The following is a 55699-nucleotide window of genomic DNA, read 5'->3' on the forward strand; positions in this document are numbered from 1 at the left end:
GCGGTTTAGGGAGAGAGTTGCCCAGAGAGGCAGCGATACGCCACATCGCTCGAGGAGCGGCCTATGGGGGTGGCACGGATGTACCGCCACCCCCGAAACCTCAACCCCTTCCGCAAAAGGTCAGGCGAGCGACGATCCCACCATGGCGGGCGCGATTGGGTTTTGTCGGGCAATCCTCAATAGCATGGACGGACCTAGGCCAATGGACAAGGCTGCGAACGATAATCGAGGGGCTGACCTCATCTATCTTGTCCACGACACTGGCCAACATTGATGTCGAGTATGAATTCGAACTGGCCCGGCTCCGGGTAACCGCCAAGCCCGACCTCAGAGCAATGCTCATGAACACGGTGCGCCAGCGCCATAGGGAGCGCCGGGCTTCCTATGTCCGCGAGATCGCGGAGCTGCAAAAGCGGATGAGTCGGAAATAGTATCGCATTAACCGTCGCGATCGATTGAACGAAGGGAGCAAGGCCAGAGGAGCACAGATGCCGCAAGCCCTTGTACCTAACCAGCCTCTCATATCAGGGACCGAAGGCACCGGACCGGTGCCGCCGGGAACAGGAAGGGTGGAGCAACTGATCGAATGGATCGGGCTCGCGATCTTCGTCGCGCTGGCGGTCAGTGCCGCTGTCATCCTGATCCGAAACCGCCGGGGGACAACCGGGAAGCATTGACCAAAATACGACCCGTCCTTGCTGGGGCTGTTCGCGGAGGAGGGCTTGGTAACTTAGCCGATCGGCGGCTACTGGGCCGCCGCCAGCAGCAAGATCAGGATGACTTTTGGCGTCCCGGTCGAAGGTCCGCAGTGGCACGGCACCGTCAGATTAACGGAATGGAATCAGGGGTCGCCATATGAGGCGATATGACGAAGTCCCGTCCTGCATTGTACGCCCGCCACCGCTTCCCTGCCGAGGTGATCAACCTCGCGGTCGGGCTGTACTTCCGCTTTCAGCAGCCGGCCATTGTTCGGCACAATTGCGGCTCGGCACCGTTATCGTCCCGTTAGTTTCAGGCGATCGAGGGCGCCCTCGCTGAAGGTGTTCGACAGGAAACGCAAGGATGGTTGCTGCTGCTCACTCCCCGCAGACCCTGATGATCCGCAAGCTGGACAGTATCTTTCCTCTCTCCGATGAGGAGAAGCGCGTACTCCAGGATTTGCCGGTGCAGGTTCAGGCGCTCAAGGCTGACCACGACATTGTGCGCATCGGCGACCGCCCCTCGCACTCCTGCCTACTGCTGGAAGGTTTCACCTGCGTCTATAAGCTGACCTCGGACGGCAAACGCCAGATCATGGCCATTCATGTTCCCGGCGACACTCCGGACCTGCAAAGCCTGCACTTGAAGGTGATGGACAACAGCGTTGCCACCATCTGCCCGTGCACGGTCGGGTTCATCCGACATGACGACCTGCGCCGTGTGTGCGAGCGCTATCCCCGGATCGCCGCCGCCTTCTGGCGCGAGACGCTGGTGGACGCCTCGATCTTCCGGGAACGGCTGCTCAACGTCGGACGCCGTGAGGCTTACACCCGGATGGCGCATCTTCTCTGTGAGTTTCGGGTGAAGCTGAAGGCGGTCGGGCTGACCGAGGACGATACCTTCGATCTGCCGCTCACTCAGGTTAAACTCGCTGACGTCATCGGTACCAGCACGGTCCACGTCAACCGGGTTCTCCAAGCTCTTCGGACCAATGGTCTGATCCAGACCAGGGGAACGCAGGTGACCATCCCTGACTGGGAGAGGTTGAAGGAAGCGGGCGAGTTCGACCCACTCTACCTTCACTTGGAGAGGGAGGACGCAGCATGAGCCTGACCTTTCAGCCAGTGCGGGTGGACACCGGCTTTGAAGAAGAGGGTGTGCTGGTATTTGACGAGCACCGGCGGCTCACAGCTGTGCTGGTTCATCTCTCGGATCAGCACGAGATTGCTCCAGGGCAATGGTTTCTGGAGTCAGGCTTTGGTCCGCTCGACGACGTCAGCCATCCTGCCTTTGCTGATCTCAATGCGGCACACGACTGGATCAGCCAGCGCCTTGCCCATCGGGCTTGGAGCAGCTCAGCAGTTCCATAGGGGCACCTTCTGCGAAATACGCGCCTTGATGATGACAACCGGCACTTTCGGGAGCAGTTTCAGGTCAGAGTGCCAGAGGTGCACCTATGGTCAAAGAGCGTACGTTGCTGAAGCAAGCTGTAGATGAATTGGCAACGCTGGAACCGCGCGGCGACGATCCAACTCACTATCAGGCTGAGCGTTACACCTCGGCGCTGGCAGAATGGTCCAAGCGCCTCGCCATAAGCACGCTCGAACTCAACCAGCTGGTTCTCATCCGGAAGCTGTTCGGGGTCGGAACAGATCCTAGCCTCCCATCGTTTGAGCCTTTCCATACTGGGGGTTATGCGAAATGGCGCGGGCTGTCCAAAATGGTCAAATGATTGACCCAAGCGATCAAGCACGACGCTCTGGTCGAGTTAAATTGAGACTATGGAAATGACGTCCACCAGTCAAAACTTAAGCTAGTTGATGGCGAGGCGCCGCAAGCGTCCAGTGATTGATCCAGACAGGAACGGGGTCGCATCTTGCCGCGCTACTTCTTCCATACCCTTATTGACGACCGGCTGATCTGGGATGCGGCCGGACAGGAATTGCCGAGCCTCTTGAGCCTCGAGGATCGAGAACTGACCCTGGCCGTCTGGTCCGAGGTGTTCGACCGGCAAGGCCGGGTAAGCCGGAGTTTCGTGATCACCGACGAGATCGGCAAGGTGCTGTTCGTCACCTCTCGATGATTGTCTTTCCCCCTCTGGATGAGGAGAGCCGCGATGGTGAGGTTTCCGATGTTCGGGTTTTCACGCCGGGTCGAGGACACGGTGGCGCGGGCCATGGCCATCCTCAAGACGCGGGAGGACCATACGTCCAGACAGCTCTTGGCCCGCCCTTCAACACCGGCGGTCAAGCCCATAAAGGCTCGCTACTGGCGTCAGGAATGACAATCTGTTCGCAGAAATCGGCTCATCGGAAATTTGCCGCCGAGAATGAAACGCGCAGCCAGGGGCGTCTTGGACCCTCAGCCAGGGCGTCTTTCCCGCTTTGGAGGCAATGGAGCGAGGTCGGGATGATACGCAACGCGCCCGGTACACGCATTATGAAACCGCCAAGATAAACTTTCCGTAGCGGCTTCAGCGCGGTTTCATACTGCGCGTTATGCGAAATTGCGCAGCTCTACGCGCGAGTGCGACGACAGGATCACCGGATGGGAGTAGAATAGGCCGAGCAGCGTTGTCCTGACGCTTTGATGAGCGCCGCCAGCCCATCATGAGGGAGAGCGGCCATGCCTCGCTTGTTCTTTCACGTCCGGTTCGACCACCACAGTCGGAGCCGCGACGAGCTTGGTCTCGACTTCCCGGACGTGGAAACCGCCTGCGCCGAAGCAGTCCGCGCGGCCAAGGATCTCAGAGATGAGTTCGTGGCTCAGGGGCAGAACCTGCGGGACTATGTCATTGAGGTCGAGAATGTCTCCGGCGAGCTGGTTTTTCGGCTGCCGTTCTCCGAACTGTTTGATGCTTGAGCTGGGGCGGCGGTCGCTTCCCCACAACAAGGTTGTGGGGAAGGGCCAAAGCAAACAGGATGGTGCGGGCCTGAGAACAGAAACACGTTGTGAATGGCCCAGGGTGTGCCTGGACTCGGGGCAGAGCCTAGAGCTCATCATCCGTGTCGCTGTGGCTCCGCCACGTTGTCGGCGTCTGGCCCGACCAGCGCCGGAAGGCCCGGGTGAAGGCACTCGCTTCCGAATAGCCCAGCGCCGCCGCGATCTGGGCGAGCGGCACTTGGGTGTCCTGCAACAACTGGCGCGCAATCTCGAACCGGATCTCGTTCGTGATCGCCCGATAGCCCATGCCACTGCTCTTGAGATGCCGGCTGAGGGTGCGCCGGTGCATGTTGAGCAGTTCAGCGATGTCGTCGGCTGAGCAGTGATTGCCCGTCAGCCGCGTGCGCAGCAACCGCCGGATGTCGTCCGAGAATGCGGAGCCTTGCGCGCCTTTCAGTTGCTGGATCTTCTCCTCTAGCATCGCCCGCAGCATCGGATCAGCCCCAGCAACCCGCCGATCCAGATCGCGGGCCGGGAAGACAATGCTGGCGCTTTCCTCATTGAACCTGATCGGGGCTCGGAACTGGCGTCGATACGGCTCCTGATCCACTGGAACGGTCTGGGGTAACAGAACCTCACTCGGGTCCCAGCCCGATCCGCACAGGGCCCGTATGGCGTTCACGGCAACGGCCAGCGATCCGGCCGAGATCTGATCGGCACTCTCGGCCTTAGGCTGGTAGACCGAGAAGGTGAACAGGGCCGTGTCCTGGCTGATGTTGAGCGACAGCACGGCGCCCCGGTTCTGGATTCTCAGGTTCTCCACGAGAGCACGCATCGCATCTCCCAGGGTCTCGGAATGCTGCATCAGACGCCCGACCAAGCCCAGCGACAGGACCGTGGCGCGCTGGCCGACCAGGAGCCCGAAATGCGGACAGTTCGTGCGGGCCACGCACAGGGTCAGCAGCCGGCCCAAGGCCACATAGGAGATTACGTTCGTGCCGTCGTCGAAGAGGCGTGGATCGAGCCCGGCCTCCCGGATCACCGGATCGGGATCGAGGCCGAAGCCGCGTAGGGTCGGGGCGATCTCCTTTGAGACGCCCAGGTGGATGTAGCCGGGGGGAAGTGTTCGCCGAGGGGCAGCCATCTCGTTGGTTATCGCCATGCCTCCTCACAGAAGTCGAGATTGACGAACTTGAGAGGGGGCTCAAGAAGCGCAAAGTCCGCAGGTACCAAAGTGGCCTGGAGTCGGTTGGTATGATGAGCGGCGGTCACAGGGATGGTTGGGCAGTGGACATGGCTCTCTCCCGTCTCAAGGCGGGAGCACAGCAGTGTCTCTCAGTCGTCTGCGCCCGAACACGTCGGCAGACGATAGATCTAAACGATTTAGCAGTTCCATCGTTCAGATTTATCGGTCAACAGTTAGACACTATGTTCCATAAAGGCGCTTCTGCGAATTATCCGTGTAGACGCAATATAGAGATGACACCCCTCTGCAAAGTTCAAATGGCACTCTCCTGCTTTTCGGGGTTGCAGGAGGACGTGCCGCATGACGGTGGTGTCGATGAGCGCCAAGGAGTTTTCCCAGCTGGATGTGCTGATGGATTTAGAAGCCCGTCGGGTGACCGTTCGGGACGCTTGCGGCCTGCTCCGGCTCAAACGCCGACAGGTCTTCCGGCTGTTGAAGGACTTCCGGCAGCACGGAGCTGCCAGCCTCGTGTCGAAGCGGCGTGGCCAGCCCGGCAACAACCGCCTGCCGCAGCCGGTCCGTGATCTGGTCATGACGCTCATCAAGGAGCGCTACGCCGACTTTGGCCCGACCCTGGTGGCCGAGAAGTTGCTTGAGGTTCATGACTGCCGGGTGTCACGGGAGACCCTGCGCAAGTGGATGATCGAAGACGGTCTGTGGCTGGATCGCCGCCGGCGCCTTCCTTCGGTTCATCAGCCACGCAATCGCCGCGAGCGCAGGGGCGAACTGATCCAGATCGACGGCTCCAAGCATTGGTGGTTCGAGAACCGTGGCCCACAATGCACGCTTCTGGCTTATATCGATGATGCCACCAGCCAGCTGATGCATGCGGCTTTCGTGCCCTCGGAGTCCACCTTCGATTACCTGCGCGAGACGCATGAATACGTCACAGCCCATGGCCGTCCGATCGCCTTCTACTCGGACAAGCACGCCATCTTCCGGGTCAGCAACACAGAGGCTGAAAGCGGCGACGGCATGACCCAATTCGGGCGGGCCCTGCATGAACTCAACATCGACATCCTCTGCGCCAACACACCGGCTGCCAAGGGCCGCGTCGAGCGCTCGTTCGGCACGCTGCAGGATCGCCTGGTCAAGGAGATGCGCCTTGCCGGCATATCGACGATCGAGGCAGCAAACGCCTTCCTGCCGGGGTTCCTGGCCGATCATAACCGGCGTTTCGCCAAGGAGCCCATCAGCCCCTCGGATGCGCACCGTCCGGTGCCGCAGGACATGGTGCTGGAGGATATCTTCGCCTGGAACGAGGAGCGCACCATCACCCGCAATCTGACGCTCCAGTACGACAAGGTGCTGTTCCTGCTCGAGCCCACTGAGCTGACGCGCCCTCTCGCCCGCCAGCGTGTGACGGTGATCGACTATCCGGACGGACGGCTGGCGATCCGGCACAACGGGGTCGACCTGCCATACCGCACCTATGACAAGCTGCGGCGGGTGACGCATGCGGCGATTGTCGAGAACAAGCGCCTGAGTGAGGTGCTGGCCTATGTGGCGCAGCGTCAGCAGGAGCGGGACGAGCAGCGCTCGGCCAAGGCGCCGCGCCGGCGGGGGCAGGGTGAGCGTCACATGTTCAAGACACCGTAAGGCGCCCCGGCGGAGCAACCCCGACCAGCTCCGCCGGGGCGCCCTCCCCAACCGGTTTTAGACCCAGGGTGTCATGTCAACTTTGCACGCTAAGTGCCATTTCTGGATTGCGCCGAGACGGTGGCGTTTAATTCATCACCCATACGCGAGCGCGCATGCCTCCCGACGAATGGTCATGGAAATCGTCACGGTCAGCACCCGCTCGCCATGCTCATCTCTAACCTCAACCATGATCTCGGGGGCATGACCCTTCGGCAACCGGTCCCGTCCGAGCTCAGCCGCGCTGTTAGCAGCCTCGGCGGCGGCTTCGTCCAGGCTGTCGAATTCAAGGCCATCGTCATCGCGGGTGAAGCTGTCACCTTCCCGCACGTCAAAATAGAAGCGTGCCACTGTTCCCTCCTGATGGGTGTCTACAAACTCATTGGGAGGCTGATTGTTCGTAGTTCCATAAATGCTTATCGGAAATTCCTGGTCCGCATGATCCGATTGCGGATCATCGAGAGAGTGCCGAGGAGGAGGGCGCCGACGACCCCGCCAATGGCTGGATCCCTGACCAGATGGGGGTCGTGCGTTGGGCTCATGACCATCTGGCAGCAGCAGAACAGTGCCCCAACCAACATACCGAGACTCGCCCCGAGAAGGGCAGAGTCGACAATGTCCGTTTCAATTGGAGCCGGTTCCTGGTCCATGCCATCTTGTAACACAGCCATCCCCGTGTCCTGAGGAACGTGTTCGATAAAGGACATTACGCGCAATTCGCGGACAATCTTCTCACACCTGCGCGAAGCCGCTAAGCTGACCTCATCCGCTTATCTGCGGAGCGGAAACGAGGAGCTTTGATGCGTAGTCTCAGACCAGCAGCACTCATGTTTGTCTTGATGGGAGCCATTCCGGCTCAGGCGCTTTCGAAGAGCGAGAAAACCGCGCTTGTGGGTATTCTTGTGGCCCAGATCGCCCGCTGCTACTCCCCCGCACCAGGCCAAACAGAGGCGGCCATCATCAAGCTGCATTTGGAGCGGAACGGCAGCGTCGCTGACCTCCAGGTGCTGGAGCCGCAACCCAACTCCGAGACCAACCAAGCTGTTATCCAGGCGGCTGAACGAGCAATCCGGCGATGTGCACACTTCGAGATCCCAGCGAAGTTCGGTGCCTCTTATGATCTCTGGAAGCGCGTGACGATCCAGTTGGGCCGCTGATTTAGCGAAAGTTGGAGGGTATTATGCGAGCGGTGCTAGATCCTCGGCACAGTGATCATGACCTTTTGGCGAGTGGCTCGAGAGGGCCGGGTTTGGGATAGGCGCGGCCCATTTTGGCCCGGGCCTTTTCGGTCGTGAACATCCAGGTGATGCGTGCGCCGGCGGCGTTACGCTCGCGCTCCCAGGCAGCGATTTCCCGCTCGAGCTCCTCGCGCGTGTCAATACGCCGATCCAGGCACTGGCCCTTGAGCACCCCAATCTCGATCTCGACCATGTTCAACCAACTCGCATGCTTGGGGGTGTAGTGGAACTCCAGATGCTGCAGGAGGCGATGCGCCTCGTCAGGCGGGAAAGCCTGGTAGAGCGAACCGGGCGTGTGCGTCGACAGGTTGTCCATCACGACCCGGATCCGCTCGGCCTGCGGAAAGTCGACATCTACAAGTTCGCGCATGCACCGGGCGAAGTCGCATGCCGTGCGTTGCTCGCTGACCTTGACCCGGCGCCAGGGCCGATGCGCGTCAAGGACTACGAACAGGTTCACCGTACCACAGCGGCGATACTCATAATCGACCCGCTCGATCTGCCCGGGCGTGGCCGGGAGCGGCTGACGCGTCTCGCCGATGAGCTGGACTGGGCTCTCATCAAAGCAAACCACCGGGTGCTGCGGATCGGACGGCTCGGCGTAGAGATCAAGCACGTCCTCCATGCGGGCGACGTATTCGCCATCAATCTTCGGAACGCACCACATCTTCTGCCGCCAGGGCTTGAGCGCGTTCTCGCAGAGTCGCCGGCGCAGCGTCTCCCGCGACAGGCTCTCATGTTGGGTGAGCCGCACGATCTCGCCGGCCAAGAGTTCCAGCGTCCAGCGGGCCCGGCCCGCGGGCGGCTTTGCGCAGGCGGTTGCCACCAGCAGCGCCTCCTCCGGGCCTGAGAGCTTGCGGGCGGCGCCGGGACGGGGCTCCTCGCTGAGGGCCCGCTCCAGGTTGCCCTCCACGAAGCGGCGCTTGGTCCGATACACGGTCGCGCCGCCGACCGCGATACTTTGGGCAATCGTCTCGTCTGGCACGCCAGCATCGGCCGCCAGCAGGATCTGCGCGCGCTTGAGCGTGCGAGCGGCCTGCTTGCCGCCGCTGAGCATCGCCTGGAGGTTGGCACGCTCGGCCTCGCTCAGCTCAACCCGGTAGCATATGTTCATCTCGGCCTCCCGCATGAGAGACCCAGCTGAATCAGCCGATGAATCGAGCGTGTGGCGAATGTCTGAGAAAAGCTTCACTGACAGGCAGGGCCAGTACCTGGCCTTCATTGATGCCTACACCCGCGTCCATGGCCGTCCCCCGGCCGAAACCGACATGCAGAGCCATTTCCAGGTCACTCCGCCTTCCGTGCACCAGATGATCCTGACCTTGGAACGCGCCGGCTTGATCCGCCGTCAGCCCGGAGTGGCGCGAAGTATCGAGGTGTTGGTCGCCCCCGAATGCCTGCCCCTCCTCCGCCATCCCCAACCCGTCAAATCCTCTGGGCCGAGGATCTAGTTGGGTCATTCGTCGGCGTGTTCATTTACCAGTTGCTCTCCGGCAGCTCGTTTCTCGCAATGCTTCCGATGTATTTGGCGTGTCTTCTAAAGCGCTTTTGATCTGGACTTGAATCGCTTCGGGTGGTCTGTGCGTTGACTGGGATATGGCCCGGGAGGCAAACCATGCCCCAGCCCTATTCTCCTGATCTGCGTGAGCGTGTTCTTGTCGCCTGTGCGCGTGGCGACCTTCCTCAGGTTGAGATTGCCCGCCGCTTCCAGGTCTGCCCCGCCACCGTCTCGAACTGGCGCCGCCAAGAGCGCGAGGAGGGCCGACGCTGTCCCAAGCCGCACAGCGGCGGCGTGCCCTCGCGCCTGGATGCAGCAGCTCTGGAGGTGCTGCGTCAGCTCGTGGCCGAAGACAATGACGCGCTGCTGCGCGAGTACCGCGAGCGCCTGGCCGAGCGAACGGGCGTGACGGTGTGTCTGGCGGTGATCTGCGAGGCGCTCAAGCGGCTCAAGCTGCGTCCGAAAAAAAGACCCTTCGGGCGGCCGAGCAGGAGCGGCCCGAGATTGCCGCCGAGCGCGAGGCTTACCGCCAGCAGATGAGCGAGCTTCCCGTGGAACGCCTGGTGTTCCTCGATGAGAGCGGAGTGACCACCAAGATGGCCCGCACTCATGCGCGAGCGCCACGTGGGCAACGCGCCTATGGGTCAATCCCGCTCGGCTCGTGGCAGCGGCTGACGGTCTTGGGCGCACTCGCCTGTGAGGGCCTGGTCGCTACGATGAGCATCGAGGCCTCGACCTCGACCTCCGTGCTTTTGGCCTATCTCGAGCAAATCCTGGTACCGGCCCTCAAACGCACCAAGCCGGATGCCATTCTGGTGTTGGACAACCTGCGCCCGCATCGGGCCACAGAAGTGCGAGACCTGCTCGCGCAGGCCGGGATCGGGCTTTTGTACCTGCCGCGCTATTCCCCGGAGTTCAACCCGATCGAGCCCGCCTGGGCCAAGATGAAAGAGCGGCTCAAGGCGAAAGCGCCTCGCACTCTTGAAGCTTTGGAAGCGGAACTCAAACCCGCCCTCGACACCATCACCGCAAAGGATGCCCGAGGCTGGATCAGGCATGCCGGCTATGCCCTACACTGATCCCAAAAGCGCTTTAGTACTACAGCCGGGCATTGTGCGTTGTCTTAGACACGGAGGTGTCGCGCCATGACGCACATGACCGAGGCTCACTGCTGGGCTGATCAACTGGATGATCTCTGCACCCGGATTGCTCCCCGTTTCGCCCGTATCGAACCGCGCCGACGCGCCCGAGCCTATCTGCAAGGGCTGCTCGCGCCGCTCAAGCGCAAGAACGGCTGGCACCTGGCCGAAGCGGCCGGTGATGCCAGCCCCGATGGCGTGCAGGACTTTCTTGCCCGCATGCACTGGGATGCCGATGCGGTGCGCGATGACCTGTGTGCCTATGTGGTCGAGCACCTCGGCGATCCCGAGGCCGTGCTGGTGCTCGACGAGACCGGCTTCTTGAAGAAGGGCGACAAGTCGGCCGGCGTCAAACGCCAATACTCCGGCACCGCAGGCCGCATCGAGAATTGCCAGATCGGGGTGTTTCTCGCCTATGCCAGCCGGCACGGGCATGCGCTGATCGACCGGGCGCTGTACCTGCCCGAGACCTGGGCCTTCGATGCGGCACGGCGGACGGAAGCGGGCATTCCGGAGGAGGTTGACTTCACCACCAAGCCGAAGCTCGGGCAGGCGATGCTCAAACGGGCGTTTGCGGCCGGGGTGCCGTGCACGTGGGTGGTGGGCGACTGCGTGTATGGCGCCGATTCCCAGACGCGACGCCTGGTCGAAGCGCATGGGCGCGGCTACGTGCTGGCGGTGACCTCGGCCCAGCGGCTCGGGTTCAAGCCCGTCGAGGATTGGCTCGAGGACGTGCCGGCCAGAGGTTGGACGCGGCTCAGCGCCGGCGATGGCGCCAAGGGGCCACGGCTGTACGATTGGGCCTATCTGCCGTATCGCACGCCGCCGGTGCCGGGTTGGAAAACCGGGCTGCTGATCCGGCGCAAGAAGGGCCGCCCGCATCAGTTCACGTTCTATCTCACCCGTTCGCCGGAGGAGACGCCGCTCTCTGAGCTGGTGCGGATTGCGGGTCAGCGCTGGCGGATCGAGAGCTGCTTCGAGGAGGCCAAGGGCGAGACCGGCTTGGACGAATACGAGGTGCGCTCGTGGACGGGCTGGTATCGCCACATCACGTTGGCCATGCTGGCGCATGCGTATCTCACCGTCGTGCGCCAGCACGCCATCGGGGGGAGAAGCCTCCGTCGTGCGCGCCGCGGGGTTGCTGCCGCTCACCGTGCCGGAGGTGCGGCGGCTGCTCTGGCATCTGGTGTGGGAGCGGCCGCCTTCGGTTGAGGCGGTGGAGCATTGGTCGACGTGGCGTCGGCGGCATCAGCAGCGTGCTCGCGAATGTCACTGGCGCAAGCGCACCCGCCGCCGTAAATCCCGGCTGTAGTATTAGGTTCCTGGCTAGGGACCAAGTTCCGGCCGTTGCGCTCCCGCTCAGCAAAAGAGCAGCCATTAAAGAATGACACTACTCAGGTTCCGTAAACGACCTTATCGGAATTCGGAGTGTAGAACCCCGTTAGAAAGGTCACTCCTCTCCCCGTTACAAATGTCACTCTCCCTGGGTGATGGTGCTGGGGAGATTGGGTCTGATGACGGTGATCGGGATGAGCCGGCCGGAGATCGATCGGGTTCACATTCTGCGGGACGTCGTGGCGGAGCGAATTACGGTGCGCGAAGCTGCCCAACTGCTGCGGATCACACGGCGCCAAGTGTTCCGATTACTCAAGGCCTATCAGACCGGTGGTCCCACGGCCTTGGTGTCGCGCCGGCGCGGCAAGCCCAGCAACCGCTCCTACCCGGCGGCGCTGCGGACCGAGGTGCTGGCGCTGATCACAGCCAACTATGCCGATTTCGGCCCGACGCTCGCCTGCGAGAAGCTCGCCGAGCGGCACGGCATCGATCTGGGTGTCGAGACGATCCGGCGCTGGATGATCGCGGCGGGTCTCTGGCAGGAGCGCCGGCAGAAGCTCAAAGGGGTGCACCAGCCGCGCTATCGGCGCGACTGCGTCGGCGAACTCGTCCAGATCGACGGCTCCGAGCACTCCTGGTTCGAGGATCGCGGCCCACCCTGCACGCTTCTGGTCTACATTGACGATGCCACCAGCCGGCTGATGCACCTGAAGTTCGTCGAGACCGAGTCGACCTTTGATTATTTCCGATCGACCCGGGAGTACCTGGAGGCCTACGGCAAGCCGGTGGCGTTCTACTCCGACAAGCATGCCGTCTTCCGCGTCAACGGCAAAGGAGCGGTGGGCGGTGACGGCATGACCCAGTTCGGGCGAGCCCTGCATCAGCTCAACATCGACATCATCTGCGCCAACTCGCCCCAAGCCAAAGGCCGCGTCGAGCGCGCCAACGGCACCTTGCAGGACCGCCTGGTCAAGGAGATGCGACTGGCTGGGATCTCGACCCTTGAGGCGGGCAATGCCTTCCTGCCGGCATTCATGGCGGACTTCAACCGCCGCTTTGCCAAGGCGCCCTACAGCGACAAGGACCTGCATCGCCCGCTCAGCGAGGACGATGAGCTGGATGACGTGTTCGCCTGGCGGGAGGAGCGGACGGTCTCGCGCAATCTGACCCTGCAGTACGACCAGGTGCTGTTCATTCTCGAGCCGAACGCGATCACGCTGTCCCTCGCCCGCCAGCGGGTGACCGTCTATGACTATCCGGATGGGCGCTTTGCCATCAAGCACAAGGGCCTGGAGCTGCCCTACAGGCCCTTTGACCGACGCCAGCAGGTGGATCAGGCGGCGGTCGTCGAGAACAAGCGGCTGGGTCCGGTTCTGGCCTACATTGCCGAGCGGCAGAAGGAGCTCGACATGAGCCGGAGCAACAGCGCCCCGCGGCGGCGCGGCCAAGGCAAGAGCCTGTTCAAGGTGGGTTGAGCTCTCAGCAGTCACTCCCCGGAGGTGACATCTCTAATGAGGACAATCAGAGACTTGTCTAACGAGTTCTGACACGGAGCCGCGAGAGTGGAGGTTTGGATCAAACCCTGAGGCGACTAAGGCAGCCTGCCCGAGCCTTCACATCCTGGATGAAGCCGTCCAAATCCATGTGATGCGCGTCGCGGTATAGCCGCCAGATTGCTTCGCCCCGCAGGTCAGTGCTCTCAAGGTCCATGAGGATCATGAAGCCGGCGAACGGATCCTGTACGATCCGTCCCAGAACACAGGCAGCGCCCACGTTGCCGGCAGCAAGCTTTCCGACGGCTCCAGCGAGGGTGTCTGAGGCTTCGAGCATGTGCCGACGCTATCGTTCCCGTCCGTCACCGTCTAGAGATGTTTAGGCCCAACCTAGAACGCAACCACTCAGGTTCCGTAAAGGCAGTTCTGCGAAATTCGGCTCACGACACTTGGAGCTTGTTGACAGCAAATTTGGTCGGGAAATGCTCCTTGAGCACGTCCAACAGAGACTCCTCGCCAGCCCAAAGAATGGCCTCCCATCCGTAGGCTCGGGCCGCGCGGACGTTCTCAGGGGTGTCATCGATCAAAAGAATGTCAGCCGGCAACAGCCCTACCCCTGACGTGGCGCTCTGGAAAAAGGCTACGTCGGGTTTCTTTGCGCCGATCTGGGCCGAGTACTGGATGCCATCAACGGTGTCGGCCAAGCCAAGCGTGTGCATGAGATATTGCGCACGCCGATGCTCCTGATTGGTGGCGAGGTGGACCTGAAAGCCCCCAGACCGAACCGTTTGGAGATCCTGAAGCAGCCGGTGATCGAGGCGCGCGTCTTGCTCGAACCAGTATTCAATGAGCCGATCGGCCGTGACGTGGGGAGCAATCCTTTCCAGCACCTCCGGCAACCGATCTTCCAGCCTGGCCCGGCCAATCACGATGTCGTTCCAATGGCTGTCAAAGAACTCCCGGTGCAAGTCATCAGTCCGCAACCCCAAATCAGACTCGAGGAATGTCGACCAATGGCGGCCGTCCTCGGGCCTGCCCCTGATGAGGACCCCATCAACATCAACCATGAGGGCTTTGGTCACTAGGCGCTCCTCTCCGGCTCTAGAACGGCTCGAAGTTGAAGGAATGACCCATTTTTCACAAGCACTCACTCCATAAATGGGCTTCTGCGAAATTTGCGGGCTATTTTCCGGCCAGGGCTTTGTAGAGGTGAGCCACCAATTCGCTTTCTCAAAGCGTTCCTACCTGCGGGCGAAGCGGGCTGTAATCCTGAGTTTGTTCGGAGACATATCCTCACAGGCAACATAATTTCTATGGATGTGTCTCAGGACTTCCGTGTCGCTTTCTAGCTTTGCCTCGCCTGACATCGTGCCGCTGACAAGAATTGGCCTATCATAACTGCGGCTAAATGCTTCTGAGTTGATGAACTCACCAATACGGGAGCAGCTTATAGGGCTGTAAAAATCTATCTTGTATTCGACAGTAAGCGGACCACGACTCCACTTGTGACCTAAGATCAAGTCGCAGGACTGAGTTTTCAGCTCATCAATCCAGACCAGATGTCGATCATCACTTTCGGCCTTCTGTAGATTGGCTTGCAGAGCCTCTTTGAAGAGCTGGTACGTCTGATCATTGCATTTGCGTTTTGGAGCAAAACTATGAGCGCGTACGCCTGTATCCAGATGGAGGATTGTTCTTTCGATATAGCGATCAATAACTTGACCGATATCGCCGAGCCGCCACGTGCCGATGTCATAGCCATGGATCGTATTCGCCGCAAAAGCACTGTTCCCTTTGGGGTCTATGGCTACAAGGATAAAAGCTGCGATTGAAAGGTAGCGCAGGGCTACCTTGCTCTTCCAAGCCATCATGTTGGAACCTGATCTTCGATCTAGTGGATTGTTCCGGCATTCGGTAGCAAAAACCACCAGACATGATTGAGCCCATCCGGTAGCTCCCGGCTCCATTTCTGGAGCGGAGCAACGTGAGCGTTGAAGAGGAACTGAAAAGGAAACGCGCCGAGCTGCTTGGCGAAGTCGATGAGCTCGTACTCAGGATCGAGACCCTCAAGAAGCAGATCTATGCCATCGATCAGGTGATCGCTATCTACGACCCGGCACATGCACAGAGCCCGACCTCGAAGATGGGGTACAAGCAAGCTAGACAAGCGATCCCGCTCCCGCCCGAACTGAAACAGCTCAACAAGACCCAGGCAATCCTTGAGGCATTGCGTGAGGCCGGGGAGCCATTGTCATCGGCCGACTGCACGAGCCGGATTGCCGCCAAGCACGGGGTAGCAGCCGATGACCCGGCGCTTGCCCGTTTCGTCACGCATGTCTCGGCTGGCCTGAACTCGCTGGTGAAGCGCAAGCGCGTTCGGCATGTCGGTACCGTCGACGGACGGAAGAAACTCTGGGAGATCGCTGCCTAGCGAGGAGCCGCCGGGTCGCCCACCCAGATCAACTCCGGCGGCTTGTTGCCCTGCCAATAGCCGCACAGGTACCGAGACATTGGCCTCCGGAGCGCCTGTGAGAGCATGGAGCGGGTCAGCCAACCATTGCTCATCCGTCGCGTGTCCTCCCTCCACGCGAGGTCGGCGACGTACCAGTCGAGATACCGGGTCCAGAAGCGATGGTGGACACCCACGTAGGCTCGCTGGATGCGGCTGAAGAAGCTCTCGACCAAGTTGGTGTTGGTGCCGTCCTCGGAGGAATACGCCTTCGAGTGGTTCACCCGTCTCATCCGGTTGAGGCCGACGAGGTCGTTGTAGCTACCGTGCTCGTCCGCAAAGACCTTCGCGTCGCGCGACACGTGATCTCGGACAGCGGCCCAGGCAGCGTTACTGTCCTCCTCGCGGATGATGCGAGTGAAGGTCTGGCCGAGGAAGCCCCGTTGGCGGATCGCCAAGGCGCAGAGACGGTCCGGGCTACGGTTCTTCCTCAGCCGACGGTCGACGCAATCCTCGGCCTTGTTTTCGGGACGGACATGCCCGCCCGCATACTTACCATCGATCTCGACCTCGCCCTCAAGGACCATCTTGTCCCTGCGTGAGGCCACGACCTCCCTGAGCTTCATCAGGAGCACCCATGCGGTCTTGTACTGGACGCCAAGTTCCCGCGAAAGCTGGAGGGCGGCCTTGCCCTTGACTGAGTTGGCGGCAAACCAGATTGCCATGAGCATCTTCTTGAACGGCAGCTTGCGCCAGGCAAAGGCGGTACCGGACGTGACGGTGAAGACGGCCTTGCATTCCTTGGCGGAGCACTTGAAGCGCTCCCGGGACATCTCATAGCACCGCAGGTTCCCACAGTGAGGGCAATAGGGCTCGCCGTCCGTCTCAGGCCAGCGGGCCTGCCGGAACCACTTCTTGGCGGTCCTCTCCTGCATGCTGGCGAGTTCGGTGATGGTCAGGTCGCGCACCTGGGGCGACAGGAGGAAGTGCTGCCCCATGGCTCAGCGCCTCCCTCGGGACGAGGAAGTGCGAGCGCGGTATTTCCCAGCCCCCGACGACGATCGGGATCGTGAACTCCGTGGAGGCGATGGCGAAATTCATGCTTTGGCTCCGGCGGCCGGGAGTGGCCTTATCTAGGACAGCGGCAACGCTTGGCGACCCGGCTTGGGATCGCGGCGTTGCGGGTAGGTGCTGTTATATGAGCCTTTGCATGGCCACGCTTATGCCAGGAAAAGAAGCCGGAGTCGATCGGAAAATTCCGAGCGTCGGGATGCATAGATCTCTTGATGTAACACTATGTGTCTAGCAGTTCCTTGCGCACGGTGTCCCATACCTCTCGATTCTGAGCCGCTAGCAGGCCAGGCTGCTGATCTGAGGGATGATATCTGGAGCCATCAAGGCGAGCGACCCACCCTCCAGCCTCCGACACCAGCAAAGCGCCAGGGGCGTGATCCCAAGGCAGCAGCCGCCAGAACATCACGAAGTTCTGGTTTCCTGTCGCAACGGCCGGGTAGTCCACACCTGAGCATCTCGCTCCTGGCAGAATGGCAGAAAACCGCGACGAGTTTGCAGTCACTCGCTCTTTCATCGGTTCCGGCAGGAACCGGGTGAGAACCGCCCCCCGACAAGAGGCGACGCTCGGAAATGACGACTCCGTTTGGACGCGAGTCCCGTTGATGAAGGCTCCAGCGCCAAGGGAAGCGACCGCGAGCTGGTCGCTAACGGGATCGAGGAGCCAGGCAGCAACAGTTTGCCCATGGCGTAACAACGCAACCATGACCGAGAACTCAGGTGATCCAGCAACGAAATTCGCCGTTCCGTCGAGTGGATCGACGAGCCAGACATCGCCTTCATCAAGTTCATTCATCAAGGCTGGTGTTTCTGCGGCTGCCTCTTCCCCGACCACCCGTGACCCGGGCAGGAGCGACATCAACCGGGGTGCAATGATCCGCTCTGCTTCACGATCTGCAATTGTGACCACCTCTCCTGGTGTCTTCTCCTCAACCTGACCTGCATGCAGCTTCTGAAAGCGGGGAAGAACTGCCTCGGCAGAGGCGTGTCGAAGTACGGCAGAAACCTCGTTGATCAACCCAGAGTGCATAGCCCCCTCAAACTTGTTTCTGACTCTCGTACTGTAAGATTTGTTCGTGAAAGGAGATGTCCTTCAATGCCTTACTAGAGACTGGTGGCTTTTGCTACCGAATGCCGGATTGTTCTTTCGCTATTTAGCCTAGCCTACTCAGGTTCCGTAAACGGCCTTCCGCGAAATTCTTGCCCTAAGGCAACGGCTCCGCGCTCGGAAGGTCCTGAAATTGCACTCGGCAGACCTTAGCAGAAGGTCCGTGTTCGGGCCATGAACGGAAGCTCATGCTTGAGTCAGACTTCTGTGCAAATCGAGTCAAACTTTTCCGCATTTGAGTCAGACTTATAGGTTCTGAAACACACTGTTCAGAAAGCTAAATGTCTGACTCAAAATCAGCCTATTCCCCTGATGACGTGACACCAAAAGCTTGATCCAAATTTCAGAAAAGGCTGACTCTCGGGGATACGGGTAACAGTAAAGCCCGACTCACTCGGTGTTGCACTCAATCTTGAGAGCGCACGTCTCATACCCCAAGCGAAGCGGACCTTCCGGCAGATCGGCTCTTGGGCCCCTCTGACCCCAAGGAGACGTTCAGGTGTTCCACTTCCGACTTGTATGGGTTTCGGCGCTGAGCACGACACGTGCCGTCCCGCCATCTTGGTCGGCAGGACGACACCCTGTTCAAGTGCTTCGGTGAGGGGAGGCTCTCACGCCGCCTTCGAAGCCTGCTGCGCCGTCAGCATCTCGATCTGCTCGTCTGCCCGTTTCGCCGCGGGGCGATGAACGTGCGGCTCGATATAAGCCTCGAAGACACGGCGCTTCTCGATCATGCCCGTCGCCATGCCCCATTGCAGGTGGCTGGCGAGCAGGACGTCGGCGGCCGTGAAGCGGTCGCCTGCCACATAGATGCGGCCCTCGAGCCAGGCGGAGAGCGTATCGAGCACGCGCGGATAGGAGCCGTAACCGAAGCGCATTTCCATATCGGACGAAGGATCCCAGCCGATAGCGTGGTTGGAGGCGGCAGGTTCCAGGCAGCCGACGGTGAAGAACAGCCAGCGGTAATAATCCCCCCGATGCTGGGGCTCGGGCGCAAGGCCCGCCTCGGGGAAGGCATCGGCCAGATAGGCGCAGATGGCGGCCGCCTCCGTCACGATGATCTCGCCGTGCTGGATCGCCGGCACCTTGCCCATGGGATTGACGGCGAGGTATTCCGGCGCCTTCATCGTGGCCCCGTAATCCAGCACCTTGATGGTATAGGGACGGCCGATCTCCTCCAGCATCCAATGCACGATGCCGCCGCGCGATTGCGGATTGGTATAGAAGACAAGGTCTGCGCTCTTGGTTTGCGTGCTCATGGGTGTCTCCTTGGTGTTGTGTGAATGGGAGACTGAATAGCGCATGCCACTGTCAGATTCTGGCAGCAGCGTTTGCCGCCATTCCTTCATGAGCTGCCGGCGCGGCCGGGGCAGGCGCTCGGGCAGGATCTCCGCCGCCTCGATGCGGTCGGTGCGGAAATGCCGGAAGCTGTCCCGCAGCTCGCACCAGGCTACCAGCACCCGGGTCGATTCGAAGAAGCCGATCGACACGGGCCAGATGATCCGCTCGGAGCGCGCGCCCTTCTCGTCGGTGTAGCTAATGGACAGCTTGCGCCCTTCGTTCAGGGCGCGCCTCAGATGCGCGAGATCGACGGGTTGCGGCCGGTCCCAGCCATGACCGACCACCAGGGCGTCGTCCTCCATGCGCTCGCGCAGGTCGGCGGGAAGGACGGCGGCGACTTTGGCCATGACGTTGCGGGCCGCCTGTGCCATCCCTTCGTCGGTTCGCCGCCCGACCCATTGCAGGCCGAGCGCCAGCGCCTCGATCTCCTGGGCGGAGAACATCAGGGGCGGGAGCAGGAAGCCGGGCTTCAGCACATAGCCGAGCCCCGGCTCGCCCTCGATCTGGGCCCCCATGGCCTGGAGCGAGGCGATGTCGCGATAGAGCGTGCGCAGCGAAATCCCCGCCTCCTGCGCCAGCACCGCCCCGCTCACCGGGCGGCGGTGACGGCGGAGGATTTGCAGGAGGTCGAAAAGGCGTTCGGCGCGGGACATAGGCTCAAGCGTAGCACGGGATGCTGTCAGATTGTGACAGCAGGATCGGGATATGCTGTGGGTGATGGGAGGGTGGCAGATTGTTCCAATCGTCATTAACACGGTGGTCATGTCGGCCCGATGGCGTCCCGTGGAATGCGACTGTCTAAGGACGAGATAAACGACCTGAGTCCTGCCAGGCCCGAAAGGGGAGGAAAGTCTCGCGCCTACGAAAGCTGTACAGGATGATCTTCTTGCGCGCCGCGTCGCAAGTCACCGTACCGCTCCGCAGTATCAGCCCGACAGCCTCCCACGCAGGCAGGTTACAGCATTATGCGTTGACCGTTAAGGTTCTCCTCTGGGGAAGGCGAATGCTTGGTGCCGAAGCTAGGAGATATGATTATCCGGCGGCCGTGAGGCCTTCACCCCCACCGAACCCGGTATCAGGTCAAACAAATCTGGTGGCGTTTGCTACCGAATGCCGGAACGATGAGGACAGGAATTGAGGCCTGCACAAGTAGACCTCGTTTGATCGAGCCGCTACAAGGCGTTCTACCGAGCGGCACTGGAGATCGTGCATTAGATGTCGAACTATAAGTTTTCAGGCGCAACTATGAAAAACAACACGATTTCTAGCGGCCATCTCTCAACAACGGAACTCGACAGCTTTATCCTCCGAAACGCCGAAGAACTTGCTTTTCCACCTTCCAGATGGGAAGCGGATACTCTTGCGGAAGTTCTGGCTTTGCCTCGTGTCGTAGTCACGCGGCCTCCAAACGCAGATTTGTTTGCGAGCGGCATGCGCCCGAATGATTGCCATTTGAACTGTGCCGCGCAGGTAGCGAATGACACCGAAAGGCGGAGTCGGCATGTTTCGGGATGGTATATCCACGGTTCCAACTTGATCCTCCATTAGGTAGTGGAAATAGGAAGCCAATGGTTTTGCCTGACGCCCCAGATCGTCAAAACACCTTCTCGATTCCAATTCATCCCGGATGCGCTGATCGAGTGGCAGGATACAAGCGACGGCAAGGCTCGCGACGCATTTCGGTGTGGGAGAAAGCTCCCTCAAGCGCTTCGCAAATATCCTGAACTTCACATTCAAATGCGGGATGATACCAAGTCCTGCTGATCATCATTGGTGCGCCCACTCGCGCAAGCCGATCGACATGATGGTCCAGGGCTGATCCGTGAGCTTGGTCCAGGCCGCACAGCAGTGGTCGAGAATGTCGGTGTAGGACGTGAACACCCGGTTCGAGATCCAGTTCTCTCTCATAAACTGCCAGATGTTCTCCACCGGGTTCAACTCGGGTGCCTTGGCGGGCAGCGGCACCAGAGTGATGTTGGGCGGCACCTTCAGCTTGCGCGAGACGTGCCATCCAGCTTGGTCGAGCAGCAGCACTGCATGCGCGCTAGGCGCCACCGCCTGCGAGATCTCGGCCAGATGCAGCGTCATGGCCTCGGTCGTACAACGTGGCAGCACCAGACCCGCTCCTTTGCCTTGCGCCGGGCAGATCGCTCCGAAGATGTAAGCAGACGCAGTCCGCAGATCGCGGGGTGCTGAGGGCCGGGTGCCGCGCCTGGCCCAGCGCCGGGTGATCTTGTTCTTCTGGCCGATGCGCGCCTCATCAGCAAACCAGATCTCTAGCGGCTTGCCATCGGCCTCGTCTGTCGCGATTTCCTCCAGACGCGTGGGGAAGTCTTTTTAAAAACAGCCACGGCCGCTTCGCTCTTTTCACGATGGCGCGGCCGGGCTGAGAGCTTGCGGAAGTTCAGAGCCCGCAGTTCACGGCTGAGCGTCTGCTTGGAGATCCGGATCCGGTACTCCTCCCAGAGCCACTGCATCAGGTCGGCTAGGCGCCAGCGGACCACCCCGTGCACCGCCGGGATCGGGCCGCGCTCGATCATCTCACTCAGGCGCTGCCGATGCTCGTCTTTGAGAATGGAGGGCTGGCCTGGCGCCTTGCCATCCAAAAGACCATCGGGCCCATGGGCATTGAAGTGCAGCACCCAATCACGCACGGTCTGTAGGCTAACCCCGCCGATCTCGGCCGCTTGGGTGCGCGAGCCGCCCTCGTAGATCACCGCCAGGGTCAGCAAGCGGCGGGTCTGCGGCGCATCCTTGCTCTGACGGGCCAGTTGGCGCAGGCGACCGGCACTATAATCAGGCCGGAGGGCGACGGGAACGGACATGGCAAACCTCCTCGCTTGCCATGTTGAATCACATCTCAAGGGCTTTGAGGCTGCGACGAGTCGCTCTCACCAGGACGTGGTATGAGTTCAACTCACTGATAACTTTAGGCATGTCAGCTGTGGATGCGCGCGAACGGGTAGACGCCACGTTGGGCGCTGAACTTAGGAGGATGGCCCCCATCTAAACGCTAGCCGAGACCTCTTTCTGGCACTCGGAAAGCCGATCAAACCGTCCGTCTGGATGATAGGTGCAAGCACCCATGTGGTGTTGTTGATGACTGGAGAGCTTCGCGCTTGGTTCATCGTCCGACGCGCTCCGTAGACCATCGCCTCGTCCAGCCTGATCGTATCCGCAAGTCGATCGGTGTCGAGAACACATTTGCAGCCGACCTTGGAAGCTTTTAGGAAATGCAGGCGGCGCTCCAGCCGATCATCGACAAAGTCTGGCGGTATTGCGAACAGACGGGCGTGCGCGGGCGAAGGGTCACGCTCAAGGTGGACAGGATCGCAATATCCGCATCAGTGGACTAAGCAGACCTTTATTCGTCGCGCTCTACGTTACACTTTGACCCAAACCGGACCATCGTGAACACGTAAGCTCGTCATCGGCCGCACGGCACTTCCGATGCTGCGGATCGCGAGAAATCCGCATAAGGATCGGCAGGGCGGAACCTGGGTGGGTCTTTGACGGCGGCACCGAGACGGAGAGGAAGTGCCCGAGTGGAGGAACCGATGCGATCATCGGAAGCGGCCGTCGAGGCGGATGACGGGCGTACCACACTCTTACAGGCTTCCGTGGCAAGGGTTTCGATCCGCCGCCTGCGGCTCGCGTATACTCGCTGTAACCGGTCGTGCCGTCATGTGACCCGTGAACAACAGATCCCGACTTTGCGTAGGGCGGGCGGCCCGCCGTCTATCGCCCCGAATGGAACTCTGCTTGACTTGCGGCGGGCGGGCTGAGGAGTTCGGACGGAGCACTCATGACGGAACGACGCTCGACCTGCGGGCTGTTGGGATTGTGGCTGGCGCTCGCCATGTCAGCGGGCTTCGGAAGCTCTCTCGCCTTCGCCCAGAAGGAGCACGAGGCAAGACGAGCGATCTCGCCAAGGCGGCGCAGAACCCCATTGCCGACATGATCAGCGTACCATTCCAGAACAACTTCAACTTCCATGTCGGCCCGCACGATCAGCTCCAGGACATCCTCAACATCCAGCCCGTCATCCCGATCACGCTGGACCGGGACTGGAACCTGATCACGCGCTGGATCACCCCGGTGATCTCGCAACCTCCTCTCACGGTGGCTGCGGGTGATGAACGAGTTCAGGACCCGTGGCGTTGAGGACGTGCTGATTGCCATCGTCGATGGCCTAAAAGGCTTTCCCGAGGCGATCACGGCGGTGTTCCCCGAGACCCAGGTTCAGACCTGCATCGTGCATCTGATCCGCGCGTCGCTGGCCTTCGTGTCCTACAAGGATCACAAAGCCGTGGCGGCAGCCTTGAAAGAGATCTACCGGGCCAAGGGTGCCGAAGCCTGCCAGGCGGCCCTGGAGGCGTTTGCGACCTCTGTCTGGGGCCGCAAGTACGAGGCGATCGCAGCTTCCTGGCGGCGCAACTGGACGGCAGTGATCCCGTTCTTTGCCTTTCCCGACGAGGTGGGCGTGGAGTCCCCGTGCGAACTCCAGCGAGACAGCGGATAGCACCTCAGCAGATCATGCGGGTGGCGGGCTGTCGGTCGAACATCCGGCTTGAAGGCAACAATCGCCGAGGAGGGAGGCCTCAGGGGCAGAAGTAGCCCCGCGCATTGTCCGAAATGCAGCGCGCCCCGTTCGGGAGAGTGATTCCGCCTGCTCCGTCGGGTGGAATATAGGCCCCGGTGGAGATCGTGAACCCGCCATTGGGATCGGCCGGCACCGTTGAGCCGTCCGGCAGAGTGAACCTGCCATCGCTGTAGGTGATGTGCCGGGTGTATCCTGGCGGAAGGGCCACCGGGATGGCGGCCGGGGGCACGGGAGGTGCTGCCTGTGTCGATCCGAGATTGGCTGGCGGAACGGGCTGGGATGGCGGCTCGCTTGACGAAACGCAGCCTGACAGGACAAGGCCCATCAGCAGGATTGCCGGCACTCGCATCGAATTCCTCCGCTCCGTCAGGGCTGGCCTCCGCGCCAAAGATAGCGGAGTGGATCGCGATCTGAAGCGGAAAATCAATCCACTATCGTTGACGGTGATGACTGTCGCCGGTCCACGGGCGTTGCCATCTCAGCCAGAGCAGACGTTCCCGAAAGGTAGAGGACCAGCAGGGATTGACCGATGCTGTTCTCTAATGGGTGTGAAACGGCACCGAAGCTTTGACCCCTCCCAAGGGAAGCGCAACGCCGGGATTTAGCGACACAAAATGGGAATCCGTGGGGTCACGATCGGCGCCGATGATGACTCCGCCGATACTACGAATTTGTTAGCAACGTCATGTGCGTAACGGCAGCCGGCTCAAGGGTCTGTATTCGATGCCGATTTACGGTCGAGCCGCATCCGTGCCATCGAGATCCTCTGCAAGGTTGGTCACGAAGCCATTTCCGAGGCCTGTACCTTGGTGTCGGCCACGGCGGCGCCGCGCAATCCGATGCTCCGGTCCGAGCCCGTGGTGGTGTCGCGCGAAGTCTGCCGTTCCAGCTCCGCATTCAGCTCGGCGCCGAGGAGCACCGCAAAGGCGGTCAGATAGGACCAGGTCAGCAGCATCATGATGGTCCCAAGCAGTCCCAAGGTCTGGTTGTACGAGGGAAAGTGCGCGACGTAGAACGAGAATCCGGTCGAGCTGACCAGCCACAGGGCCGTTGCAGCTGCCGCTCCTGGACTGACCCAGCGCCACTTGGCAGCGCGTCGGCACGGGGCAAAGCGGTAGAGCATCGCAAGGGCTGCGACGCACAGCATGGCCAGTGCCGGCCATCGGGCAATCGAGAGGATTGATTGCAGGGGCGCACCGAGCGGTAGCCGGCCCAGGATGATGGGGAGCAGGGCGACAAGCGTGAATGCCAGCAGCATGAACAACCCGGCGGCGACCGTGACGACCAAGGCATCCCGTGCCCGGTGCAGGAAGCTGCGGGTTTCCTCCTCGCGATAGGCAACGTTCAGGGCCGCGATCAGACCCGAAGCTCCCGACCAGGCGCCCCACAGCGCGGCAAGAAAGCCGCCGCCGAGCCCAGTCCCAAGCTGAGTTCGGGAGGTGCGGGCAATCGCCTGCATCTGATCGGCGAGGAACGTGGTGGCGATCCCGGGCACGAGACCGCCAAGCATCTCGATGGGGCGATGCACCGCCTCCGGGTCGACCAGAAGGCCGAACAGGGCAACCGGAACGGAGATGCCCGGAATGGCCGCGAAGATGGCGCAGAAGGCCACGCCCGCCGACCTGAGCCACATGCCATCCTGGCGCAGGGACCCAACCAGTCTGGTGATGATGTCGAACCAGCCCCGGCTGGAGATGTCGCCTGGGTGATCCGCATCGCAGGTGGCATCCTCCCGCGGCCTCGATGCTGGCATCGAACGATTCCTCTCCAGCATCTGCGGGACCTGCGAATATCAGCCTCCGGCTGTGATGTCAGGTCGAGCGCGTGCTGCCGGTTGTCTTCGATGTCGTGGCTCGGGGCGTGCGTTCCGTCTCGACGACGGTGCTCGTGGTGCCGCTGGGGACCACCGGCTCTGTCGCGGCGGAGCGGCTCAAGCCCAGCCGGGCCGTGATCGTCGGCTCGACTGTGCCCATACGCCCGCCGAACCACGCAGCCACAGCGCCGAGGATCAGGCCGAGAGCAGCCAGCAGGGCACCCGTCGAGACGGCGCTCGCGGCGGCATCGGCCGCCTCCGTGGCCTGCTGCCGGGCCTGGTCGACGGACTGACGGTACTGCTGCTCGTACTGCTGCACCTGGGTGCGGGCTTGGTCGACCGGGATGTTCTGGGCCCGAGCCAGAGCATCCGCCGCACGATTGCGAGCGTCTGCGGCCTGCTGCTCGTTGCCAGTCACGGCAGCACGAACGGCGGCCACCGCCGCATCGCGCAAGGCCGCGGGATCGTTGCCGCCGGTGGCGCCCCGGATCTGCTGCTCGATCCCGGAGAACGGGTTTGCGCCTCCGGCCAGGTTGGGAGCCGCCACCTGGGCGGCGGTCTGCGCGGTCGAGCCGACCGCCTGGGTGACGTTGCCCAAGGCGCTCGTCACCGTGCGATAGGCGCCGCCCACAAGGCCGCCCACCGTGGTGGTGAGCAGATAGAAGATCACCAGCGTGGCCAGCGCCCAGGCGGTGAGGCCATGCCAGCTTGCGGTGGACTCCTTCGGCTTGCCGGCCAGCCGACCTGCGGCGTAGCCGCCGGCGAGCGAAGCCAGCACCCCGGCGAGCACGAACCAGATGCCGGCTCCGATGGAGAAGCTGGAGGCGGATGGGTTCTCGCCTGCGCCGGCGGCAGGATCCAGGGTGGCGGCCCCGATGCCGATGCCAAGCAGGTTGAGGATGAGCTGGGTGACGAGCATGACCACGACGCCGGCGAGCACCGCCCCCCAGGTGATCTTGTTGAGCATGATGGTGCGGGCGTCCTCAGCCGGGGTGACCGGGCTCATGTGCGGGGCATCAGTGTCGCCGCGATTGCGCGGGGTGTCGGGATGATGGGTGTCGGTCATGGTGAGACCTCCTGTTCGCGGGCCAACCCCCCGGTGTGGAAATGGTTCAGCGCAGACCAACGAATTGCCTTGCGGGTGAAGGATTTGTCGCGCTTGCCGCCAAGATTGCGCGGAGTTCAGGCGCAAGGAACCCCCTGGGGCGAACGCCCGTTGGTCCTCGCTTACCAGAGAGCAGCCATGGGCGACCCAACTCACCCTTCGAGCGTACCGCCACACGATGCTGAGCCTGTGCCGAGTCTGGACGATGCGCCGATAAGCGGCGCCGGCACCAGGGCCGAGGAGGTCGTTCCGCTCGCCGAGGAGATCGCGACCATCGCGAAGCGGCAGGTCGTGACCGTGCGCGTGCAGACGCTCACCGACACCGTCGAGGAGCTCGCTCATGCGGAGGTGCAGCGCGAGAGCGTCGAGGTCACCCGCGTGCCCATCGACAAGGTGGTCGAGACCGCACCCGCGATCAGAACCGACGGCGATGTGACGATCCTACCGATCGTCGAGGAAGTGCTCGTCGTCGAGAAGCGCCTGGTGCTCAAGGAGGAGCTGCACATCCGGCGCCGCATCGCCACCGAATCTGTCGAGGTGCCGGTCACCTTGCGCAAGCAGCGTGCCATCGTGGAGCGTGAGGCTCCGGATGATCCTGTCCCTGACAGGTAGGGCGGGCAGTTCCTTGCGAGGTTCGCTGAGGGTGTCGAAGCCCAGCGTCGTGCCGGGCTTCGACGGAAGCGAAATCAGCGCTTGCCGTCTGCCGAGTCTGTGGTGCCGGTGCCGCGGATATTCCGGTCGTCCTCGACATCGACTTCGGTCTTGCGCACGGTGTCGGACACGGTCTCGGTACGCTGCTCTACGTCCTTGCGCACCACTACTTCCTCGACCACACGCGCCTCCTTGGACACCACCGCCTCCTCGCCGCGCTCCTCCACCTCGATGGTGCGCTCTTGGAAGGGATCAGCGCCGAGGGTACCGGCCTGTGCCGTGCCGGACACCGGGCGGCGCTCCACCTCGACATGCTCTTGGCGCAGGTTGACCTGCTCGCTCACCGGCCGCTCGACCACGCGGGACTGGATGCGCACGCGGCCGTGTCCGACCTCGCGCTTGCCGACATGCAGCTCCTCCTCGGCGATCGGGATGACCTCGTCGCGTCCACTCGCGCCCGCCTTGTCGGTCCGGATTGAAGCGGGCGAATCCGTCAGGCTGCCGGCCAGTCCGGCCGCCGCAGCGCCGAGCCTTCCGGTCGTGCCGCCGGAGGTCGAGGCATCGTAGCCCTGCCATCCCTCCGAGCGCCACGAGGTTTCCTGCTCGTCCAGGTCGAGAATTCCGTCATCGTCCAGGATGTCGATAACCTGATCAATCTCGTCATCGTCGCACTCGACCGCGACCAGAGACCCACCGCGGCGCACCCCCTCCGCATAGGCATAGGCATCAGTGCGCGGCACGCCGTCATTTTCCAGATCGTCGATGAGGTTGTCGGAAGGCGTCGAGTAGAAGCTGATATCTCCGCGCGAAATGCCCGCCTGTTCCAGGCGGCTGACGATCTCGCCGGCTTTCTGTTGATCTTGGTAGAGGCACGTGACGGTCTTGGACATGAGGTTGGCTCCTGAAAGGTTTTCGTGATCGAACCGGCTTGTGACGCGTGGTGGAGCCGGTGATCCTCACTGGCAAATGCCATCCCGAGTGTCGGTGATGGATCGTCAGTGGAGGGACACAGCCATACAGGTACGTGCCATATCCGGTGAACCTACCAATGTGCCGTCCGGATTCCGGTTCCATGAACCCGTACGGATCATGCCGGACCTGCGGTGCCGACCGCGCGATGCGGGGCTCGTTGGAGGCAGCGATTCAGGCTCCTGCCAAATCGCTCTGACACACCCAAGAGCCGAGAGTGACGTTCAAATCAATTCAAGTCTAAGCCTCGATACACTCTATTTGCAGGCATTAGATCCATGTTTCAGGAATAGAGCGGGCCAATGCCGTGCTCAGGGTCATGTCAGGCCTTGTAGGAATCGCCCTTGTAATGCTTCGGCACACGCGGCGAGATACACCTTGCTCGCCGCGCGTGCCAAAAGGCTCACTTCATCTTGGTTTGGATCTCTTCCAACAAGGCGATATGCTCGGTGATCACCCCGCGGGCCATTTTCGCGACGTTCACGTGTTCGCGGTTCTGCGGATTGCTTTGCAGATACTGCGTCTGCACCTGCAGCAGGGCGCTGTGCCCTTCCATCTGGCCTTGCAGGTACTGACGGTCGAAGGCCTCGCCGGGTTGCGTGTTCTGAAGCCTCTGGATCATCTCCCTGCTTTGGGCATCCATCTGCATGGCTGGGGCGCTTGTCCCTGACGCAGCGCCCGTGGCCGCTGTCGCGGCAGGCTCCATCATGGAATGAAGGACCTCGGACAGTGTGGTCTGCTCCTGCACCTCGAAGGTAGCAAACCGCTTCAGGTCGGCATTCTGCGCCTTCTGCTGCGCGATCCGGCTGGTCTCGAGAGCCACCAGGCCCAGCTGCATCGTCTGCTGCAGATGCTGCATGTCAGCCTGTGTCATCTGCTGCCCGCCCATGCGGCTTGCCCCAGAGGCTCCCCCGGTTGAACCGGCGGCGGCACCTGGTTGTCTGGTGCTGGGGGATCCGCTGGTCTGCGCCAGCGCCGGGGTGGTGATTGCGGCGGCCAAGCCTGCCAGGACGATGCGGCGATCCATGGTCTGTCTCCTTCTGTGGTTACGGCACCCAACAAAGGCAACGAGCCTGTGTACGGCCGGATACCAACTCTGCAGAGCCGATTTTGTTATGATCGGCACCATCGTTTTGTCATCGCTCGGGTGTGAGGGTCAGAGATGATTGGCCACGATCCTGAGCACCAAGCTGAAACCTCACACGTCACTTCGCGTTTAGACAATGCTGACTGGTGTCAGCAATCTCCGGAGGAGCCGATGATCTCCCGTTCATTGCAAACTTTGGCGATTGCGGCTGCACTGATGTTCGCTGCGGTACCTGTAGCTGTCGCTCAGTCCGGAGGCGGAGGTGGCGGCGGCTCCGGTGGGGGATCCAGTGGCGGTGCAAGCGGCTCTGGCATGAGTGGTGGCGGAGCCACGAGCAGTGGTGCGCCAAGCGCGGGAACCGGCGGACCAACCAGCACCCCGTCCAGCACAGCAACCGGTGGCGCAGGCTCACCCCAGCAGCCAACCGGCGGGATGAACCCGAACAGTGCCGTGGGCGGAGCGCTGACGCCCCCCATCATACCGCCGGGCACGACCGGCTCTGGTGGCAATCCGGTCAGCTCCAGTTCTGGTGTTCCCCGGCAAAGCCCAGGGGCTGCCGGTTCCACTGGGAACCAGACTGGTCTTGGCAATATCGGACCGGAAACCGAGAAGGAGCAGCGCGCTCAGGAGCAGAGTGACAAGGCGACCAAGAGCATTTGCGACCGGTGCTGACCTGTGGTGCGATCGCCGGAATTACTTCGCTGGCACAGCGGCCTTCATGACCCGGTCTGCTCCGATGTTCTCTGGATCGACAATTCCAAGTAACTCGGAAAGTCCGCTGCGGGCGCGGTTGACCCGGCTTTTGATTGTGCCGATCGCCACGCCGCAGATCTGCGCCGCCTCCTCATAGCTGATCCCGCCCGCGACCAGCAGCACGGCCTCACGCTGTTCAACGGGGATCTGCAGGAGGGCTGTCCCAAGATCCTTCAGGTTTATGTACGCGTCTTGAGTTGGAGCAGCCGCGAGCTTTGCGGCGTGCTGTCCGTCAGGATCTTCTACCTCGCGCCGCCGCTTGCGGTACCCGGTGTGAAGGAGTCGAGGTGGCTCAACCCCCGCACGATGGCCTCCTGGACCAGATCGTCGGCCCGATCCAAGTCACCTGTCAACGATATCGCAAACGCGCGCAGGTGTGGGATAGCTTCGAGGATGTCTGCCTTCACATCAATCGATCCAGTCATGAGCTCTCGTCCGACCATGACTTGTCCAATTGCTTGAGCAGGGCGAGGAGGTGATCGGGGACTGGCTCGTCTTTGAGGTCGTCGTACATGACCCGCAGCCGCTCGCCGATTTCGTCCTGAATTGCCCGGCTCATCGTTTTACCACCGTGGCCGTTCCCAGTTGGCCCATCGTTGTGGGAGGAGGACACTGCGCGTCTTCTTTCGTGAGCGGCTCCCCAGTGGAACGCCCACAACATAAATTTTCCATGAACTGGGAAGTTGCCATCAGCGGGGGGCAATCCCGGCTCGTCTGGTAGGAGGGAAACTCTGATGTTCGTTGTCAAAGGCTTTGAACGCAACAATGCGCTCCCTGCAGCGATCGGGGCAGTCAACGATAGAGCGATGGCGCAGGGCCGGCGGCAGAGCTGCAAGACGACGGTTGAGCAAACTCTGATGCGCGGGTTGGTGACCGCATTTCCGTGTGTTCGCCCGGGACTGCCTCGATCTGTCAGCGGGCGTCGATGATGGCTCATCGGCCACACAATTTATCCGAGGGTTCCCCACCGAGGCTCTGCCGCCGGTGCTGCTTCTAGGAACGAGACTGTGCCGCCTTCGTTGACCTGCACATTCAGTCACTGATCCGAGGTGGTTTATGACCAAGCTAAGGCGTCTGTCGATTGTGATGGCAGGATGCATTCTCGCCAGTGCTTTTGCTGGAGGAGTGTCCGCTCAGCCCCGGATGGACCGGGATTGGGATCAAGGCCGGGACTGGCAGGACGGGGGGCCTGACCGCGAACGAGACTGGCGCGACAGAGATCGGGATCGAGACTGGGATCGTGGCCGCCGCTGGCGTGACCGTGACTGCTACTACGAAACCCGCCGCGAAAGAAACCGCTTCGGCGACGTGATTGTCCGGCGCTACCGCGTTTGTGAGGACTGACAAACGATGATCGGTGGTAGCACGTCGACCACCGATCTTGCTTCATCACTGCGGTGTGAGAGGTGGGGTTGTGCGAGGCTGTGACTGCACCCCATCGAACATCCGCAAGGCCGCGTCGATGCAGGCTTGCGTGGACTCCTCACTGCCACAGACGACACGAAGCTGTGTGTCGCCACTCCGCAGGGAGAAACGGCTGTCACGTCCTGAATGATCATCATCGTCGTCATCGTCGCGCATAGCCCGTCCGCGACGTTCATCCCTGTTGTCGTCTCGACCTCTGTCTCGGTCCCATCCGCCACGGCTATCATGCCATTTCCCTCGCCGATCACCATTATCATCGTCCCTCGATATGCTCTGGCTCCACGCTGAGGTGCCGATGAGAGCCAGTCCGGCTGCCAATATGAGGGCTTTTCGCATGTGAGCCTCCGTTAGAGTGATGCCGCAATTTCGGGCCAACATTCCCCGGGGTGTCTAGGATCATGGATAAGGGCGCTCGGGTGAACCAAGAGACAAAGCGGAGGTTCCAACAGGACCGCGTCCGCGAGCTTGCAGCGGCCGCGTCTCACCTACAATGGAGGACTGGCCGTGGTTTGGCCCTGAACCCGGGTTCAAGGCTGTCACGGGCTCGAGCGTCGGACCCAAAAGTTGTCCCACTTCCAGGGTCACCTCCAATGCTCCATCTCTTGGCTGGTGCATTGTTGGGTCGCGTTGTTGCATGGATGAGCGAGTTGGTAACCGGGTCTGGATAGCGTAGAGGCCTATTTGGCTTCCGAGCAAAGATCCCGTCATGCCCTTCAAGGCCAATGCCGCTCGCCGTCACCGCATTCCCAAGCAGCGGTACCGGGTGACGAACTGGGCACAGTACGACGCCAGCCTGCGTCAGCGGGGAAGTCTGACGGTCTGGTTCACCGAGGAAGCAATCGCAACTTGGCGGGCCGAGCCGCGCACAACCCGGGGCGGTCAAGCTCACTATTCGGCTTTGGCGATCAGAACGGCGTTGACGTTGCGGGCGGTGTTCCGATTGGCCCTGCGTCAGACCGAGGGCTTGATCGGCTCGATCCTTCAACTTCTGGGTCTGGATCTGGCGGTGCCGGATCACTCGACCCCGAGCCGTCGCGCCGAAACCCTCGAGGTGCCAAAGCCCTGTCCAAACTCGCGAGGGCCCGTTCACCTGCTGGTCGACAGCACAGGCCTGCGTTTGTGCGGACCTGGCGAGTGGCTGATCGAGAGGCACGGCACCCAGAGGCGCCGGTCCTGGCGCAAACTGCACATCGGCGTCGACGCCGAGACTGGACAAATCCTCGCATCAGCGCTGACGCCCCATGCTATCGAAGATGGTACGCAGGTCGAGCCGTTGCTCGACCATATCCCCGGCCCACTTGCCTCCTTCGTTGGCGACGGAGCCTATGACCAGTCCGGCATCTATAGCACTGTCACCGAGCACCATCCTGCTGCCGAAGTCATCGTTCCACCCCGATCAACGGCAGTGCTGAGCGACGATGCGGAGACCACTCCGACCCAGCGCGATCGGCATCTCCAAAACATCGCGGAGCATGGCCGTATGGGCTGGCAGAAGAGATCCGGATACACGCGTCGGGCTCTGGTAGAGACCGCCATCAGCCGGCTTAAACGAGTGATCGGAGATGCGCTGCGCTCGCGAACAGATGGGCGTCGCGCGACCGAAGTCGCCATCGCCATTGCGGCCCTGAACCGCATGCTTGAGCTTGGACGCCCGAAGTCCGTCTGCATCACCTAAACTGAAGGCATGGGATGGGCGGAGTGCGTTCACAAACCGATCCGTGCAACACGGTCATTGGTAGCGGCCACTCTTCTCCGGCCAGTTATAGGCAATAAGGACCGTCCCTACGGCGATCGTCTCTATCCTCTCGCCGGCTGGGATGAGTCTTGGATAGTCCTCGTGATGCAGCGCGGCCGGCAGGTAGCGCGTTGTTTGGGCAGGGAACGGAATCTGAACAAGACGTAATCCGCTGTCGCGGGTGAGGTGCTCCACACTGGTTGCCGGCTTCGAGGCCAGGACGGCGGTTGCGGCGATCCGGCCCTGCCGCATCTCGTTGATGGCCTCATCCAGGCCCAGGTGGACCTCCGAAACTCCGAGGCCGAGCGTCCGGAAGAGATCGCGTGCGATGTCCTCAACACTGCCGCCATAATCTCCAAAATTGACAGGCTTGCCAGCAAGATCCGAGACCTGCCGGATGTCCTCCCGCGCGATCAGGTGAAGCTCTTCATTGAACAGCTTGGTGATGTAGACGAGCTTGCTCTTGAGATCTCCAAGTTCCTTGCTCTCCTGCAAACGCGTGAGCAGGTGTTCCTGTGTGATCGTCATGTCGACACCGGGCAGGGCGAGAACGTCCTGAATGTCGTGGATCCCGCCGCGGCCGACGATCGGGAGCACGCGCAATGCCAGTTCTCCCTTCGGGCCAGTCTCTTGCCCCCTGCGAGGACTCTCGCCATCTCATTGACCAGGGGAAGGGCGCCCCCTTCGGGGCTTCCTGCGACGATCCCGATTGTGTTCGGATCCCGCGCTGGTGCGGCCTGTTTGACGGGTGGTGTCGAGGGTGGAATTTGCGCCATGACCGGCGACGGGATCAGGTCTGTTAGCACCAGAAGCGCGACGGCCAGTCCGCCGGCCCAGAACGGGGATACACTACCAGGAACCATGCTGGCCTCCTGCGCGTGGCACCTAAACCGTTGGCGGACCAAACAGTAGCACAAGCCTTTATCTCCTTGTGCCTATACTCAAGGGTTAACCTCGCCGGTGGCCGAACACAGGTTCGTCACCGAAAGCGCTCCAGCTCTGCCGTTTACGAGTGATACAGGCTCTAGTTTGGCTTCGCCGCTCGTTAGAAAGGCAATGCTGGCCCATAAGGTCTTGATGACCTGATTTCCTTTGCGTGTGCGTCGCGGCGATACAGCCTGGGTCGTGCACGCTTCCCGCTCTCCCGGCCTGCCAGGGCGATGGAGCGGCGATAGCCACAGGCGAGGCACATCCGCCCGTTCGGCCACACCATCGCCTCGAGCAGACACCAGCAATGATCTTCATCCTGGAAAGCTTTGACCATGTCCTGCCCGGTGGTGATGTCCGCCAGTGCCTAGCGCACGCGCAACTCCATCGCGACCTCGCGCTCCGACTGCTGATTCGGTGAACTGAGCCGCATGCAAAGTCTTAGCTGCAAAGGAAAGCTGTCTCTGGGAGCAGATCTTGCGCCGGCGCCTTCATCGGTCTGATTCTGTGCAAAATCGCGATCGGAGCCGCCCCGTTCGTGTTGGAAGGGCTCGACGCAACGATGCGCTGATCCGGGCAATCCACGCGTCCGACGCGGGATGTCATCGCCGTCTGAGCGCAACCAGGCACAGCAGTTCGAACAATACCTGAGCGCCGATCTGGGCGGTGTTGGTGGTCCCATCGTATTGCGGCGCAACTTCGACCACGTCTCCGCCGATGATGTCGAGCCCTTGGAGGCCGCGGAGGAGTTGCAGCACCTCCCGCGGGGTCAGGCCGGCCACCTCCGGCGTCCCAGTACCAGGAGCAAAGCCGGGATCGATGCTGTCGACATCGAAGGTGACATAGGTCGGGCCGTCGCCGATCACCTCGAGCGCTCGCCGGATGATGGCCGGGATGCCCTCCTCGGCGACCTCTTCGGCATGGACGACAGTCATCCCGGATTCGTATGAGAACTCCCAAAGATATTCGGCGCCGCCGCGAATGCCGATCTGGATGGTGCGTGTCGGGTCCAGCACCCCTGCGAGGACCGCTTCACGGAACGGACCGCCATGATGAAATTTCGACCCTTCATAGGCGCCGGCCGTATCGCAATGGGCGTCAATATGCACCAGTCCGACCGGGCGAGTGGCGCCGAGACCCTTCAGGATTGATCCCGTGATCGAGTGGTCGCCGCCGACCGAAAGCGGGATCACGGGCGTATCCGCGATCCTGCGATAGCAGGCCTCGATATCGGCGTGACAATCGGCCAGGCTGTATCGGCTGCGCATCGGCACGTCGCCAACGTCAGCGACCCGCAACGTGCCCATCGGAGCCACCCGCAGCACATGTTCGTAAGGTCCAACACGCTCGATCCCGCGCACGGCGCGCGGTCCCAGACGCGAGCCAGCCCGGTTGGTCACCCCGAGATCCATCGGGACCCCGATCAGGGCAACGTCCAGGGCGGCGAGTCCCTCGTCCGTCAGGCCGTCGGGCCGAAACGGCGCGTCGATGAAGGTCGCGGGGCCGGCGAATGGCCACTTGCGAGTGTCACCATCGGCAAAGACCTGAGCGGCCACGGCCTTGAAATGCGGGTCGTACATGTCGCCGCCCGCCGCCGACGCATAGCGCCGACGCAGTTCGTCCAACTTTGCGATGTCATAAGCCATAGCGGCCCTTCGGGCGTTTGAGGGATAACAAACGGGCAGTAGTTCCTTGGACCCGACCTGCGTTGCAGGGTAAATTCGCCCCTGAACGGACGCTGCGGTAGGCGGAAAATTCTGCGGGGGCCATAACGCGAACTGAATACCAGGCAATCGGAAGCCGCAGTCGAAGTGGGATAGTCCAAAGCCGCATGGTCGCCGTACCAGCCCCATAGTATAAGCGAAACCTGATGCTCGACCTTGACCCCTATCTGCTGCGCGCCTTCCTGACCGTGGCTGAAGTCGGCACGGTGAACGGGGCTGCGGTATCGCTTAATCGCACCCAGGCCGCATTAAGCATGCAGATCCGCAAGCTCGAGGGCCTCATGGGGACGGAGCTCTTTTCGCGCTCTCCCAAGGGTCTCACGTTGACCGCGGACGGGCTTCTCCTGATGCCCTACGCCCGCGAGATCCTGTCCCTCAACGACCAAGCTTGGCAACGTCTCAACGGCAAGGAAATGGAAGGCCGCGTGCGCCTTGGCGTCGTCGAGGACTTCGCCGCGACCCGGCTCATCGATATCCTTGCGGCCTTCCGCGATCAGAACCCGAAGGTCCACATGGACATCATCGTGGAGCCGAACAAACGGCTGGCGGCAATGTTCGAAAACGACAAGCTCGACATCGTCGTCTGCGACACGACCTCGATCAATCGCAAGCCGGTGCTGATCTGGGGCGAACACTTGCTGTGGGCGGTGAGAGCTGACCTAACCGTGACCACGGCAGCGCCGCTGCCAATCATCATGTTTGAGGCCACTTGCCCTTGGTCGGGACCCTGCATCGCCGCGCTCTCCGGCCGAACCCTGCGATGGAAGATCGTCTGCGAAGCATCGACGCTGGTGGCCATGGCGGCCGCCGTCCGCGTCGGCATCGGTATCGGCCCGATGCTCGCCGCCACGATCCCCGATGGCTGCCGGGCGCTGGATCAGACATCAGACTTGCCCGCTCCCGTCGGGATCGATATCGGGCTCTATACCCGAGCGGGCGCCCCGGAGGAGGCGCGCTATCTCGCGGATTTCATCGGACGACATACCGGCCTCGTCGGGCCCGGTGGACGCGTCTGACGACAGGCGGAGCGCCCCGCGGGCGCAGCCTTCAGCTTTGTTGATAGGCTAACGAGAATTTTGCGACTAGCTTCCACTCAGGCTCTGGATTTCAGTAGCCGCTCGAAGTCCGGCTTGCTCGATCAGGGACCGGACTGAATCGGGAATTCAGCATGACCGACCTGAAGCGTCTTCGAATGCCGTTCGCCGTAAAGACCTTCGTCAAGCCTGGATCAGCCCTCAAATCTATCGCTGTGGAACTCAGCGGCGTCCAACCACGAGAAGCGCTCGCTGCGACTTCCTGTCAGTGCCGGCCGCCGGGTCCGGTTTTGCCCTAAACTCTTACGAAGGACACGCGCTATGACTAAGCTTTCCACTCTCCGTCTGACCGACCTCGCCGTCGTGGTCCTTGTCGGTGGCCTCGTCTTCAGCGCCGCTGCCCGCGCCGATGCCCTGGATGACATCACAAAGGCCGGCGTTCTCAAGGTCGGCGTCTTCGGCGACTTTCCCCCGTTCTCGTCCGTCACCTCGGACATGAGCCTGCAGGGCTATGACATCGACGTGGCCAAGATTCTGGCGGACGCATTGAAGGTGAAGCTTCAGCTTGTGACAGTGACCGGACAGAATCGGATCCCTTATCTGACCGAGCGTCGCGCAGACATCCTTCTGAGCGTCGGCCACAGCGCCGAGCGGGAAAAGGTCATCGATTTCACCGCGGCCTACGCGCCCTACTACATCGCCGTCATTGGCCCGAAAGCCTTGAAGGTTCAGGACAAGGGCGATCTTGCGGGTAAGAGCATTGCGGTCAACAGGGGCACGCTCGAGGATACCTCCCTTACGGAAGCGGCGCCGAGCGGGGCCGACATCAAGCGCTTCGACAACTACAACGCGGTGATCCAGTCCTTTCTCGCCGGGCAGGTCCAACTCATGGTCGTCGGCAACGATGTTGGGGCCGGGGTGCTGGCGCGTCAGGTTGCGACGCAGCCCGAGCAGAAGTTCCAGCTCATGACCTCGCCAGACCATATCGGGTTGAACAAGAACGAGCCGCGCTTGAAGCAGGCTCTCAACGAGGTCATCGCAAAAACGCTGGCCGATGGAACGATGAACACGATCTCGACCAAATGGCTCAACCGGCCGCTGGATCTGAAAGATCTCAAGTCCAATGGGCAATAGCCTCGACTTCAGCTGGCTCGGCGACGCCGTCAGGCTGATCGGCGCGGGCGCGGCCATGACGATCTTTCTGGTCGTCGTGACCGCGCTCCTCGGAACGCTCTTGAGCATTCTCGGTGCGCTCGGACGCACGAGCCGGTATGCGATGATCCGGCGCATCGTGAAAGCCTATGTGGAGCTGATCCGGAACACCCCGTTTCTGGCGCAGCTTTTCTTCATCTTCTTCGGACTTCCGAGCCTCGGAATTCGCCTCGATCCGATTGTCGCGGCGATCGTTGCCATGACGATCAATCTTGCCGCCTACGGCACCGAGATCGTTGCGGCAGGCCTCGCGGCCGTGCCAACCGGTCAACGCGAGGCTGCCCAGGCCTTGGGGCTGAGACCCCGCCTCGTTTTCGTGAAGATCGTGCTGCCGCAGGCGCTGAAGATCATTTTCCCAGCGCTGACCAGTCAGATCGTGATCATGATGCTTGAATCGGCCGTGGTTTCTCAGATCTCGGTTCGGGAGCTCACCTATGAGGCCGACTTGCTTCAGGCAAGGACGTTCCTGGCCTTCGAGACCTACCTCGTCGTGACGCTGGTCTATCTCGGCCTGAGCGTCGCCTTGAGGCGCCTGATGTTTGCGGGGGGGCGCAGATTCATCTTTTCAGGACAACCCTGATGGAATTCACGCTCTGGGACATCCTCCGCAACCTCCTGCTGGCCGCGCGCTGGACGGTTCTGCTGTCGCTGGTCGCGTTTGCGGGCGGCGGCATCGCCGGCCTCCTCGTGCTTCTGCTCAGGATCTCGAAACGACCCTGGCTCAGGCGGGCCGCGGAAATGTACATCGGCGCCTTTCAAGGTACGCCGCTGCTGATGCAGCTCTTCCTGGTGTTTTTCGGTCTGCCACTGCTCGGCTTCCGCATCGAGGCGTGGACGGCTGCCGTCGTCAGCCTGACCCTTTTCGCTAGTGCCTTCCTGGCGGAGATCTGGCGCGGCGGCGTTGAGGCAGTGCCGCGCGGGCAATGGGAGGCGGCTGCCAGTCTCGGCCTCCACCGCATCCGGCAGCTCCGCCTCGTCATCCTGCCGCAGGCCCTGACGATCGCACGCGCCCCTACGGTGGGGTTCCTGGTTCAGCTCGTAAAGAGCACGGCCCTGACATCCATCATCGGCTTCGACGAACTGCTTAGGACCTCGAACGCCATCAACAACGCGACGTTCCAACCGTTCACCGTCTATGGACTGGGAGCGCTGATCTACTTCTGTCTCTGCTTTCCCCTGACTCAATATGCGCGGATGCTGGAGCGATCGATGGCCATCCCAAGGTGACCCCGTCGTGTTTGACCGGTCCGGCGGTCGACATCGCCGATCCCGCTCAGCCTATAGCCTAGGTAGGATGCGCTTTAGAGATGGTCGACACTTCCACCCGACGGCCGCTTGGGCCGAGCTTGAGCGAACCGAACGGCGACGCTGTCATTGTCATGGTTGAGGACTACTGTTCCTCGGCATGGCCGGCTTGCGGCCCCGCTGCTGACCTTCAGGGCAGTCGATCCCTGCGGCGTCCGGTTGCCGGACGCCGCAGGGATCGGACAGGGGCCGGGCCTCCCTGTCTCGCAGGACAGCTCAGGTACCGCCTAGGGCGATTTCGTGGTTTTCCACAGACCCGACGCCTGGTGGTTTCGGCTAGAGTTGTCGGTCTGAGGTAAGGACATGACCCGCATCCTGATCGCCGACGACCATGACGTGATCCGCACCGGGCTGCGCGCCATCCTGAGCGGCCAATCCGGATGGGAGGTCGTCGCCGAGGCCGAGAACGGTCGGCAGGCGGTCGACCTCGCCGTCGAGACGCAGCCCGACGTCGCCATCCTCGACTACCAGCTTCCCGTCTTGAACGGCGTCGACGCGACCCGCGAGATCCGCGCCTTCCAGCCGCAGACCGAGGTGTTGATCTTCACCATGCATGAGGGTGAGCCTCTGCTGCGCGAGCTGTTCGAGGCCGGGGCCCACGGCTACCTGCTCAGGTCCGATGCCAGGCAGTTCCTGATCGCGGCCGTGGCGGCGCTGGCCCAGCACGAGCCGTTCTTCACCGGTGGCGTCTCGGAGACCCTGCTGAATGCCTATCTGTCCAGGAGGCCGGCCTGTGACGGCGCGCTGACGGCGCGGGAGCGTAGCATCGTCCAGCTCATCGCGGAGGGCCACAGCAACAGGGCGGCCGCCCAGACCCTGGGCCTCAGCCAAAAGACCGTGGAGGGCCACCGCGCCGCGGCCATGCGCAAGGCCAAGGTGAATTCGACGGCGCACCTCGTGCGCTACGCGGTCCGCACCGGGCTCGTGGAGCCCTGAGGCGGCCCGCATGCCGATCCTGATCATTTCCGCCGACGCCGGGGGCGCAGGCCCCGCACCTGACCTGCCTCGGCCGACCAAGCCGGTCCGGTAGAATGAGCTGGCCGCCTGCCTGGCAAACCTTGCACGGGCAACCAGCGGCTGACGGCCAGCAGGATCATGCAGCCTTTGTGTTGACCCGTGCCTCGGCCAGCCGGGGAGAGGCCAGGAAAACGTGTTCATCCCGGCCTCTCCCCGGACAAGCATTCACGAGTATACGCGTGCCAGCTAGTGTCTGTTGCGGAGCGGCTATTACCGATGAGGGCCCGCGGCCTCCCATAAGGCGTGGTGAACGCTTTCGGAAAGCCTCAAAACGCGTTCCAGACTAGGGGTTATGCGAAATTGCGCGCGGCTTTAGGTGCGGGCGCGACAGGACCCTTATTCGGGAGTAAAATGACCGCAGTAGCGTTCCCGACGCTCTGACGAGCGCCGCCTGCCCATCATGAGGGAGAGCGGCCTATGTCTCTCAAGCTTGAGCTCTTTACAGCGATCGCCCTGCTCAGTTTCGAGCCACCCACCGAAGCCCATGATATCTACTCGCATTTGATGAACGGGTTGGGGGCAGTTGTTGCAATGAGAAGGATTGTCGACCGGCGCCTTACCGGATGACAGCGACCGGGGTGCAAATGTTCGTCGATGGCGAGTGGATCGTTGTGCCAGACTTTATGATCCAGTATCGAGCGCTGCTCGGTGACACGGGTGAAACAGCCGGGGGGCATTGGTGCGGGCGTATCCAAGATGGGAATGGCTACCGGCTGGGCTATGCAACCCGCTGTGCCATCCTACCGCCAAACGCGACAGCGATTTTTGAACCAGCGTTTGCCCTTCGTGAACGCCGCATCCAGCCTGTTCCCTAATGCGGCTTATGCCAAATTCGCACCTATACCACCGACCATGCTGAGCAACATCCTAAACTTCTATCAGCTTAGGGACCGGTGAAGCGGTAGGCTTGCCAAGCCGCTCGGCCCTTGGGGGTGATCGTGTATTGGTCGAATTGCTCCCTCTCCAAATATCCTCGCTGGATGAGCCTCTCCGCCTCGGCAGTATATTTATGCAAGTCTTTGTTTCTAGTGCGGAGCTCCCCAAGGCTGCCGAGAAGGTAGTATTCCCTTTCAGTCAGCTCTTGTTCGTTGTGGGGCACCGAGATCCTCTGGAACCATTGATACGCTACGGTCGTCGAAAGGATCATACTCAAAGAAGTGATAAAAGCCCCAGAACTAGACTTATGCTCTTAGGTAAAGAGAGGGGTGACAACGGCGCTTTAGTGTAGCCCGGAACTATACTTAGTCGGCCCTGAACAACCCACAACTGATTGAGGCTGAAGGATTCTTCGTCTTCGCGAAGCATTGTAAAATACTGGTTCCTGGGGAGTGACCCACTCAAAACCGGTGTTTTGCCATGGGACCCAAGCCGACGATGCCCACTTCAGGTGATCTGTATCGCAGCCGTCTCGACCAGATCCTCGATCAGCGCCATGAGCTGTTTCGCCTGGCAGGGCTGATCGACTGGGACAGGTTCGATCAGGAGTTCGGCCGCTTCTATCGGCCGCTTGGACGGCCCGCCAAGCCCACCCGGCTGATGGTCGGGCTGTCCTATCTCCAGCACACTTTCAATCTGTCCGATGAAGCCGTGGTGCAGCGCTGGATCGAGAACCCGTACTGGCAGTGGTTCTGTGGCTGCGAGTACTTCCAGCATGAGGTGCCCTGTGATCCGAGCTCGCTGACGCGCTGGCGCAAGCGGCTCGGGCCAGAAGGACTGGCGACGCTGCTGGCGGCCACGATCCAGGCCGGGCTGGAGAGCGGGGTGGTGCGGCCCTCCAGTTTGGAGCGGATCAGCGTCGACACCACCGTGCAGCCCAAGGCCATCACCCATCCCACCGATGCGAAGCTGTATCTGAAGGCTCTGCTTGCCCTGGTGCGGCAGGCCAAGCGGCATGGCCTCAAGCTGCGGCAGGCTCACACCCGCCTGGCCAAACGGGCGGCCGTGCAGGTGGGCCGCTATGCCCATGCCCGGCAGATGCGGCGCATGCGGCGAGAGCTCAAGCGGTTGAAGACCTATCTCGGGCGGGTCTACCGCGATATCGCCAGGAAAGTCGCGGCAGATGAGGTTCTCTCACGCCGGTTTGCTCCTCTGCTGGGGCTGACAGAGCGCCTCCTGGGGCAGGAGCGCACGAGCAAGAACAAGCTCTACAGCCTGCATGCGCCCGAGGTGGTGTGCATCGCCAAAGGCAAAGCGCATCGGCCGTACGAGTTCGGCTCGAAAGTCGCGCTGGCGGTGACCAACCGGGAAGGCTTTGTGCTCGCCTCCAAGGCGCTGGAGGGCAATCCCTATGACGGCCACACGCTGGATGCTACCGTGGACCAGATGATCGCCCTGACGGACGTGGAGCCCGCGCGCATCTACGTCGACCAGGGCTATCGTGGGCATGACTACGCCAAGACGGATCGGGTGTTCATCACGCGACAGCGGCGAGGGCTCACGCCGACAATCAGACGGGAACTGAGACGCCGGTCGGCGATCGAGCCGATGATCGGGCACATGAAGGCGGACGGGCGGCTGGGACGCAATCACCTGCTCGGAGCAGCCGGCGATGCGATCAATGCGCTGCTGGTGGCCGCCGGACACAATCTGCGGCTGATCCTGAACTGGCTCAGGCGTTTTGTCGCCTGGCTCATGGCATCCCTGATGAGTTCATCCGCGCAATCGGATACTTCTCAGGTCGCCTGAAATCCAGCGCAAGCCTCGTCCAGCCGTATTATTCAGGGCCGACTACTTATGATTTTGGGTAAAGGGAGGGGTAGCGACGGCGATTTAGTCTTGGAGAGTGTCGTTCCGTCCTGGGTTTTATGCGAATGACGGCGGCGCTTTTCGCATCCGCTTGAGCCCTACTCGATCAACTCCTCGGCTTGGGCAAGGAGTGTCGGTGGGACGGTAACCCCGAGTGCCTTGGCGGTTTTCAGGTTGATCACCAGCTGGAACACCATCGGTGCTTGCACTGGCAGCTCACTCGGGCGAGCGCCCCGCAGGACCCGATCCGCGTAGGACGCCGCTCGTCGATATATGTCCGGGACATCAAATCTGTAGGATATGAGCCCGCCCTCGTTCGCGAAGAGCCGATTCGTATCGATGGCTGGCACATGGTGCTGAGCGGTCATTTGGATGATCAGTTCACGATGATCGACCAGAAACGTGTCCGGCATGGCTGCGAGCCCACCATTGGCTTGGCCAGCCGCGCTGATCGCCTGGCGCATCGTGCCAAGTCCCAGCCCATATCCGAACGCCTGGGCCGTCGGCGCTCCGATCGGTCAGTCTGCGCACCGCCGCCCCAGGCTCCGTCTCACCCAGGCTCTGACTGCGAGTTCTACTTTGCGCGCGTAGCGACATTTCACCTTGGTTGCCACATTGCGACCTCAGTCGCGATCTGTCGCCTCAACACACTCACCATCCTGAAGGTCATGAAAGCTGAGGCGCACCTTCGCAATGTGGCGGATCCGATCAGACGGGGCGCCCAGGCCGAAGGTTGGATTCATCTCGCCCATCATGCAGTCAGCGCTTTCGGCCACTTTGAGTTGGACCCGGCGGTGACGCAGGTGCGCCTCGAATTCATGGATCGCCAGCAGGGTTAGAGCGTCGACATCGACATCAATGCGGCAGACACGTGTGCCGTCGCAGCCGGCGGCGATCTGCGCCTCGTGCAGCAGGGGAGCAAGCGCCGTGGGCCATTCAACGACTGGGGCCTCACGGAGCGACATGGAGCACCCTCACCTAATACGTTGCCCTCTAGCCAAGCCTCATATGGTTAAGCGAGAGCCAAGCTTACGGGTTCAATATACAGCGTTCCGCAGAATTTGCAGTAGGTTTGACATGCGGTAGGTTTGAGCCGCGCATGAGGATCTACAGCCAAGGAGGCGGCTCCATGTCGAGTTCGTTGGCTGCGATGGCTGCGAACAGGTTCATGGCCTGGCTCAAGGTATGGCCGGCGAGAACGGCGGGCTTGTTGATGGCCACGAGTGCCGCAGGCAGCTCCTCTTCCTCAAGTTTTTTCAGCGCTCGCTCCTGTTTTTTCTCGGTTTTGCTTTCCAGCACGAGCCGCCCCACATGCGCGGCGAGCTGGGCCAGCATTTCGTCGTCTGTGCGGGGGTTCTCGAACCGGAATGGCGGCGAAACAGGTCGTCTCTTCATCAGTCTGCCTCACAGGGCCTTGTGGCCTGTCACGTGAAAGCCTTTCACAGGCAATTGGAACCTGTCCAGAATCTGGCTCTGTCCTCCCTGGTTCAAGCGGTTCGGGAAGAATTCAGTTGCTCAAATGAATTCCTGAGCGCCGCGTTCGCCCAGACCACAAAAAGCCCGAGCCGTTTCAGGATCAGCCGCAGGTTATGTCCGGCAGCCACGAGCAGGGCTTCATCGCATGACCCGCTCTGCCCCGGGGGCTTTCCAGGGCAGCTTGCGCGGTCGACTGCTACGGGTGGATGCCCGGGTGGGTCCGCACGCTCGCGGTCAGCATGCTGTCCATGGATGAGCCGGACCATACTCGCCTGCGTGGTATTGTCGACGAGGCCTATCGGCGCCGCGCCGTTCTCGACATGGAACCAAGGATCCTCGCGATTGCCGATGGCAGCTCGGCCGACTTGGTCGAGCTGAGCCGCCTGACCGGCACGCTCAGGCTGCTGCGGGTGGTCGCCAGCATCCGGCCGATGAAGCGATACTGGAGGGACGCTTGCAGGTGGCCCGCGACACAGGTGGTGAAGGCCTGATCGCGGACCTGGTCTGCGTTGAAAAGGAGGGCGGGCGCATCAGCGGCCAAGATATGGTGGCCACGGTCTTTCTCCTCCTTGGTGCTGGATCCGAAACCACAACCCATCTGATCAGCGGATCAGGCCATGAACTCCTCAGGAGGCCTCGCCTGCGTGATTGTGTAGCCGATCCGTTCTACATCAGCGACGCTTCGAGCGAACGGGAACACACCGCGTTTGGAAGCCTTGGTAGTGAGACCGACAGCTCGTACAGTTTCCTGGGCAGTGCGCAAACCGGAGGCGCGCTTGGATATCACCGTGACATCAACAGACGATGGCAAGGCATGGAACCTGACGGACCTGCTCGGCCGTCCGATGGGCCGGATCACTGAAGCATCCGCCGAGCAGTTCACAATCCACCCGGATGGCCATGCTCTGGAGACCATGGCCGGCATCGATCATCGACCGTTCGCTTCCCTTGACGCTGCCTTGACGGCAATCGAGAAGCACACCCGGGGCGTCTGCCGGCACAATTCAGGCGAGGTTCGCCATGATCGAAAGTAGCCCAAATCTCGCCCTGCTCGGTGGTTGAGCAGAGATCATGGGTCATCGGGTATCGACCTCTGCCGTGGCGCGGCAATGGTATTCCAGGTCCGACCGGTGTCCGAGCGAGCCACACCCCAGGCATCCCTCACTGCGCGCCGGCGTCATGCAAGGCATTTTGCTGCCACCAACGAGGCTGGGGCCAACCTGAAACCGCATTGACCCTGATTTCGGTGCCACTGCAGGATGGTGCCTGCTTCTTGTTGCCAGAGCATGGTTTTGCCATGGAGCCATCGCCTAATACGCCCGCACTTTTTGTAGGAGAGGGATCAATGCGGTATGGCACACTCGGCGCAGGTCTCGCCTTCACGATGGTAGCTCTTTCGGCTCAGGCCCAAGTACCGGCGGAAGTTGACGCCTGCCGTCTGTCGGGCCTGATTGCGCTGAAGGAACGGTCGCCCGCCATCAAGGACCTGACCTTTGACATCGACGGTCTGGCGATCTCCAAGGCTGAGACCAAGGTCGAGGATACCCCGGTTAAGATGGTCATCATGGGCGATGCCTACCTGCAACGCGAGAAGACCGACAAGCCGAACCGCTTCGTCTGCCTGATCGGCGAGAAGGGCAAGGTCCTGCTGACCTTCTTCACTGAGCAATAAGCGTAGAAAGGTTGGTCTGAGCCGGTGCCAAACTCAGCCGGTCGTCGGTGCAATGCAACTCCAGTGACGCCGTGGCACCGGGGGGCTAAGTCGTCAGAGAACATCCTGCTTCGGGCTTCTGCCAAGTGCGAAGCCTGCCTCCTGGTAACTGCTGCGATAGGTCTGATCACCATCCATAAGGGTGCGCTCTCCCGATTGACAGAAATGACGCCCAGAGAGCACCATTCCTGTCTCGGATGAATGAGGATGGTCATCATGGACAGTTTCGACCACATCCTGAACTGGAAGCTGAAACGAGGCTCGCACACCTTTCCTGGACAAGATGGCGGGACGTGCATCAACGAAGCGGCCGTTGTGGCTACTGGCTTCCCCTATCAAGCCGTGCGGTCCGTTCACGACATGCCGCCGTGTTTCTCGCGCCCGATCTGCGCACTGGCGATGCAGATGAACGATGAGGCTAGCGACGACGAGCGGCAGCAACTGCTGCCCTTCGTCACCCGTCTGGCCTGTGCCGACACGCTGGAAGTAGAGCGGGAGCGGGAAGCCTACATCGCGGCCCGTATGCGCTGGCGGCTTTCGTTCCAGAAGCGTCTTGAGATCCTCACTGGTGCGCTCGCGATCGGCCGACAGGCTGATGATCCGGCGCCAGAGGAGGTGAGGACGCGCATGGCTGGCATTCGGCACTGTGCTGCTGCGCCAACGTCGGTGGACGATCATCCCGTGATCACGCACTTCCAAGGTTGGTTCGTTGGTATTTTCTAGTCTCGAATCTGGAGTGGCGATGGTCCACCCGGAACATGCCCTCTGCGTGACCTTTCCCAACGGGGCCGACAGGCCCGCTTGGGCTGGGTGCACCCCAGGTCGTCAATCCGTCGAAGGCCGCGAGTGGGAGCCTCCATCACGCGAGTAGCCCATCCGAATACCGATGGATGGAGGCAGAGCAGAGGCTGGAGAACGCCACGATGGTATTTCTTGGCCGTGGCCCACCTCTCCCTCACAGCAATCGGTGAAGGTGAGAAGAGTCCGTTGCCGCCTGGAGTCGTACGGGTCGAGGACCTTTTCTTCACCGCAGATACTGTCTTTGTCCTGGCGCTGCTGGTTGGCGCAATCGTCATCCTGATCCACAAGTACCGACGCCGGTGACCTTGCTCGTGCGGCAGGAGACCGCGCTCCAAGACTTACCGCTCAGTACGAGGAGGGGAGAAGAAGAGACAGACGAGGCCTCTTACACGACAGTTATGCAAGTCAGTGGGACGTTCGTCTGATCGAACCCATCCAGACTATGTAGGATGTGGCCCAGCTGATGGCCGAAATCGACACCGATAGCAGGTCGGCCATCGCCTTGCTCACTCATTGAGATGTCCTGGTTCAGCCCGAGAGCCTGTCACAGATAACTCCTGGTCCGTCACGCTCACCTAACGGCTTGAACCGTTGCAGCCGCTCCTGCTTCAGCACATCCTCGGATTTTTGATGAACAGAGGTGTGCTCGCTACGAACCCCGATCAGGGTCGAGAGTGAAACATCCCTGGCTCGGTGCCTCTCCGCCACCGTCAGGCTACGCCGCTTCAGCACCAGGATGAGGCCGGCGAAGACCCGTTGACGGCGGCGAACAGGATGACGGGCACGCTCGCGATCGCCAGCCCATCCACGAGCCAGAGATGCTGTGCCGGCAACGGGGTCCGCGACAGTGTAGCCGTGATGAATGGCGGCAACGACAATCGTCAGAACGGCTGTTCCAACCGACCACAGGCTCACCTGGATCAGAGCAAACCGGCTCGCATCAAGAGCAGGGTGGCGCTCGAAGTAGACTTGGCTCCTGTCTTGATGGCTGAGCCAAAGAATAGCCGGCGTTCCACGGCCATGTTGCGCGCGTCGGCGTCTGCCCGGCGCGAGGCGGCCTCTGTGGCTGGATCATGAACCCAGCGCTGCCCTGACAGGGGCAGGCTTGCCGTCACGCTGCTGTTGGAGGTTCCCGGCGTGGGGCCGGCTGAAGATGCGTGCGCACTCCGGGTGCGGCGCCTTCCCTGGCGCCTAGCACCATCTCGGTGGCCCAGTTGAGCAGCAGCGAGGTGTAAGACTGCTGCCACGTCTCCTCGGAGAGGGCGTGATCCGCCCCCTCGATCACCCGGTAGGTCAGCGAGTGGGCGCCCTTGAGCGCGGTGAGATAGTTCTCGATCACCGGGTGCGGAATGATGTCGTCGTGCTCCGACTCCACAATCAGCGCGTCGCCACGGAACGCGGCACAGGCTGCCAGAGCCCGGTTCTGGTCAGGCGCCACCCGCCCGCGCCGGTAGTCGGCCAGACCGTACTTCTTCAACTGCTGCTTCGGCAGCGGCCAGTCTTCGTCCCGATACAGCGCTGGCACACGCAAGGCGAGCCAGCGCACCGGGCGCAAGGAGCTCAGGATCGCAGCCAGGTAACCGCCATAGCTGCTGCCCACCACCGCGATGGCCTCTTTATCGATGGCTTGGTGGCGGACCAGAGTGTCATAAGCTGAAAGCACGTCGCGCAGGTTGTCCTCGCGCGTGACGCTCTCCTTCTGCTCCCGGGTTTCTGCATGACCGCGAAGATCGACGGTGAGGCAGACACAGCCCAAAGCTGCGATCTCACGGGCGCGGGCCAGGTACTGCTCCTGGGTACCGCCCCAGCCATGCAGAAACAGCACTCCAGGCACAACCGTGGCCGGTGTGACCAGGGTGCCGGAAATCTGTTGACCGTCGACAGGAATGTCGATCCGCTCATCTCGTGTCGTCATGAGCCTCAACCATCGTGTATTTGGTCAACAATCCAACCCGCTCGTCGATCCCACGAAAGTAGACCGTTGCCTGGGGCGGTGGAGCGTGGCTCTCACCATAGATCTCGAAGGTGGATGCACGGACCACCTGTACGACGGGATCGGCCCGAAAGGCTTCCAAGGCAGCCATCTCCGCCCCCGTGGCGCCACCCATGCGCCAGGACTGCTCCAGAACACCCGAGCGCCACTGGCCGCGGGGGTTCATTCCCTGAGCCACATCATAGTTGCGCCGTGAGGCAAACATCCCGGGGAAGAGACTTGTCGCGGCATCGTAGACCCGGGCCTGCTCCACGGCGATGCGAATGCTTTCGGGGAGAGGAAGCCGGACCAGCGCATCAAAGTCGCCGCGCGCGACCACGAGGTCGGATCCGCCGTAGATCTCGTCTCCGGCATTGTCGGTCGTCAGGCGCTGGCTGCCGTAATACGTGGCTGTGAGATCTGCCACCCGCACCTGGCCGACGCTGTAGGTGGTCACAGCCGTGAGGTTCTCTTCCAGGACCAGCCCAGCATCGGCCAGTTCGGCCTCATCGATGCCGGCAAGAGCCTCCGTGAGCTCGCTCAGGCTCCGGATCACTCTCTGTCCGCGTCCAGCAGTCGCGTGGACTGGCTTGAGGCGAACCGGCCCGTTCTCCAGAAGACGTTCGCAGGCAGCATGAGCTTGCTCTGCCGTGAAGACAGAATACCCGTCAAGCACAGCGCTGTGGACCTGGTGAAGGAAGGTATCAGACCAGCCCTCGGGGGCAAGGACGTTCGGCTCGATCAGCGGATGAGTGATGGCTTTGGTGGCAACGAACGGATACGGCACCACACCACCGAAGAGATCGCGCTCGCCCGCAATGCCAAGCTGGACTGTGTGCTCAAGGCCGATCAGCGTGTCGCTTGGGACGAAATAGACCTTGCCAGGGTAATGGGCGGAGCCGTCATATTCGCCCCCATAGGCAAAGCCTATCAGGGCAGCGAGCCGCTTGGCGACCATGGCCCGGGTGATCCGCTCATGAGTATCGGAGAACCCACTTGTTTGAGGCGAGTATTCGACCACTACGTCGTGCGCCAAGCGATGTCCCCGTGCGAATGCCTTTGAGACCTGCCAAACCGGAATGGCAGAACCACCGAGGGAACCAAGCTCCTCACTGACCAGGAGTTCCAGCTTGCTGGCCGCGTCCTCCTACCCTGCTGTCTGTTCCTGCACGCGGCGGACCTTCCATCGTCCTGCGGGAGCGGGGATCGCCGGAGTCGAAGCCCGTAGCCGCCCCGCACGCCGGGACCGGCCACTGACGAAAGCGGGGACGTACCCTATGTGGATAGCGGACGTCCCGGTTGCCCAGCATGGAGCCTCGCGTGACCTTCGTCGCCTTCAACGATCGGCTTTGGGATTTCGCCCTTGTCTCCGGCGGCGTATCGGTCGTCGCCACGATGAACGCACGCCGCTCCTGGCGGCAGTTCCAGGATGCCCTGAAGGCACCGCTCGCGTGGGACAATGGTGACGTGCCCTATCAGAGGGAATGGGACTTCAGGTTCTGGCGCACGATCAGAAGGGTGACGGCCGGGCTCTCGATTCTTCTCTCCATTCTGTGGCTCATTCCCTAGGTGGCTCTGCCGAGCGATGGAATCCCAGTGACCGGGATTTAGCTCCGCAAGATCCAAGGGTCCCCGCGCCCCATGTGAGCCGTGCCCTCGGTCAAATCGTGATGCGTGAGCCTACCTCGACCGCGCGATCCTCCGGGATGCAGAAGTGGTCCGACACGTCGCTGGCGGACTGTGCCATCGGGATGAAGATGTAGTCCTGCCACAGCGGCAACCCGGACTGGGCCGACGCTTGCAGCGCCCGCCGCGACAGGAAGAACGAGACGTTGTCCACGTCGAAGTTCGCCGACCTGAGCGCGTTGGGCAGGTTCGGGCTTTCCATGAAGCCGAACCGCACCGTCACCCGCGAGAACCGGTCCGAGAGCTTCTCGACCGTGACGCGTCCCTCGTCCGGGAGGCGCGGCACCTCCTCGGTCACCACGGTCAGAATGACGTTTTGCTCGTGCAGCACCTTGTTGTGCTTCATGTTGTGCAGCAGGGCGGCCGGCACGTCCTGGGCATTGCCCGTCAGGAACATAGCCGTCCCGGACACCCGCGGCGCCGAGCTGCTCTCGCACATGCGGATGAACTCGGACAGCGGCGGGCGGCCGCGGTGCGAGATCTCGGCCAGCAGGCGCGAGCCCTTGCGCCACACCCACATGAGGGTGAACAGCCCCGCACCGGTCATCAGCGGGAACCAGCCACCCTGCGGGATCTTGAGCGCGTTCGCTCCGAGGAAGATCAGCTCGATGGCAAAGAATGGCGCGATCACCAGCGCCGCGACGGCCGGGGACCAGCGCCAGAACTTCCAGGCCACGATGAACAGCAGGCACGAGGTGATGACCATGTCGCCGGTCACGGCGATGCCGTAGGCTGCCGCCAAGTTGCTCGACGTCCTGAAGAACACGACGAGCACGATGACCGCAGCCAGCAGCAGCCAGTTGATGTAGGGGATGTAGATCTGGCCCTTCTCGATCTCTGAGGTGCGCAGCACGCGGAAGCGCGGCAGCACGCCGAGCTGCATTGCCTGCTGCGAGATCGAGAATGCGCCAGTGATCACCGCCTGGCTGGCGATGATTGTCGCCACGGTGGCCAGGATCACCATCGGCAGCAGGGCCCAGGAGGGGTAGAGCAGGAAGAACGGATTCTCCAGGTGCTCCGGATGGGCGAGCAGCATGGCGCCTTGGCCAAGATAGTTGAGCGCCAGCGCCGGCAGGACGAAACCGAGCCATGCGGTGCGGATCGGGGAGCGGCCGAAATGGCCGAGATCGGCGTAGAGCGCCTCGGCCCCGGTCACGGACAGGAACACTGCGCCCAACGCAAACAGGCCGGCCGTGCCGTGGTTGATGAGGAAGCTGAGGCCATGAAGCGGGTTGATCGCTCCGATGATCCCGGGATCATCCAGGATGTGCATCAGACCACCGACCCCCATGACGGCGAACCAGAAGGCGGTGATCGGCCCGAAGAAGGTCGCCACGCTGGCCGTGCCGAACCGCTGGACGGCGAACAGGCCGATCAGGATCACAAGGCTGAGCGGCACCACGTAGGGATCGAAGGCGGGGGTCACCAGCTTGAGACCCTCGAGCGCCGAGAGCACCGAGATGGCCGGGGTGATGATGGCATCGCCGTAGAACAGCGAGGCCCCCACCATGCCCAGGATGATGGTGAACCCGGTGCTGTGGCCAAGGGCACGTTGGGCCAGGGTCACGAGCGAGAGCGTCCCGCCCTCGCCGTTGTTGTCGGCCCACAGGACCAGGACGACGTACTTGAGGGTCACGATGATGATCAGTGCCCACAGGATCAGTGAGACCACCCCGACCACCATCTCGCGGGTCAGAGCACCGGGACCTGCATGGCCTGTCGCGGCCGCGAGGCTTTCCTTGAGGGCATAGAGCGGGCTGGTGCCGATATCGCCATAGACGACGCCGATGGAGCCGAGGGTCAGGGCCCAGAAAGAGGTCGGCGCGGCGTGCCCGTGCTCGGCAGGGCCGACACCCACCCGTTCGCTGATCCCGGTCGCGGCCATGAACCCTCCCACCTCTTCAGCAGGGAATAGGCTCCCCCCGGCTCAACGTGGCGGCGCGGCGGAGGGTTTCACGACCGGAGGGGCTCCGGCCGCGCTGCCGGCTCGGGTAGGTCGGATGGGGAGCTTGTGGTAATGGCCTGCAGGTTGGCGTAGGTCACTTGCAATGGTCACTTTTGGTCTCCGCTCGCCTCGTCCCGTGCAATCCTCACCTGAGACGGGACGCGCGAGCTTTTCAAGGCATGCCAGGAGCGGCAGGCCCTTTCTGGAGATGATTGGGCCTTATCTCTGGTCCGCTGCCGCCGTTATCGCAGCGGCAGGGACAGACCGTATGTTCGTTGCCGGCGGAGGTGGCTCGTCCTGACGTGCTAGACAATGGTGCAAAGTTTGCGATCAGCTTTGTTCATACAGTCGCTCGCGAGGCGCTTCGGCGTCACACGACAGGTCCTAAGTTAAAGCCTTCAACCGGCTCTGAACGAACCAGGCCGATGAAGGACGAGGACCGCAATGGCCAAGCTTTGCAAAAGGCGCCATCCTCTGCGCCTTGAGGTCGGCTTCGAGGTCAGACGGGGCAGTCAAGAAGTCCTGGGACGCGCCTACGAGCGCCTCCTGCCCCTGCGCACCTGTTCCCTGCCATCACGGGCGCAGGCCGCCATGTCCAAGGGAGCGTACGATGAGAACTCCGCACCTGAGAGCCGTTTCGGCACCGCAGACCCTGCAGGTCGCCCTTTACGCCCGGGTCTCTACCGACCAGCAGGCTGAGCATCACACCATCGACAGCCAATTGGCGGAACTGACCGCGCGAGCAGAGCAGGATGGCCACGACTTGCGGGATGATCTGCGGTTCATCGACAACGGCCACAGCGGCGCCAGCCTGATCCGTCCCGCGCTGGAGCATCTACGCGACCTCGTGGCACTGTCGGCGATCGACCTGATCTACGTCCATGCCCCGGATCGCCTGGCTCGCAGCTATGCGCATCAGGTTCTGCTGATCGAGGAGTTCGCCCATGCCGGCACCCAAGTCGTTTTCCTCAATCACCCGATCGGGACCACGCCCGAAGACAGCCTGCTGCTGCAACTGCAGGGTATGTTCGCCGAGTATGAGAGAGCCAAGGTGCTGGAGCGCAGCCGGCGTGGCAAGCGCCATCGCGCCCAGACCGGTGCCGTCAGCGTCCTGTCCCGTGCGCCCTTCGGCTACCGCTACATCACGCGTGAGGCTGGTGGGGGAGACGCACGCTACGAGATTGATGAGGAGGCCGCCCGGATCGTGCGCCAGATCTTCACCTGGGTCGGGCACGAACGCTTGACGCTGGCGGGGGTCTGCCGACGCCTGCACGACAGCGGACTTCCGAGTCCGACTGGGCGGCGACACTGGAGCCGGGCGATGATCCATAGCATGCTGCTCAACCCCGCCTATGCGGGACAGGCGCTTTATGGTCGCCGCCAGAGCGTGCCGTGGCGGCCGCCGCTTCATCCGCCGCGCGGCCACGATGGCCTGCCGCGACGGCCCTGGCGGCAAGTGCTCGCCACGCCCGAACGACATATCAGCATCGCGGTGCCAGCGATTGTCGGCGAAGAACTCTTTGCGAGTGTCGCCGAGCAGTTGGAGGAGAACCGCAGACGCAGTCGCGAGCGGCTTGCGGGCGTCCAGTATCTGCTGCGCGGCCTGCTGGTCTGCCAGAAGTGTGGCTATGGGTTCACCGGCCATCACCATCGCGGGCAGTGGCGCTACTATCGCTGTTGCGGCACCGACCGCAGCCGTTTCCACGGTGCGTTCCGGTGCGATGCCCGGCTGGTCGCCACGGAGTTGCTCGATGAGGCGGTGTGGACCGAGGTCTGCCGGCTGCTCGACGATCCGGCCCGGGTCATCGCGGAGTATCAGCGGCGCCTGGACGCGGTGCAGGCCACGCCGCATCGGCTCGAACTTGATGCCCTTGGCCGTCAACGGGCCAAGGCCCGCCGCGCGATCGAGCGACTGATCGACAGCTACACCGAGGGGCTGATCGAGAAGCCTGAATTCGAGCCGCGCTTGGCCGCGTTGCGCCGCCGGACAGCCCGGCTGGAAGCCGAAGCCAAGGCTCACCAGGAAGCCGATGAGCAAGTCCGCTCGCTGCACCTCGTGATTGGCAAACTCGACCTGTTTGCCGCGCTGGTGCACGATCGGCTCGCGGGGGCGGATTGGACGACAAGGCGCGACATCATCTGTACTCTCGTCAAGCGCATCGAGGTTGCCGATGATGTGGTTCGGGTGATCTTCCGGGTCGATCCTGGCGTCTCAGGTCCATCTGAGGCAGGCCGAACTTTGCACCATTGTCCAACACGTCCACACTATGCGATGAGCGAGGGTTGCGCCGGATGGGCCGGCGCCGAGCCTCCCGCACAGGGGACGAGCCATGCAGCAGAATAGCAAAGTGTTTGTCGGTCTGGATACGTCCAAACTGAAGATCGCGGTCGCCGTGGCTGAAGACGGCCGTCAGGGTGAAGTCCGTTTTCTGGGCGAGATCGACAACACGCCCGAGGCAGTGCGGCGCCTCGTCAGTAAGCTCAGTGGCAAGCATCGCGAGTTGCTGTTCTGCTACGAGGCCGGCCCGACCGGCTATGGCCTGCAGCGGCAGATCAGTGCTCTGGGACATGAGTGTGCGGTCATTGCGCCTTCGCTGATCCCCAAGCGCCCGGGCGAGCGCGTCAAGACCAACCGCCGCGATGCCCTGACCCTGGCCCGGCTGCATCGGGCCGGGGAGCTGACCGCCATCTGGGTGCCGGATCCAGGCCATGAGGCCGTGCGCGAGCTGGTGCGGGCGCGCGAAGCGGCCATGGCGGACCTGCGCGAGAAGCGCCAGCACCTGCAATCGTTTCTGTTGCGCCATGGACGGATCTTCTCCGGCCACAAGCCCTGGACCCGAGCGCATGCGCGCTGGCTATCCGAAC

Annotated in this window: 58 protein-coding genes and 2 pseudogenes (1 of these 60 only partly in view); 35 read left to right on the top strand and 25 right to left on the bottom strand. The window is 62.1% G+C overall.

The window, feature by feature from the left end; genetic code table 11:
• The first annotated feature begins 248 nt into the window (after positions 1-248).
• From BB934_RS36080 to BB934_RS36110, 8 genes are all read left to right on the top strand, one after another.
• Positions 249-431: a hypothetical protein gene (locus tag BB934_RS36080; RefSeq protein ID WP_099514578.1), complete on the top strand. Its 183-nt coding sequence runs from the start codon at positions 249-251 to the stop codon at positions 429-431.
• Positions 432-488: 57 nt separating this feature from the next.
• Positions 489-677, top strand: coding sequence for a hypothetical protein (locus BB934_RS47845; protein WP_157934533.1), 189 nt, complete (start codon positions 489-491; stop codon positions 675-677).
• Positions 678-1062: 385 nt separating this feature from the next.
• Complete coding sequence (locus BB934_RS36090; protein ID WP_099514579.1) at positions 1063-1806, top strand: Crp/Fnr family transcriptional regulator; 744 nt, start codon at positions 1063-1065, stop codon at positions 1804-1806.
• Complete coding sequence (locus tag BB934_RS36095; RefSeq protein ID WP_099514580.1) at positions 1803-2069, top strand: hypothetical protein; 267 nt, start codon at positions 1803-1805, stop codon at positions 2067-2069. Before BB934_RS36090 ends, BB934_RS36095 begins: the two co-directional genes overlap by 4 nt.
• An 86-nt stretch (positions 2070-2155) precedes the next feature.
• Positions 2156-2431, top strand: coding sequence for a hypothetical protein (locus BB934_RS36100; RefSeq protein WP_099514581.1), 276 nt, complete (start codon positions 2156-2158; stop codon positions 2429-2431).
• A gap of 144 nt (positions 2432-2575) precedes the next feature.
• Complete coding sequence (locus BB934_RS36105) at positions 2576-2782, top strand: DUF6894 family protein (protein WP_099514582.1); 207 nt, start codon at positions 2576-2578, stop codon at positions 2780-2782.
• Between the two features lie 33 nt (positions 2783-2815).
• Positions 2816-2983 (top strand): hypothetical protein, encoded by a 168-nt coding sequence (locus tag BB934_RS47850; RefSeq protein WP_157934534.1) that lies wholly within the window; start codon positions 2816-2818, stop codon positions 2981-2983.
• 341 nt (positions 2984-3324) lie between these two features.
• The gene (locus BB934_RS36110; RefSeq protein ID WP_099514583.1) at positions 3325-3561 is read left to right on the top strand and encodes a DUF6894 family protein; all 237 of its coding nucleotides are present in this window, start codon (positions 3325-3327) and stop codon (positions 3559-3561) included.
• 127 nt (positions 3562-3688) lie between these two features.
• On the opposite strand, the gene BB934_RS36115 is transcribed toward BB934_RS36110, so the two are convergent.
• Positions 3689-4744, bottom strand: coding sequence for an AraC family transcriptional regulator (locus BB934_RS36115; protein WP_099514584.1), 1056 nt, complete (start codon positions 4742-4744; stop codon positions 3689-3691).
• A 384-nt stretch (positions 4745-5128) separates the two neighbouring features.
• Here BB934_RS36115 and BB934_RS36120 point away from each other — a divergent pair, with 384 nt between their 5' ends.
• Positions 5129-6427, top strand: coding sequence for an ISNCY family transposase (locus BB934_RS36120; RefSeq protein WP_099514585.1), 1299 nt, complete (start codon positions 5129-5131; stop codon positions 6425-6427).
• A 135-nt stretch (positions 6428-6562) separates the two neighbouring features.
• On the opposite strand, the gene BB934_RS36125 is transcribed toward BB934_RS36120, so the two are convergent.
• Positions 6563-6817 carry a DUF6894 family protein gene (locus tag BB934_RS36125; protein ID WP_099514586.1) on the bottom strand — a complete coding sequence of 85 codons (255 nt, stop codon included), beginning with the start codon at positions 6815-6817 and terminating at the stop codon, positions 6563-6565.
• Between the two features lie 449 nt (positions 6818-7266).
• On the opposite strand from BB934_RS36125, the gene BB934_RS36135 reads away from it, so the two are divergent.
• The gene (locus tag BB934_RS36135) at positions 7267-7623 is read left to right on the top strand and encodes an energy transducer TonB (RefSeq protein ID WP_157934535.1); all 357 of its coding nucleotides are present in this window, start codon (positions 7267-7269) and stop codon (positions 7621-7623) included.
• 55 nt (positions 7624-7678) lie between these two features.
• Here BB934_RS36135 and BB934_RS36140 read toward each other — a convergent pair whose 3' ends face one another.
• Complete coding sequence (locus BB934_RS36140; RefSeq protein WP_099511657.1) at positions 7679-8818, bottom strand: IS630 family transposase; 1140 nt, start codon at positions 8816-8818, stop codon at positions 7679-7681.
• A 58-nt stretch (positions 8819-8876) separates the two neighbouring features.
• On the opposite strand from BB934_RS36140, the gene BB934_RS36145 reads away from it, so the two are divergent.
• The 5 genes from BB934_RS36145 to BB934_RS36165 all read left to right on the top strand — a co-directional run bounded on the left by BB934_RS36145 (position 8877) and on the right by BB934_RS36165 (position 13151).
• On the top strand, positions 8877-9155 hold the full coding sequence (locus BB934_RS36145) for a LexA family protein (protein WP_099508982.1): 279 nt from the start codon (positions 8877-8879) through the stop codon (positions 9153-9155).
• 164 nt (positions 9156-9319) lie between these two features.
• Positions 9320-9742 carry a helix-turn-helix domain-containing protein gene (locus tag BB934_RS36150; protein ID WP_099511489.1) on the top strand — a complete coding sequence of 141 codons (423 nt, stop codon included), beginning with the start codon at positions 9320-9322 and terminating at the stop codon, positions 9740-9742.
• Positions 9706-10281 (top strand): IS630 family transposase, encoded by a 576-nt coding sequence (locus BB934_RS36155; protein WP_237050334.1) that lies wholly within the window; start codon positions 9706-9708, stop codon positions 10279-10281. Before BB934_RS36150 ends, BB934_RS36155 begins: the two co-directional genes overlap by 37 nt.
• Positions 10282-10347: 66 nt before the next feature.
• Positions 10348-11553: an IS701 family transposase gene (locus tag BB934_RS36160; protein WP_237050104.1), complete on the top strand. Its 1206-nt coding sequence runs from the start codon at positions 10348-10350 to the stop codon at positions 11551-11553.
• Positions 11554-11855: 302 nt separating this feature from the next.
• Positions 11856-13151, top strand: coding sequence for an ISNCY family transposase (locus BB934_RS36165; RefSeq protein ID WP_099511638.1), 1296 nt, complete (start codon positions 11856-11858; stop codon positions 13149-13151).
• 100 nt (positions 13152-13251) lie between these two features.
• On the opposite strand, the gene BB934_RS36170 is transcribed toward BB934_RS36165, so the two are convergent.
• The 3 genes from BB934_RS36170 to BB934_RS36180 form a co-directional block, all read right to left on the bottom strand.
• A complete protein-coding gene (locus BB934_RS36170; RefSeq protein ID WP_099514589.1) occupies positions 13252-13506 on the bottom strand; it encodes a hypothetical protein in 255 nt (84 codons plus the stop codon).
• A gap of 103 nt (positions 13507-13609) precedes the next feature.
• Positions 13610-14236: an HAD family hydrolase gene (locus BB934_RS36175; RefSeq protein ID WP_099514862.1), complete on the bottom strand. Its 627-nt coding sequence runs from the start codon at positions 14234-14236 to the stop codon at positions 13610-13612.
• 174 nt (positions 14237-14410) lie between these two features.
• Positions 14411-15040, bottom strand: coding sequence for a hypothetical protein (locus tag BB934_RS36180; RefSeq protein WP_099514590.1), 630 nt, complete (start codon positions 15038-15040; stop codon positions 14411-14413).
• 113 nt (positions 15041-15153) lie between these two features.
• On the opposite strand from BB934_RS36180, the gene BB934_RS36185 reads away from it, so the two are divergent.
• On the top strand, positions 15154-15600 hold the full coding sequence (locus tag BB934_RS36185; RefSeq protein WP_099514591.1) for a hypothetical protein: 447 nt from the start codon (positions 15154-15156) through the stop codon (positions 15598-15600).
• On the opposite strand, the gene BB934_RS36190 is transcribed toward BB934_RS36185, so the two are convergent.
• The 4 genes from BB934_RS36190 to BB934_RS36205 form a co-directional block, all read right to left on the bottom strand.
• Positions 15597-16616 carry an IS1595 family transposase gene (locus tag BB934_RS36190; protein ID WP_099514592.1) on the bottom strand — a complete coding sequence of 340 codons (1020 nt, stop codon included), beginning with the start codon at positions 16614-16616 and terminating at the stop codon, positions 15597-15599. The two genes, BB934_RS36185 and BB934_RS36190, sit on opposite strands and share 4 nt — an antisense overlap.
• A gap of 296 nt (positions 16617-16912) precedes the next feature.
• Complete coding sequence (locus BB934_RS36195; protein ID WP_335645654.1) at positions 16913-17707, bottom strand: inositol monophosphatase family protein; 795 nt, start codon at positions 17705-17707, stop codon at positions 16913-16915.
• A gap of 701 nt (positions 17708-18408) precedes the next feature.
• Positions 18409-19791 (bottom strand): HTH domain-containing protein, encoded by a 1383-nt coding sequence (locus BB934_RS36200; RefSeq protein ID WP_099514594.1) that lies wholly within the window; start codon positions 19789-19791, stop codon positions 18409-18411.
• A 1114-nt stretch (positions 19792-20905) separates the two neighbouring features.
• Positions 20906-21963, bottom strand: a protein-coding gene (locus BB934_RS36205) for an IS630 family transposase (RefSeq protein WP_099514595.1) whose coding sequence is annotated in 2 segments (ribosomal slippage) — positions 20906-21427 and positions 21430-21963 — 1056 coding nt in all. Because the reading frame shifts where the segments join, the coding sequence is not laid out codon by codon here.
• A 937-nt stretch (positions 21964-22900) separates the two neighbouring features.
• Here BB934_RS36205 and BB934_RS36215 point away from each other — a divergent pair.
• On the top strand, positions 22901-23302 hold the full coding sequence (locus tag BB934_RS36215; protein WP_099514596.1) for a hypothetical protein: 402 nt from the start codon (positions 22901-22903) through the stop codon (positions 23300-23302).
• Positions 23262-23618, top strand: a pseudogene (locus BB934_RS36220) (transposase); the annotation flags it as partial. The gene BB934_RS36215 and the pseudogene BB934_RS36220, both read left to right, overlap by 41 nt.
• A 121-nt stretch (positions 23619-23739) precedes the next feature.
• Here the strand turns inward: BB934_RS36220 and BB934_RS36225 are convergent.
• The 3 genes from BB934_RS36225 to BB934_RS36235 form a co-directional block, all read right to left on the bottom strand.
• Entirely contained in the window at positions 23740-24090 is a 351-nt protein-coding gene (locus BB934_RS36225; RefSeq protein WP_099514597.1) for a hypothetical protein, read from the bottom strand.
• A 429-nt stretch (positions 24091-24519) separates the two neighbouring features.
• A complete protein-coding gene (locus tag BB934_RS36230; RefSeq protein WP_157934536.1) occupies positions 24520-25494 on the bottom strand; it encodes a YihY/virulence factor BrkB family protein in 975 nt (324 codons plus the stop codon).
• 58 nt (positions 25495-25552) lie between these two features.
• Positions 25553-26620, bottom strand: coding sequence for a PhnA-like protein (locus BB934_RS36235; protein WP_418294801.1), 1068 nt, complete (start codon positions 26618-26620; stop codon positions 25553-25555).
• Between the two features lie 228 nt (positions 26621-26848).
• Here BB934_RS36235 and BB934_RS36240 point away from each other — a divergent pair, with 228 nt between their 5' ends.
• Complete coding sequence (locus tag BB934_RS36240; RefSeq protein WP_237050547.1) at positions 26849-27271, top strand: YsnF/AvaK domain-containing protein; 423 nt, start codon at positions 26849-26851, stop codon at positions 27269-27271.
• Between the two features lie 74 nt (positions 27272-27345).
• Here BB934_RS36240 and BB934_RS36245 read toward each other — a convergent pair whose 3' ends face one another.
• The 4 genes and pseudogenes from BB934_RS36245 to BB934_RS47855 all read right to left on the bottom strand — a co-directional run bounded on the left by BB934_RS36245 (position 27346) and on the right by BB934_RS47855 (position 30678).
• Complete coding sequence (locus tag BB934_RS36245) at positions 27346-28200, bottom strand: YsnF/AvaK domain-containing protein (protein WP_099514600.1); 855 nt, start codon at positions 28198-28200, stop codon at positions 27346-27348.
• A 482-nt stretch (positions 28201-28682) separates the two neighbouring features.
• Positions 28683-29306: a DUF4142 domain-containing protein gene (locus BB934_RS36250; protein WP_157934537.1), complete on the bottom strand. Its 624-nt coding sequence runs from the start codon at positions 29304-29306 to the stop codon at positions 28683-28685.
• 753 nt (positions 29307-30059) lie between these two features.
• Positions 30060-30544 (bottom strand): annotated as a pseudogene (locus BB934_RS36260) (sigma factor-like helix-turn-helix DNA-binding protein).
• Positions 30541-30678 (bottom strand): NepR family anti-sigma factor, encoded by a 138-nt coding sequence (locus BB934_RS47855; protein ID WP_157934538.1) that lies wholly within the window; start codon positions 30676-30678, stop codon positions 30541-30543. The pseudogene BB934_RS36260 and the gene BB934_RS47855 overlap by 4 nt, the downstream one beginning before the upstream one ends.
• Positions 30679-32250: 1572 nt before the next feature.
• Between BB934_RS47855 and BB934_RS36270 the strand changes: the two genes are divergently transcribed.
• Positions 32251-33219, top strand: a complete 969-nt coding sequence (locus BB934_RS36270; RefSeq protein WP_099514603.1) for an IS5 family transposase — start codon at positions 32251-32253, stop codon at positions 33217-33219.
• A gap of 54 nt (positions 33220-33273) precedes the next feature.
• On the opposite strand, the gene BB934_RS36275 is transcribed toward BB934_RS36270, so the two are convergent.
• Positions 33274-33876 (bottom strand): TAXI family TRAP transporter solute-binding subunit, encoded by a 603-nt coding sequence (locus BB934_RS36275; RefSeq protein ID WP_237050620.1) that lies wholly within the window; start codon positions 33874-33876, stop codon positions 33274-33276.
• A gap of 932 nt (positions 33877-34808) precedes the next feature.
• Positions 34809-35852, bottom strand: coding sequence for an agmatinase (gene speB, locus BB934_RS36285; RefSeq protein WP_237050548.1), 1044 nt, complete (start codon positions 35850-35852; stop codon positions 34809-34811).
• A gap of 224 nt (positions 35853-36076) precedes the next feature.
• On the opposite strand from speB, the gene BB934_RS36290 reads away from it, so the two are divergent.
• The 7 genes from BB934_RS36290 to BB934_RS36325 all read left to right on the top strand — a co-directional run bounded on the left by BB934_RS36290 (position 36077) and on the right by BB934_RS36325 (position 43183).
• On the top strand, positions 36077-36946 hold the full coding sequence (locus BB934_RS36290) for a LysR substrate-binding domain-containing protein (RefSeq protein WP_099514606.1): 870 nt from the start codon (positions 36077-36079) through the stop codon (positions 36944-36946).
• 339 nt (positions 36947-37285) lie between these two features.
• On the top strand, positions 37286-38098 hold the full coding sequence (locus BB934_RS36295; RefSeq protein WP_099514607.1) for a transporter substrate-binding domain-containing protein: 813 nt from the start codon (positions 37286-37288) through the stop codon (positions 38096-38098).
• Positions 38088-38756, top strand: coding sequence for an amino acid ABC transporter permease (locus BB934_RS36300; RefSeq protein WP_099514608.1), 669 nt, complete (start codon positions 38088-38090; stop codon positions 38754-38756). The genes BB934_RS36295 and BB934_RS36300 overlap by 11 nt, the downstream gene beginning before the upstream one ends.
• Positions 38753-39403 carry an amino acid ABC transporter permease gene (locus BB934_RS36305; RefSeq protein WP_099514609.1) on the top strand — a complete coding sequence of 217 codons (651 nt, stop codon included), beginning with the start codon at positions 38753-38755 and terminating at the stop codon, positions 39401-39403. Before BB934_RS36300 ends, BB934_RS36305 begins: the two co-directional genes overlap by 4 nt.
• 381 nt (positions 39404-39784) lie before the next feature.
• A complete protein-coding gene (locus tag BB934_RS36310; RefSeq protein WP_099514610.1) occupies positions 39785-40417 on the top strand; it encodes a response regulator in 633 nt (210 codons plus the stop codon).
• 498 nt (positions 40418-40915) lie between these two features.
• Positions 40916-41065 carry a hypothetical protein gene (locus tag BB934_RS47860; RefSeq protein WP_157934539.1) on the top strand — a complete coding sequence of 50 codons (150 nt, stop codon included), beginning with the start codon at positions 40916-40918 and terminating at the stop codon, positions 41063-41065.
• Positions 41066-41854: 789 nt separating this feature from the next.
• Entirely contained in the window at positions 41855-43183 is a 1329-nt protein-coding gene (locus BB934_RS36325) for an IS5 family transposase (RefSeq protein ID WP_099514613.1), read from the top strand.
• Positions 43184-43341: 158 nt separating this feature from the next.
• On the opposite strand, the gene BB934_RS36330 is transcribed toward BB934_RS36325, so the two are convergent.
• From BB934_RS36330 to BB934_RS36340, 3 genes are all read right to left on the bottom strand, one after another.
• Positions 43342-43707, bottom strand: coding sequence for an ABC transporter substrate binding protein (locus BB934_RS36330; protein ID WP_099514614.1), 366 nt, complete (start codon positions 43705-43707; stop codon positions 43342-43344).
• Between the two features lie 159 nt (positions 43708-43866).
• Positions 43867-44208 (bottom strand): hypothetical protein, encoded by a 342-nt coding sequence (locus tag BB934_RS36335; RefSeq protein ID WP_099514615.1) that lies wholly within the window; start codon positions 44206-44208, stop codon positions 43867-43869.
• A 142-nt stretch (positions 44209-44350) separates the two neighbouring features.
• Entirely contained in the window at positions 44351-44578 is a 228-nt protein-coding gene (locus tag BB934_RS36340; RefSeq protein ID WP_157934540.1) for a hypothetical protein, read from the bottom strand.
• 389 nt (positions 44579-44967) lie between these two features.
• Here BB934_RS36340 and BB934_RS50715 point away from each other — a divergent pair, with 389 nt between their 5' ends.
• The 4 genes from BB934_RS50715 (at position 44968) to BB934_RS36360 (ending at position 47153) form a co-directional block, all read left to right on the top strand.
• Complete coding sequence (locus BB934_RS50715; RefSeq protein ID WP_175608899.1) at positions 44968-45210, top strand: hypothetical protein; 243 nt, start codon at positions 44968-44970, stop codon at positions 45208-45210.
• A gap of 297 nt (positions 45211-45507) precedes the next feature.
• The gene (locus tag BB934_RS36350; protein ID WP_237050549.1) at positions 45508-45753 is read left to right on the top strand and encodes a hypothetical protein; all 246 of its coding nucleotides are present in this window, start codon (positions 45508-45510) and stop codon (positions 45751-45753) included.
• Positions 45754-46064: 311 nt separating this feature from the next.
• A complete protein-coding gene (locus BB934_RS36355; protein WP_099514618.1) occupies positions 46065-46391 on the top strand; it encodes a hypothetical protein in 327 nt (108 codons plus the stop codon).
• A 255-nt stretch (positions 46392-46646) separates the two neighbouring features.
• Entirely contained in the window at positions 46647-47153 is a 507-nt protein-coding gene (locus BB934_RS36360) for a hypothetical protein (RefSeq protein WP_099514864.1), read from the top strand.
• Positions 47154-48342: 1189 nt separating this feature from the next.
• Here BB934_RS36360 and BB934_RS36370 read toward each other — a convergent pair.
• Both BB934_RS36370 and BB934_RS36375 read right to left on the bottom strand, forming a co-directional pair.
• Positions 48343-49146, bottom strand: a complete 804-nt coding sequence (locus BB934_RS36370; RefSeq protein ID WP_099514620.1) for an alpha/beta hydrolase family protein — start codon at positions 49144-49146, stop codon at positions 48343-48345.
• Positions 49130-50239 (bottom strand): DUF3182 family protein, encoded by a 1110-nt coding sequence (locus tag BB934_RS36375; protein WP_237050550.1) that lies wholly within the window; start codon positions 50237-50239, stop codon positions 49130-49132. Before BB934_RS36375 ends, BB934_RS36370 begins: the two co-directional genes overlap by 17 nt.
• Positions 50240-50358: 119 nt before the next feature.
• On the opposite strand from BB934_RS36375, the gene BB934_RS51230 reads away from it, so the two are divergent.
• Positions 50359-50460 carry a DUF6766 family protein gene (locus BB934_RS51230; protein ID WP_418294816.1) on the top strand — a complete coding sequence of 34 codons (102 nt, stop codon included), beginning with the start codon at positions 50359-50361 and terminating at the stop codon, positions 50458-50460.
• Between the two features lie 63 nt (positions 50461-50523).
• Complete coding sequence (locus BB934_RS36385; protein ID WP_157934541.1) at positions 50524-50772, top strand: hypothetical protein; 249 nt, start codon at positions 50524-50526, stop codon at positions 50770-50772.
• 91 nt (positions 50773-50863) lie between these two features.
• Here the strand turns inward: BB934_RS36385 and BB934_RS36390 are convergent, their stop codons facing one another.
• Complete coding sequence (locus BB934_RS36390; RefSeq protein ID WP_099514623.1) at positions 50864-52774, bottom strand: potassium transporter Kup; 1911 nt, start codon at positions 52772-52774, stop codon at positions 50864-50866.
• Positions 52775-53444: 670 nt separating this feature from the next.
• Between BB934_RS36390 and BB934_RS36395 the strand changes: the two genes are divergently transcribed.
• Both BB934_RS36395 and BB934_RS36400 read left to right on the top strand, forming a co-directional pair.
• Entirely contained in the window at positions 53445-55178 is a 1734-nt protein-coding gene (locus tag BB934_RS36395) for a recombinase family protein (RefSeq protein ID WP_099514624.1), read from the top strand.
• Positions 55165-55699, top strand: the 5' portion of a protein-coding gene (locus BB934_RS36400) for an IS110 family RNA-guided transposase (RefSeq protein WP_099509475.1). 533 nt of this gene lie beyond the right edge of the window; the window shows 535 of its 1068 coding nt (coding positions 1-535); its start codon is at positions 55165-55167; its stop codon lies beyond the right edge, outside the window. Before BB934_RS36395 ends, BB934_RS36400 begins: the two co-directional genes overlap by 14 nt.

Origin of the sequence: Microvirga ossetica (assembly GCF_002741015.1) — a bacterium.
Classification (GTDB): domain Bacteria; phylum Pseudomonadota; class Alphaproteobacteria; order Rhizobiales; family Beijerinckiaceae; genus Microvirga; species Microvirga ossetica.

Excerpts from the sequence above, each read along its gene's own strand:
- BB934_RS36295 (WP_099514607.1), top strand. The coding sequence starts at position 37,286 with ATGACTAAGCTTTCCACTCTCCGTCTGACCGACCTCGCCGTCGTGGTC.
- BB934_RS36150 (WP_099511489.1), top strand. The coding sequence starts at position 9,320 with ATGCCCCAGCCCTATTCTCCTGATCTGCGTGAGCGTGTTCTTGTCGCC.
- BB934_RS36090 (WP_099514579.1), top strand. The coding sequence starts at position 1,063 with ATGGTTGCTGCTGCTCACTCCCCGCAGACCCTGATGATCCGCAAGCTG.
- BB934_RS50715 (WP_175608899.1), top strand. The coding sequence starts at position 44,968 with ATGGATGAGCCGGACCATACTCGCCTGCGTGGTATTGTCGACGAGGCC.
- BB934_RS36180 (WP_099514590.1), bottom strand. The coding sequence starts at position 15,040 with ATGATGGCTTGGAAGAGCAAGGTAGCCCTGCGCTACCTTTCAATCGCA.
- BB934_RS47845 (WP_157934533.1), top strand. The coding sequence starts at position 489 with ATGCCGCAAGCCCTTGTACCTAACCAGCCTCTCATATCAGGGACCGAA.
- BB934_RS36235 (WP_418294801.1), bottom strand. The coding sequence starts at position 26,620 with ATGACCGACACCCATCATCCCGACACCCCGCGCAATCGCGGCGACACT.
- BB934_RS47860 (WP_157934539.1), top strand. The coding sequence starts at position 40,916 with ATGTCTCTCAAGCTTGAGCTCTTTACAGCGATCGCCCTGCTCAGTTTC.
- BB934_RS36190 (WP_099514592.1), bottom strand. The coding sequence starts at position 16,616 with ATGGGGCAGCACTTCCTCCTGTCGCCCCAGGTGCGCGACCTGACCATC.
- BB934_RS36120 (WP_099514585.1), top strand. The coding sequence starts at position 5,129 with ATGACGGTGGTGTCGATGAGCGCCAAGGAGTTTTCCCAGCTGGATGTG.
- BB934_RS36245 (WP_099514600.1), bottom strand. The coding sequence starts at position 28,200 with ATGTCCAAGACCGTCACGTGCCTCTACCAAGATCAACAGAAAGCCGGC.
- BB934_RS36325 (WP_099514613.1), top strand. The coding sequence starts at position 41,855 with ATGGGACCCAAGCCGACGATGCCCACTTCAGGTGATCTGTATCGCAGC.
- BB934_RS36330 (WP_099514614.1), bottom strand. The coding sequence starts at position 43,707 with ATGCGCCAGGCGATCAGCGCGGCTGGCCAAGCCAATGGTGGGCTCGCA.
- BB934_RS36140 (WP_099511657.1), bottom strand. The coding sequence starts at position 8,818 with ATGAACATATGCTACCGGGTTGAGCTGAGCGAGGCCGAGCGTGCCAAC.
- BB934_RS36335 (WP_099514615.1), bottom strand. The coding sequence starts at position 44,208 with ATGTCGCTCCGTGAGGCCCCAGTCGTTGAATGGCCCACGGCGCTTGCT.
- BB934_RS36355 (WP_099514618.1), top strand. The coding sequence starts at position 46,065 with ATGCGGTATGGCACACTCGGCGCAGGTCTCGCCTTCACGATGGTAGCT.
- BB934_RS36100 (WP_099514581.1), top strand. The coding sequence starts at position 2,156 with ATGGTCAAAGAGCGTACGTTGCTGAAGCAAGCTGTAGATGAATTGGCA.
- BB934_RS36390 (WP_099514623.1), bottom strand. The coding sequence starts at position 52,774 with ATGGCCGCGACCGGGATCAGCGAACGGGTGGGTGTCGGCCCTGCCGAG.
- BB934_RS47855 (WP_157934538.1), bottom strand. The coding sequence starts at position 30,678 with ATGAGCCGGGCAATTCAGGACGAAATCGGCGAGCGGCTGCGGGTCATG.
- BB934_RS47850 (WP_157934534.1), top strand. The coding sequence starts at position 2,816 with ATGGTGAGGTTTCCGATGTTCGGGTTTTCACGCCGGGTCGAGGACACG.
- BB934_RS36340 (WP_157934540.1), bottom strand. The coding sequence starts at position 44,578 with ATGCTGGCCCAGCTCGCCGCGCATGTGGGGCGGCTCGTGCTGGAAAGC.
- BB934_RS36135 (WP_157934535.1), top strand. The coding sequence starts at position 7,267 with ATGCGTAGTCTCAGACCAGCAGCACTCATGTTTGTCTTGATGGGAGCC.
- BB934_RS36250 (WP_157934537.1), bottom strand. The coding sequence starts at position 29,306 with ATGGATCGCCGCATCGTCCTGGCAGGCTTGGCCGCCGCAATCACCACC.
- BB934_RS36165 (WP_099511638.1), top strand. The coding sequence starts at position 11,856 with ATGACGGTGATCGGGATGAGCCGGCCGGAGATCGATCGGGTTCACATT.
- BB934_RS36200 (WP_099514594.1), bottom strand. The coding sequence starts at position 19,791 with ATGTCCCGCGCCGAACGCCTTTTCGACCTCCTGCAAATCCTCCGCCGT.
- BB934_RS36225 (WP_099514597.1), bottom strand. The coding sequence starts at position 24,090 with ATGCGAGTGCCGGCAATCCTGCTGATGGGCCTTGTCCTGTCAGGCTGC.
- BB934_RS36115 (WP_099514584.1), bottom strand. The coding sequence starts at position 4,744 with ATGGCGATAACCAACGAGATGGCTGCCCCTCGGCGAACACTTCCCCCC.
- BB934_RS36300 (WP_099514608.1), top strand. The coding sequence starts at position 38,088 with ATGGGCAATAGCCTCGACTTCAGCTGGCTCGGCGACGCCGTCAGGCTG.
- BB934_RS36145 (WP_099508982.1), top strand. The coding sequence starts at position 8,877 with ATGTCTGAGAAAAGCTTCACTGACAGGCAGGGCCAGTACCTGGCCTTC.
- BB934_RS36110 (WP_099514583.1), top strand. The coding sequence starts at position 3,325 with ATGCCTCGCTTGTTCTTTCACGTCCGGTTCGACCACCACAGTCGGAGC.
- BB934_RS36270 (WP_099514603.1), top strand. The coding sequence starts at position 32,251 with ATGCCCTTCAAGGCCAATGCCGCTCGCCGTCACCGCATTCCCAAGCAG.
- BB934_RS36290 (WP_099514606.1), top strand. The coding sequence starts at position 36,077 with ATGCTCGACCTTGACCCCTATCTGCTGCGCGCCTTCCTGACCGTGGCT.
- BB934_RS36095 (WP_099514580.1), top strand. The coding sequence starts at position 1,803 with ATGAGCCTGACCTTTCAGCCAGTGCGGGTGGACACCGGCTTTGAAGAA.
- BB934_RS36360 (WP_099514864.1), top strand. The coding sequence starts at position 46,647 with ATGGACAGTTTCGACCACATCCTGAACTGGAAGCTGAAACGAGGCTCG.
- BB934_RS36310 (WP_099514610.1), top strand. The coding sequence starts at position 39,785 with ATGACCCGCATCCTGATCGCCGACGACCATGACGTGATCCGCACCGGG.
- speB (WP_237050548.1), bottom strand. The coding sequence starts at position 35,852 with ATGGCTTATGACATCGCAAAGTTGGACGAACTGCGTCGGCGCTATGCG.
- BB934_RS36160 (WP_237050104.1), top strand. The coding sequence starts at position 10,348 with ATGACGCACATGACCGAGGCTCACTGCTGGGCTGATCAACTGGATGAT.
- BB934_RS36370 (WP_099514620.1), bottom strand. The coding sequence starts at position 49,146 with ATGACGACACGAGATGAGCGGATCGACATTCCTGTCGACGGTCAACAG.
- BB934_RS36395 (WP_099514624.1), top strand. The coding sequence starts at position 53,445 with ATGAGAACTCCGCACCTGAGAGCCGTTTCGGCACCGCAGACCCTGCAG.
- BB934_RS36170 (WP_099514589.1), bottom strand. The coding sequence starts at position 13,506 with ATGCTCGAAGCCTCAGACACCCTCGCTGGAGCCGTCGGAAAGCTTGCT.
- BB934_RS36175 (WP_099514862.1), bottom strand. The coding sequence starts at position 14,236 with ATGGTTGATGTTGATGGGGTCCTCATCAGGGGCAGGCCCGAGGACGGC.
- BB934_RS36230 (WP_157934536.1), bottom strand. The coding sequence starts at position 25,494 with ATGCCAGCATCGAGGCCGCGGGAGGATGCCACCTGCGATGCGGATCAC.